The organism is Delftia sp. (assembly GCF_059499305.1).
Genome location: NZ_JCABYI010000021.1, coordinates 1 through 56,163 on the forward strand (window position 1 = coordinate 1; position 56,163 = coordinate 56,163).

Sequence of the window (56,163 nt, forward strand, 5' to 3'; positions counted from 1 at the left end):
AACAGCCAACAGCCAACAGCCAACAGCCAACAGCCAACAGCCAACAGCCAACAGCCGGCGCCATCACTGCGTTCGGTTTCAAACCAGGGGCCGAGCGAAGCGAAGGCCCGGGCAAACTCCCCGTATGTCAGCGCCTGCGGCGTGGTGGTTGCGGGGTTGCAGTCCTGCCGAAGGACAGGACTGCTTCGTCATCTGACTCGCCGTGATGTTTGAACGTAGCGCGCAGCGCGAAGAGAGTTTCACGGCGAACCCCGCAACCGCCACGACGCAGGTTGCCCCGCAGCGAAGCGAAGGGGTCGCGGACATCCGGGTCGCCTTCTTTGATCTGACCTTTCTTGGCGAATCAAGAAAGGGCAGTCGGCTGCCGGGCCGAGACCCGGCCTCTGTCGCCAGAGGCGCGACAGAGTCAAAAAGGAAGCTCAGGCAGCCAGCCTGAACCGCTCCACCACCCCCCCAAACCCCCTCTCCAGATCCGCAATCAGATCCAAAGGATCCTCCAGCCCCACATGCAACCGCACCACAGGCGCAGTCCCCGTCCACACACTGTGCTCCCGCAACCGCTCAGGCTGCGCCACCAGCGCCAGGCTCTCGTACCCGCCCCAGGAAGCCCCCTGCGCAAACTGCCGCAACGAGTCAACGAACACGGCGCCGGCACCGGCGTCCACCCCTTCGGCAAACGCGAATGACACCAGCCCGCTGGCCCCGCTGAAGTCCCGCTTCCACAGCACATGGCCGGGATCGGACGGCAGGGCCGGGTAGAAGACGCGGCCGACCTGGTGCTGCTGCTCCAGCCACTGGGCGATTTCGGTGGCGTGGCGCTGGTGCTGGGCCAGGCGCACGGGCAGGGTGCGAAGGCCGCGCAGGGCCAGGTAGGCGTCGTCGGCGCCTATGGTCAGGCCCAGGGCCTCGTAGGCGGTGGATATCTTCTTCGACAGCGCGGGGCCGTCGGTGATGACGATGCCCTGCATCACGTCGGAGTGGCCGGCGATGTACTTGGTCGCGGCCTGGATGGAGAGGTTGGCGCCGTGCTCCAGGGGCTGGTAGAACCAGCCGCCGCTCCAGGTGTTGTCGGTAGCCACGGCAATGCCGTGCTGGCGTGCCACGGCGGCCAGGGCGGGCAGGTCCAGCACTTCGTAGAGCAGGGAGCTGGGCGATTCCAGGTAGACCAGGCGGGTGTTGGGGCGGATCTTGCCGGCCAGATCGTCGCGCGAGGGCGAGAAGTACTCCAGCGTGATGCCCAGGCGCTGCAGCAAGGTGGCATCCACGCGGCGCACGGGAGAGTAGACGCTGTCGGCCACCAGGGCATGGTCGCCGGGCGAGAGCAGGGCGATGAGCACCAGGGCGATGGCGGACAGGCCCGAGGGCGTGAGAAAGGCGCGGTGCCCGCCCTCCAGCGCGACCACGGCGTCTTCCAGCGCGCGGTGCGTGTCCAGGCCGTGGCGGCCGTAGGAGGCCACGCGCTCGCCGGCCTCGCGGCGGTGGTGCAGGTCGGCGTAGGCGGCGCTGTCGGCAAAGCGCACGGTGCTGGTGCGCACCACGGGCACGTTGACGGGGCCGGAGCCGCCCTGCAGCGGCGGCGTGCCTGCGTGCAGCAGGCGGGTCGACGGGCCCAGGGGCCGGTGCTTGTCTTGAGGGATGCTCATGCCACGGCCTCGCTGGGACGGAAGTAGGCGGCGTTGTAGTTCTTGACTTCGCCGGTGTCGGGGTCGATGGCCACGCGGCCGCTCAGGGTTTCCAGCGGTTGGCCGTAGAGATGGAAGTGCAGCGTGGGCTGCTCGCCCACGACGGCAATGCTGTGGATGTCATCGGGCAGGAAGGCGATGGAGGCGCCCGGCTGCACGGTGAATTCGCGCGCCAGGTGGATGCTGGCGCGTGCGGGGTCGCTGCGGTCGTCCGTGCGCTCGTAGAGGCGGTTGAGCTCCTGGCCTTCGACGGCAACGATCACGGCCCAGGTCGTGTGGTTGTGCGGGGCCGTGGTCTTGCCGGGGTTGATGGAGTTCAGGTACAGGGCCAGGCCCGCATCGCCATCGGCCGGGTTGAGGCGGTAGCGCGTGGAGGCGCCCACGCCTTCGGTCTGAGCGGGCGGGGGGAAGTCCGCGCGGCTGAACAAGGCCTTGTGCGCGGCCAACTGCTCCAGGCGTGCGGTGATGGCCGACAGGGTGCTGCGGTCGGGCGCGCCGGCCTGCAGCAGCTGGCGCACGTCGGCCAGGGCGGCGTCCACGGCCTGGCGGCGCCGGGCGGCGGCGTCTGTATGGGTGCCTGTATCTGCGCCTGTGCCGGCCGGGGTTTCAGTCGTTGTTTCTGCGGTCATGGGGATGTGCTCCTGGAGGTGGGGGGTCAAAGGGCAAAGCGCAGGCTGTTGAAGGGCAGCGGCGCTGTGGCCGGTGTGGCCGGGGCGGCTGGCGCAGGCCTGGGCCGTGCACCATCGCCCAGGGCGCGTTGCAGGAATTCGCGCGTGCGCTCGCTGCGCGGGCTGCCGAAGATCTGGGCGGCCGGGCCGTGCTCGACGATGCGGCCGGCCTCGGTGAAATAGACCTGGTCGCTGACCTCTTCGGCAAAGCGCATTTCGTGCGTGACCAGCACGCAGGTCATGCCGTCCCTGACCAGGTCGCGGATCACGGTCAGCACCTCGCCCACGGTCTCGGGGTCCAGGGCCGAGGTCACTTCGTCGAACAAAATCAGCTCGGGCCGCATGGCCAGGGCGCGCGCAATGGCCACGCGCTGCTGCTGGCCGCCGGACAGCTCGCCGGGGTAGGCGGATTCCTTGTGGTCCAGGCGCACCTTCTGCAGCAGGGCGCGGGCCTCGCGCTCGGCCGTGGCGCGGTCGCGGCCGACCACGCGCGTGGGGGCGATGACCAGGTTCTCCAGCACCGACAGATGGGGGAACAGGTTGTACTGCTGGAAGACGAAGCCCACGCGCTTGCGCAGGGCGATCAGCTCGGCCTCGGTGCGCAGCTGGTCCACGCGCGTGCCCGCCACCGAGATGGCGCCGCGCTGGGGTCGCAGCAGGCCGGTGATGCAGCGCAGGATGGTGGACTTGCCCGAGCCCGAGGGCCCGATGATGGTCACCGCCTCGCCGCGCCGCACCTGCACGTCGATGCCCTTGAGCACCTGGTTGTCGCCAAAGGACAGGTGCACATCCTGCAGGTGGACCAGTGCGGGCGCCGTGCCTGCGGGGGCATCGGCCGTGGCGAGTTGGGAGAGAAAGGAGTCAGTGGCGTTCATGGCGTCGCTCCAGGGCGCGGGTGGCGCGGGCAATCGGATAGCAATAGGCGAAAAACAGCGCGAGCAGCGTGAAATACACAAGGATGGTGAAGTCCGTGCGTGCCACGGTGTTGCTGGCGATCTGGGCGGTGTCCACCACGTCGTGCACGCCCACCAGCGAGGCCAGCGAGGTGCTCATGGTGATGCTGGCGTAGAGGTTCATCCACGGCGGCAGCATGCGGCGCACGCACTGCGGCAGCACGATGAGGCGGAAGATCTCGCTGCGGCGAAAGGCCAGCGACTGGGCCGCCTCCCACTGCGCGCTGGGAATGGACTGGATGGCGCCCCGGAAGATCTCGGCCACGTTGGCGCTGGTGGGCAGGGCCAGGCCCAGCACCACCTTGACCCAGTCGGGGAACGGAAAGGTCCAGCCCACCAGCTTCAGCTCGAACGGGAACACATAGGTGGTGAAGTAGATGAGCACCAGGATGGGCGCATTGCGAAACAGCTGCACATACCAGCGCACGCCCGTGCGCACGGCCGGCGTGGGCGACAGCGACAGGGCGCCCAGAACCAGGCCGGCCACGGTGCCGATGGCCACGGCCAGCACGCTGATCTCGATGTTGACCAGGAGGCCGCGCAGCAGCGCAGGCAGCCATTTCCACAGGTGCACGAAGGCGGGCGGGGCGCTGTCCGTGGCGGCCCAGCAGGCGCACAGGGCCAGCAGTGCGGTGCCTGCGATCAGCCAGGGGCTGCGCGCCGCGCGCAGCAGGGCGGCGGGCAGCGGACGGGGCCCGGCGCCGGGGTTCAGGGTGGCTTCATTGGCCATAGCCGGGCATCCTCAGGTGTTGTTCCAGCCACCGGCCCGCCAGGCTGACCAGCCAGGTCAGCAGGCCGAACCACAGCAGGATGAGCAGCAGCAGCTCCAGCACGTTGTCGCGCTGCGACCAGATCATGATGGACTCGTAGGTCACGTCGCCCACGGCAATGGCCGAGGCCACGGCCGTCATCTTCACCAGGTCCACCAGGTTGTTGGTCAGCGAGGGCAGGGCAAAGCGCACGGCCAGCGGCAGCTGCACGCGCACCAGCAGCTGGCGCTGCGAAAAGCCCAGCGAGCGCGCGGCCTCCAGCGTGGTGGCGGGCACGGCCTCGATGCCGGCGCGCAGCGCCTCGGCATGGAACACGCCCTTGTGCAGCGAGACCACGATCACCACCCAGACAAAGGGCGTGAGCGGGTTGTTGCCCGCGCCCCAGTCGCGCAGTTGCTGGGTGATCAGCATGTTGAGCACCAGGAAGGCGCAGTACAGCTGCACCAGCGTGGGCGTGTTGCGCGTGACCTCCACAAAGGCGCGCGCAGGCCGTGCCAGCCAGGCGCGGCCTGAGGTCAGGGCCGCCGCCAGCGCCACGCCGGCCGCCAGGCTGCCGGCAATGGTCAGCAGGGCCAGCTGCACGGTCACGAACATGCCGCGCACAAAGGCCTGGCGCTCGGCCACGTCCAGCACGAAGGCGTAGTTCAGGCCCAGGCCCTTGAGCGCTTGCACGCCCTGGGCAAGCAGGCTGTCGTTCATGGCACGGCCTCCAGGGCGGCCGGCTGTGCATGCGCTTGCGCTTGCGCAGCGGGGTCTTTCAGCGCGGCCACGGCGCGTGCGATGCGGGCCGTGGCCTCGGCCAGCACCTCGTCGCTGGCGGCGGTGGAGATGCGGAAGTACGGCGACAGGCCGTAGGCCCCGCCATCCACGGCGGCCACGCCTTCGGACTCCAGCAGCCATTCGGTCAGGTCGGTGTCGCTGGCGATGGGCTGGCCGTCCGGGCGCAGGTGGCCTATCAGCGCGCCGCAGTGCACAAAGGCAAAGAACGATCCGCCCGGCGGCAGCAGGGCCAGGCCCGGCACCTGGTCCAGCGCCTGGGTGACCCGTTGCGCGCGCCGCGCATAGGCGTTGCGGGCCTGCTGCACAAAGCTCTGGTCGGGCGACTGCAGCGCCGCCGTGGCTGCGGCCTGGGCCACGGAATTGGGGCCTGACGAGGCCTGCGACTGGATCACCACCATGGCCTGCACCAGCGCGGCCGGGCCTGCGCCCCAGCCGATGCGCCAGCCGGTCATGGCATAGGTCTTGGAGACGCCGTTGACCAGCAGCGTGCGCTCGCGCAGGTCGGGGGCCACGGCCAGCCAGTGCGCGGGGGCCTGGGGCGTGAACCAGATGTGCTCGTACAGCTCGTCCAGCAGCACCAGAACCTGCGGGTGCTGGCGCAGCACCTGGGCCAGGGCGGCCAGTTCCTCGCGGCTGTAGACGGCGCCCGAGGGGTTGCCCGGCGTGTTCAGCACCAGCCAGCGCGTGCGCGGCGTGATGGCAGCCTGCAGCGCGGCCGGCGTGAGCTTGAAGCCCTGCTCAATGCCGCAGTCCACGATGACCGGCGTGCCGTCGTTCACGCGCACGATGTCGGGAAACGAAGGCCAGTACGGCGCGGGCACGATGACCTCGTCGCCCGCGTCCAGCGTGGCCGCCAGCGCGTTGTAGATCACCTGCTTGCCGCCGTTGCTGACGATGATCTGCCCGGCGTCGAAGTCCAGCCCGTTCTCGCGCCGGTACTTGGCGCTGATGGCCTGGCGCAGCGCGGCCGTGCCGGGCGTGGGCGTGTACTTGGTTTCGCCACGGGCCAGGGCCGCGATGGCGGCCTGCTTGATGGGCTCGGGCGTGTCGAAGTCGGGCTCGCCCGTGGTCAGCGCAATGATGTCGCGGCCCTGGCGGGCCAGGGCCGTGGCCCGCGCGCTGGCCGCGGCATTGGGCGAGAGCCTGACGCGCTGCACGCGCTGCGAAAGGGGAAAGGGCGTGGTCATGGCGTGGGGCCTTCCTGGAATGCGGCGGCTGGCGTTGGAGAAACCTGCGGCAAGTCGTGCGGCAAATCGTCCGGCAGGGGCTGCAGCACCTTGCCGGGATTGAGCAGGCCCAGCGGGTCGAAGGCCTGCTTGAGACGCCGCATGAGCTGCAGCTCCACGGCGCTCTTGTAGCGGGGCAGCAGGTCGCGCTTGGTCTGGCCCACGCCGTGCTCGGCGCTGATGGAGCCGCCGTGGGCGTGCACGCTGTCGTGCACCACCTCGTGGATGGCGTCTTCCTGGGCAAACAGTTGCGCGGGCGTGCTGTCCGGCGCGTGCGACACGTTGTAGTGCAGGTTGCCGTCGCCCAGGTGCCCGAAGGCCACGGGCCGCACGGCGCCAAAGCGCGCCTGCAGCAGCGCGGCCGTGGCCGCAAGAAAGTCGGGGATGCGCGAGATGGGCACCGACACGTCGTGCTTGATGTTGCGGCCGTCGCGCCGCTGGGCCTCGCCCAGGGCCTGGTCGCGCAGCCGCCACAGGGCCTGGCTTTGCTGCAGGCTCTCGGCAATGGCGGCATCGGTGACCAGGCCGTCCTCGAAGGCCTGGCCCACCACGCACTCGAAGCGCTGGCGCGCATGGTCCTCGCCCTCGCTGTCGGACAGCTCGATCAGCGCAAACCAGGGCGCCTTGAGCGCCAGCGGTATCGGCTGCTCGGGCACATGGCGGGCTATCAGGCCCAGGGCCGTGTCCGACATCAGCTCGAACGCCGTCAGGCCGGCGCCGAAGCCCGCCCGCGCCTGGCTGAGGAAGGCCACCGCATCGCGTATGCAGCCAAAGGCCAGCAGGGCCGTGTGCTGGGCGCGGGGCAGCGGATGCAGGCGCAGCGTGGCCGCCGTGATGATGCCCAGCGTGCCTTCGCTGCCCACGTACAGGTCGCGCAGCGCATAGCCGGTGTTGTCCTTGCGCAGCCCGCGCAGGCCGTTCCAGATGTCGCCCTCGGCCGTCACCACTTCCAGGCCCAGCACCAGCTCGCGCGCGTTGCCGTAGCGCAGCACCTGGGTGCCGCCCGCGTTGGTGGACAGGTTGCCGCCAATGGTGCAGCTGCCCTCGGAGCCCAGGCTGAGGGGAAACAGCCGGTCCGCATCGCGCGCTGCCTGCTGCACATGGGCCAGCACGGCGCCGGCTTCCACGGTCAGGGTGTCGTTGTCGGTGTCGATGGCGCGCACGCGGTTCAGGCGCGCCAGCGACAGCAGCACGGCGTGGCCCGAGGCGTCGGGCGTGGCGCCGCCCATCAGCCCGGTGTTGCCGCCCTGGGCCACGATGGGCGTGCGGTGGGCGCGGCACAGGCGCACCAGCTGCGCCACCTGGGCCGTGTCGGCGGGCCGTGCCACGGCCAGGGCCTGGCCCGTGAGGCGGCCATGCTGGTCGGTCAGGTAGCCGGCCGCATCGGCACCCGTGAGCACATGGGCATCGCCCAGGGCGTGGCGCAGCGCGGTGACCAGGTCGGCGGGGCCGGTGATGTGGCCGCTGGTGCTGGTGTTGGTGCTGGTGTGGGTGCTCATGCGGGCGCCTTCCTGAACTTGTCGTGCAGCTGGTGCAGCAGCGGCGTGGGCGTCATGCCGTTGCGCTGCTCCACCTCGATCAGCCAGCCCGTGCGGTGCCAGTCCTGCACGATGCGGTCGATGGCCGCCTGCGTGTCGGACTCGCCCTTGCGCAGCCAGATCACCGAGGGCGAGGGAATGATGTCCGCGGGCGAGACGATCTCGTAGTCCTTCCAGTCCGCATTGCTGGCCACGAGTTCGCGCAGTGTGGGGCTGACATGCACGGCGGCCGCGCAGTTGCCGCCCTTGAGGGCCAGCAGCGACTCGGGCTGGCCCCGGAAGGCCTTGATCTGGGCGCCGTATTGATCGGCCAGCGGCTTGGTGAAATTGCTGCCCTGCGACACGCACACGGGCTTGCCGCGCAGGTCGTCCCACTGGCGCACGCCGCTGCCCTTCTTGGCGATGGCGGCGCCGCCGACTTCCTCGAACGGCGTGGGCACGAAGGACAGGATCTCGCTGCGCTCCTGCGTCCACTGCATGTTGGCGATCAGGATGTCCACCTTGCCCTGCTGCAGGAACTGCACGCGGTTGGACGGCTGGACCTGCACGGTCTCCACCCCCACGCCCAGGCCCTTGGCCACGCCTTCGGACAGCTGCACGTTGTAGCCCACGTGCCTTTGCGTGACGGGGTCGATGGTGCCGAACGGCGGCCCCGAAAGCATCACCCCCACCACGATCTTGCCGCGCTGCTTGATGCGGTCCAGCGTGGCGTCGGCATGGGCTGCCAGGGCCGTGAGGGCGAGCAGGGCCGCCAGTGCGGTGCGGGTCGGCTTCATGGCTTGGCTCCCTTGGCGGCGGGCTGGGTTGCCTGCGTCGCCTGCACTTGTGCCTGCGCTGCCGCATACACCGCGAAGTCGTAGGGCGCGCGGTCGAACTGGCCCTTCAGCGCGCGTTCGTGGCGCTCGGCGATCCAGGTGTCGGGCACGCCGCTGGCGCGGGCCACCTTGAGCAGAAAGCCCGTGCGGTGCCAGTCCTGTATGGCCTTGTCCACGAAGGCCTGGGTGTCGGCCTCGCCGCGGCGCGTCCACACCACGGTGGGCGAGGGAATCAACTGGTCCTGCGTGCCCAGCTCGAAGTCCTTCCACTCGGTCGCATTCGGGCCGGTGAGCTTTTCATAGAGCGCGGGCTGGATATGGACCGAAGCCGCGCAGGTGCCGCCCTTGAGCGCCAGCAGCGACTCGGGAATGCCCCGCAGGCCCTTGACCACGGCGCCATAGCTCTCGGCCAGGGGCTTGGCGAAGTTGCTGCCCTGCGACACGCAGGCCACCTTGCCGCGCAGGTCTTCCCAGCGCTTGATGCCGCTGGCCTTGGCCACCAGGGCGCCGCCGCCGATCAGGTCATAGGGCGTGGGCGCGAACGAGAGGATCTCGCTGCGCTCCTGCGTCCACTGGATGTTGGCGATCAACAGGTCCACCTTGCCGCTTTGCAGGAACTGCACGCGCGTGGAGGCCGTCACGGGAACCGTCTCCAGCGGCACGCCCAGGCGGCGCGCGATGTCGGCGGCCAGCTCGGTCTGGTAGCCGCCGGTCTTGCCGGTGGCGGGGTCCAGCACGCCGAACGGCGGGCTGGCGCCATCAATGCCCACGGACAGCTTGCCGCGTTGCTTGATCTTGTCCAGCGTGGCATCGGCGTGGGCGGCACCGGCGCCCAGCAGCAGGGCCAGGGCAGCGGCAAGGGGGGGAAGAAGGCGGGGCATGCGTGAATCCATCAGGGAACGGAAGGCCCGGCCCCGTCTTGCGGGGCCTGGGCCTGGGTGGTCGGAAAAAAAGTAGCGGTGGACCGCCGTGGCGGTCGGCGGTCAGCTGGCGGACTTGAACTTGGCCTGCAGCTCGGGCAGCAGCGGGTTGGCCGGCTCGATGCCCACGCGCTTTTCGGCGGCGATCAGCCAGCCCGTGCGGTGCCAGTCCTGCACCACCTTGTCCACGGCGGCGATGGTGTCGGCCTCGCCCTTGCGGGTCCAGACCACGGAAGGCGCGGGCAGCACCTCGCCGGCGATGGGGGCCGAGTACTGCGCCCATTCGGGGTTGCTGCGCAGCAGCGGGTAGATCAGCGTGCTGTCATGCACGGCGGCCACGCAGTTGCCGCCCTTGAGCGCCAGCAGCGAGTCCGACGAGCTCTTGTAGCCATGCACCTGGGCGCCGTACTCGCTGGCCAGCGGCTTGGCAAAGCTGCTGCCCTGGGACACGCACACGGGCTTGCCGCGCAGGTCTTCCCACTTGGCGATGCCGCTGCCCTTGCGCACGGCGGCAGTGCCGCCCACGCGGTAGAAGGGTGTGGGCGCGTAGCCCAGGGTCTCGGCACGGTCGGGGTTCAGCTCCATGGAGGCGATCAGCAGATCCACCTTGCCGGCCTGCAGAAACTGCACGCGCGTGGCGGTCTGCACCTGGACCAGCTCGGCCTCCACGCCCAGGCCCTTGGCCAGGGCGCGTGCCAGCTCGGGGTTCCAGCCCACCAGCTGCTGGGTGGACGGGTCGATGGAGCCGAAGGGCCCGCCATTGACCAGCACGCCAATGGTGACCTTGCCGCGCTGCTTGATCTTGTCCAGCGTGGCATCGGCCCGGGCCTGGGTGCAGGCCAGGGCCAGCGCGGCGGCGATGAAGGTCAGGGATGCGGAAAGGGTGGCGCGGGGCTGGCGGCGCAGGGTGGGGCTTGTGTGCATGGCGGGAGCGGGGCGGTCGGGACGAACGAAAGATGCGTACGCCTGCATCTTCTGGCCGCCCTTGACCCACGGCAACAAAGCTTTGGGAGCATGTTTATGCGCTTTGCGTCGCTGCATCAGGGTGATCACCAGGGAAATGTGGGCCCGAGGCAGGGCGGGTCGATGGTGTAATCGCGACGGCCGGGGTGCTGCGCCCACCGGCACCTCCCAGCGAGCCCTCTTCCATGCACCAAGCCCTAGCGTCCCTACTCGCCCCTCTCGCCTGCGCTGCCCTGTTGTGTGGCAGCCCCGTGGCCCGGGCCGCCAATCCCACGAGTTCTGGCAATTGCGAGGAAAGCTCCACCAACATGTCCGAGGTGCGCGCCTGCCTGCACGAGCAGAACGTGGCCCTGGTCAATGCCGCCTACGTCTCGCTGTCGCTCAAGCTCAAGGCGCGCATGCCCCAGGCTTCGGAAGAGCTGGAAGTGGCGCAGAGAAACTGGGTGCAGTACGCGCGCAGTGCCTGCGAGTTTCTTTCCGAGTTCAACTCGGCCAGCTTTGCCAAGGACGATGCGCGCACCAACTGCTGGAGCGACTTCGCCCGCGCCCGCGCCAAGCAGCTCAAGTCCTGGGAAATGCAGCTGGACAAGAAGCCCTGAGGGCGGGGACGCTGCTCACTGGTAGTTCAGCGTGAAGGTGGCCCTGCCGTTGGCCTGCCCCGTCGTGACTGCCGCAGCGGTCTGCACGTATTTGGCAGTCAGCGGGATCTTGAACTGGGCAACGCCCTGAACGATGGTTCCCGCACTCCATTGGTTGGTGTTGCCAGGCACGTTGGAGTCGGGGCCGTATGCGAGTGCGGTGCCATCCTTCAGTATCTGTATGCCTATTCCGGTGGCAACCGGTTTGCCGCCTGACGTGGCCTGGCTCAAGGTCAGGACGGTGCTCCGATTGCTGGTGTCGTTGGCATCGGTGAGCGTGACGTGGGGGTGCAGAACGCTTGCGGGCGCGCCGCCCTTGCATTCCAGCGTGATGTCGAAGTGCTGGGGGATGGAGGTGGATTGGAGGCCCGTGAATCGCAGGATGGGCACAGCGCCCATGGGTACGGAGATGGCCGAGGCGGCCACCGAGCAGGAGGGACCGACCACCACCCTGGTACGGCCGGACAGGTTGACGTATCCTGCGGTGCAGCCGGGGCACTGGAATCGCATCTCGACGTTCATCCCGGAGCCCGTTAGCGTGCCAGCGGAAACGTTGCCGGTTTTCACCAGCTCGATCCAGACATCCTGGCGGGATGAAGCATTCCAGAAATAACCCAGCGCGCCCGAATTATTTTCTGATTCGGTGGTAATGGGCATGGTTCTGCCACTGGGAGCGCCGGGGCCGCGCCATGTGGCCCACCAGCGGATTCCAATGCCGGGAATATTGGTGCTGTAGACATTATTGTATCCGGGCGTCTTGCTTCCGGATTGAACATTGGCAGCTACAACGGCTTTTTCAACATCGTACTCGAATGCCGTGTTCAGCACTGCTCGCAGATTAAATACGGTTACCGTAGACTTCCATAGCGTCGATCCGTTGGCGTAATTTCCGGGTACTGTTATTTCCTCGGGCAGTGAAATGTTGGAGCTGGTGGGGGAGAATACGCCGCCGGCAAAGGCATTGGTGTTCATCGTTGCCGCTGAAAAGGCAATGAGGAATGGAAGAGCGATCAATGCAAGCCGGCGTACTTGCGAAGGAAATGAGGGAATGAAAGAAAAATGCATGATACTGATTCGGTCCATTGTTGAAGTATGATTCTCGAAAATATCACGCAATAGTTTTATCGAACTTTTGAGTGACTAAGGAGGGGGTGGAAATGAAAGCATCGAATCATTCGATGTGTGGCCTCTTAGGTATTTCACACTCTACGCCGAAGATATGAGTTGATGCAATCAGATTGTTCTGAAAATGGAGCGTGGCTCAGTCAAAAGCCACCCATGCACGCCATTCGTAAAGAGCAAGGCCCGCGTGTCACGCAGCTCGGGCGTGTGGGTTGTCGCGCAGACAAGCCTGGTTCAGTCCGCTCGCGGCCCCGGCGACTGTCGTGAGCGCACCAGGCCGCTCAGGTGCTGAGAGGTGCGGTCGGAGAAGCGTCCCTGGCACCTCTGGCGGCTTGCCAGAGCGCATCGGCCAGGGCTGTGATCTCAGGGGCCAGGTGCAGGCGTTCCAGCCAGCGGCCCGCAATGCCGCTGGCGCCGTGGAAGGCTCCGGCCAACTGGCCCGTGATGGCTGCCGTGGTGTCGGCGTCATCGCCCAGGTTGGCGGCCTGCAGCACTGCGCCTGCAAAGCTGTCATGCCTCGCAAAGCACCACAGGGCCGCCTCCAGGCTGTCCACCACGTAGCCGCTGCCGCGAATCTGTGCGGCCGGCTTGTCGCGATAGTCGCCACGGGCAATCTCCCGCAGGCGCGGGCTGGCGCCGTCTTGCAGAACGCCGCCCAGGTCCAGAACCTGCGACCGGGGCAGTCCCTGCAGCGCCCGGCACAGCGCCACGGCGAACAGGCGGCAGGCCTGCAGGCATTCAGGTGCGGCGTGGGTGGTGCGTGAGCTGAGTTCAGCCATGCGCTGCACCAGGTCCTCGTCGGGGCCGAAGAACATGGGCACGGGCGCCAGCCGCATCAGGGAGCCGTTGCCGGCCTGGTCCGGGTCGGGCGATCCGGCCAGCGGATCGCCGGTGGCCAGGAAGCGCTGGATGGCCGCCCTGGTGGCCATGCCGATGTCAAAGCAGTTGCCGGTGGAACTCCAGTACCCCCATTCGTACCAGTTGGCATAGCGCGTCATCTGGTCGTGCGGGTCGCAGCCGCCGCGCTGGAGCAGGCTTTCGGCCAGGCACAGGGCCATGGAGGTGTCGTCGGTCCACTTGCCTGCGGGCAGCGAGAAGGGGCCGCCGCCGACCATGTCGGTCAGCGGCGCAAAGCTGCCGCGCGGCTGGAATTCCAGCGTCGTTCCCACGGCGTCGCCGCAGGCCAGGCCCAGCAGGGCACCACGGTATCGGTCCAGCGTGTCCATGGCCGTGCTCTTGCTCATGGTTGGTCAGGGAGCAATGCTGCGCAGCCGCGCGCGCACCTGCATGAGGGCAAAGCCCAGCAGGTTCAGGCCCTGCCAGCGCGCGGGGTCGGTGGCGCGCACATCGTCGGCGGCCAGGCCAATGCCCCAGATGGCGTCCACGGGGCTGGCCTCCACCAGAACCCGGTCGCCCGTGTTCAGCAGATAGCGGGCCAGGGCCGGGTTCTGGGAGAACTTGGCCTCGTTGGCGCGCACCACGATGCCCATGCGCGCGGCCACCCAGGCCGCTTCATCGAAGCCCTGGATGCCACGCCCCAGCTTCTTGGCCTCGCCCGGCGTGCGGCAGCGCACGATGGCCGCGTGCGCCGCCTCGTCGCCAAACAGCCGTGCCTTGCCCGCCATCATGAAATGCTCGGCCGTGGGGTAGTGCTGCCCATCGACCTCGAAGCCCGCCTCGAACCACTGGCTCATGCAGGTCTTGCCGATGGAGCCATCGGCCGCAGGCTGATGGCCCCAGAACGGCAGGAAGCGCGGGGTGAGACCCTGGGCCATGGCGTGCTGGAGGTCTTGCAGGGAGGCGATGTGGTCTGTCGTAGTCATGGGCTGTCTCGTTGCCGTGTGTGCCGTTTCAGGAATGCGATGGAGCTTGCTGCAGCCACCACTGGCTGAAGGCCATCAGGTCTGCGTGCTGCGAGTGAGCGTGGACCAGGTCCGGCCCGGTGTTGGGCGTGCCGTTCGGGCCGCGGCACACCAGGGCCGCGTGAATGCCCGGGCCAATGTCCCGGAGGTAGGGCAGATAGTCGTCCACGAAAGCGACCGGGCCGAGCCGCTGCAGGGCGTCTGCCTTGGGGCTGCGCAGGCCGGTGGTCCGGCCCGTGGCGATCACGCGGTCGATGGGAAAGCCGAGGTCGCGCAGGTTGCCCAGGCGGGCCTGTTCGAAGCGCGCCGCCAGGGCCGTCACGCAGACCAGTTCGTAGCCGGCGCCCTGCAGGTCGTGGCAGGCCTGCAAGGCATTGCCCAGCGCGGGAATGCTGCGCCAGAAGGCATCGTCCATGCAGGCCCTGAACTGTTGCAGGCGCTCGCCGTCCAGCGCCTGCACGGCCCAGCGGTCCATGGCCCAGTAGGCATGGGGGTCGGCCTCGGCGGGGCGCTGGCCGAACGCGCGCTCCCAGGCACCGGCATAGGCGCGGTTGTAGTCCAGCAGCACGCCATCGGCGTCAAGGGCAATGATGGGTTTCATCGTGTTCCTCTTCGGCCAGCACGCGCAGGTAGTGCGGTGCCACGCTGTCCGTGAGCCAGACGCCGTTGTCCGAGCGGTAGAACAGGCAGGCATCGGCATGCATGCGCGCCGCATCGATCTCCAGCAGCACCAACCGGCCATAGCGCTGGCCCACGGAGCGGGCCGTGGCGAGGTTGTCGGTCAGGTGCACGTGGTGGCGGTTGCGCCGGTCCAGGCCGGTGCCCAGGATGGAGTCCAGAAAGCGCGTGGCCGTGCCATGGTAGAGGCGCTGCGGCGGCACGCTGGCCTGCAGGCCCAGGTCGATCTGCACGGAATGCCCCTGGCTGGCGCGGATGCGCAGGCCATCGGCGCTGATGGCAAAGCGCTGCTTGGGGCAGCTTTGCACCACCTCCATCAGCAGTGCGGGCGAGATGTTGCGGCCGGCCGCCTGGGCGCCGCGCAGCAATGCGTCTATGGAGACCCAGCCCTGGGCGTCCAGTGCGAGCCCGGCGCGGCCGGGGTTGTGGCGCAGGACCAGGCTCATGAATTTGCTGGTCGATGTCAGTGTGTTCTTGTTGTTCATACGGTCCATTTCCATGGATTTTCTTGTTGTGTCGATGATTGTCCGTGCTTCGGGCTTCACACCACCAGGCAGCCCTGCCGGTCCGACAGGCCGATGGTGGCCTGCATGCCCGCCGTGAACTGCAGGTAGTCGGCCTCCATGCCGTCCGAGAAGATGACGCCATGGTCGGGCATGCGCGAGCGCAGGGTCAGCGGCTGGCCGGCGGTGACCTGGCCGTAGACCAGCTCGGCCGTGGAAGAGCGGCTGGGAAAGGGCTCGCGCACGGCGAAGTCCAGGCGTGGCGCATCCCAGGCGAAGGGCTGGTAGTCGAAGTCGGTGGATGCGCCGCGCACGGCGCGGGCAATGCCCATCGATCCCGTGACGATGCTCTTGATCCAGGCCGACGAGCCCAGCCCCGTGGCGACGATGAGGCCGGAGGACGACTGGGACTCCTGCCGCTCGCCCAGCGCGATGTCGTACAGGGCCGAGGTATGGCTGCGCGGGCCGATGAACAGGTCGTTGGCGGCGCGCAGCACCTGGCCGTCGCTCAGGCGTGCTTCGGCCAGGGTGACGGCGCGCGTGGGGCGGCGGTTGGCGGCCACGTCGCCCAGCAGGGCGGCCAGGTCGGCGGGGGCGAAGGGCAGCAGCAGGCCGTCCCAGCGCGCGGGCTCGGGGTTGACGCCGATGAGCGGCTGGCCGTCCAGGTATTTCATGGTGTTGGCCACCATGCCGTCCTGGCCCAGCGCCACCACGATGTCGTCGGCGCCGAAGACGAAGTTGGGCACCAGGGCGCGGTCCACGATCTGGTAGCGGCCGCGCGCCTCCAGCGCCTGCACCACGGCCTGCAGGGCGGCGGCGTAGGCGGCGCTTTCGCGCAGGTAGTCGCCGAAGTCGGCACCCAGGTGCTCGATGTAGAAGCGCGCCTGGGACAGCGTGTGGTACTTGGCCACCAGCTCATCGAGCCGCGTGCGCCGCACCACCAGCACGGTTTTGCGTTCATTGGCGTTCACGGCGGCTCCTTGCGGGTTCGGGATCGGCCACGGCAGCTGCATGGCCTGCACCGGCGCCCATGAGCGACTGCAGCAGCTCGGGCGAGACGTTGAGCTGGCCGATGCGCTCGGCCTTCTCGGCAATGCCGCCAAAGGCCTGGGCGATGAGCTGGCCCGGCTGCATGCCCACGGCGGCCAGCGATTGCACGATGCGCGGATCGGCCTTTTCCAGGGCCTGCATGACGGCGCCCACGCGGTAGGCCTCGGCCTCGGCCAGGGTGCGGCTGTTGGCGGCCTGGCCTTCGACGAAGTCGCGGCGGCTGGCCTCCAGCGCCACGTCGGCGGACATCTGTTCGGCGCGCAGCTCGTTTTCCTTGCGCATCTGGGCGGCCTTGGCTTCCAGCTGGGCCTCGCGGATCTGGCGCTTCTTCTTTTCCACGGCCACATCGGTATCGAGCTCGTTCTGGCGGATGGCGCGCTCGTTTTCCACGGCAGCCATGCGGCGGGCATACACGGCGTCGTCGGCGGCCTTGAGGTTGGACTCGCGCGCCTCGGCCTCAAGAGCGCGGGCGATGTCGGGCGTGGGTTTGACGGCCATGACCGAGACACCCAGGATCTCCAGCCCCAGCGCCTCGATTTCGGGCTGGGCGGCCAGCTCCTGCTGGGCCGTGCGCGCAATGAGTGCCGAGGAGCGCAGCGCCTGCTTGAGCTCCAGCGCCTGCACGGCCTGCTGGATGATGACCTCGGCCTGCATGGTCACGCGGTCGCCCAGGCGCTGCGGGTCTTCGGACAGGTATTTCTGGCCGTCGCGCGCCAGGGAGAAGTCCATCAGCGTGGCGGTCTGGCGCGGTGTGCTGATGCGGTAGGTGACCTGGCCCTGCACGGTGACGCTCTGGAAGTCGGCCGTCACCAGCTCCAGCATGAAGTGGCAGTCCTGGCTGCCCACGGGCACCGCGACCAGGGTGGTGGTGGGGGCGTAGTAGAAGAAGGACTGGCCCGCACCCTCGCGCACCACCTTGCCGGCGCGGAACTGCATGAGGTGGACCGTGGGTTGGGACTTGATGAAACGGATGCCGAACATGGTGCTTCTCCTTTTAAGTTGTTCTGTACAACTCGTATGGGTTGCATAGTGCAACTTAAAATCCGGCACGTCAAGCACAATCCATCCCATGGCTGAAAAAAATTCCCCATCCCCGCAGGGCGCGCTGGACTTCCCGCGCCCGTTCACCACGGTGGACGTGGTCATCTTCACGGTGGCCGACGATGCCCTGCAGGTGCTGCTGGTGCAGCGCCCCACGGCGGGCAGCGAGCCCTTCCCGGGGCTGTGGGCGCTGCCCGGCGGCTTTGTGGATGTGCGCCAGGACGCGGACCTGCTGGCCTGCGCGCGGCGCAAGCTGCTGGACAAGACGGGTGTGGACAGCCCCTACCTGGAGCAGCTGGGAAGCTGGGGCGGCGCGGCGCGCGACCCGCGTGGCTGGTCGGCCACGCATGTGTATTTCGCGCTGATCCCGGGGCACGACCTGATCCTGGCCAAGGGAGCGAATGCGGCCGATGTGTCGTGGTTTGCCGTCGATGAACTGCTGCGCGCGCCTGCGCTGGCCTTCGACCACGGCGAGATCCTGCGCGCAGCGGTGGAGCGGTTGCGGGGCAAGGTGGAATACACCTCGCTGCCGGCCTTTCTGCTGCCCGAGCCCTTCACGCTGCCGCAGCTGCAGCAGGCCTACGAAGTGGTGCTGGGCCGCCCCGTGGACAAGAGCGGTTTTCGCACGCGCATGATGGCGGCCGGCTTTCTGGTGGAGGCCGGCCAGGTGGAGGGCACGTCACGCCGCCCCGCCATGGGCTACCGCCTGGCCGACCGCAGCGCGCCCGTGGTGTTTCCGCGCACTTTCAGCCCGCGCGGGTGAGGGCGGCCTTCGATCAGGGCCAGGATCAGGATCAGGTGCCCAGCAGGCTGCAAAAGCGCTGCATGTCCACGTTGCCGCCGCTCAGGATGATGCCCACGCGCCGGCCGCGCAGCTCCTCGCCTTTCTGGCGCGCGGCGGCCAGGCCCAGGCACCCGGTGGGCTCGACCACGAGCTTCATGCGCGTGGCCAGGAAGCCCATGGCATCGACCAGCTCGGCATCGCTGGCGGTGAGGATGTCGGTCACGTCGCGCTGGATGATGGGGAAGGTGATGCCGCCCAGGTGCTGGGTCTGGGCGCCGTCGGCAATGGTCTTTGGGGTGTCTATGTGGACGATGCGGCCTGCGCGCAGCGACTGCTGGCCGTCGTTGCCGGCCTCGGGCTCCACGCCGTAGAGCGCGCACTCGGGGCTGAGCGCACGCGTGGACAGGGCGCTGCCCGACAGCAGGCCGCCGCCGCCCAGCGGCACGAAGAGGGCGTCCAGCGGGCCGGTTTCCTCCAACAGTTCCTTGGCGGCCGTGCCCTGGCCGGCCAGCACGTCGGCATGGTCGTAGGGCGGGATCAGGGTCAGGCCGTGGCGCTCGGCCAGGTCGCGGCCGATCTGCTCGCGGTCTTCGGTATAGCGGTCGTAGACCACCACCTGGCCGCCATAGCCCTTGGTGGCCGCCACCTTGGCGGCGGGCGCGTCATGCGGCATGACGATGGTGGCGGGAATCTCCAGCAGCCTGGCAGCCAGTGCAATGGCCTGGGCGTGGTTGCCCGAGGAAAACGCCACCACGCCGGCCTTGCGCTGCGCGGCGCTGAAGCGAGACAGGGCGTTGAAGGCGCCGCGGAACTTGAAGGCGCCCATGCGCTGCAGGTTCTCGCACTTGAGGAAGACGCGGGCGCCCAGCGCCTCGTCCAGCGTGCGCGAGGTGAGCACGGGCGTGCGGTGGGCATGGCCCTGGATGCGTTGGGCCGCTGCGGCCACGTCGTCGTAGGTGGGAAGGCTTGTCATCGGTACACGGGAGAGAAGGGGTTGCAGATCGGCGGGGTGCCGGGACCTACTTGGCGTAGCTGTAGACCGTGGCGCGCGACACGCCCAGGTGGGCGGCAATGGTCTCCATGGAGCGGCGAAGGTCCAGCAGGCCGTCGCCCTTGAGTTCACGGACCAGGGCGCGCCGCTCCTCGGGCTTGAGGGCGCGCGGCGTGGTCGCCAGGCGCGCCGCGAACTGGTCGATGCGGGCGCGCACCGCGTCGGCACCGGCCCCGGCGCCCATGGGCGCCAGCATTTCGCGGGCCGGCGTGTCGCCGCTGACGGCGGCAAAGCGGTTGAGCATGCTCTGGAAGCCCTGGAACATCGTCAGGTCCACATTCATGCACAGGGCGGCGATGTAGCGGCCCTCGGAGTCGCGGATGCCGATGGACGTGCTCTTGGCCTGGCGGCCATCGGCGAACTGGTTGGGGTAGTTGGCGATGACCTGCTCGTAGCCGGGGTCCTGGATGCGGGCCAGGCCCAGCTCGGTCGCGCCCTGGCCGACCTCGCGGCCCGAGAGATTGTTGTGGATGGCCAGCACCGCATGGGACGGGTCGAGCAGGTCATGCACCACCACCTCGCAGAACGGGGCAAGGGTCTGGCCCAGGCCTTCGGCGATCTTGGCCACCTGTTCCAGCAGTTGGCGCTGCTCGGGAGTGCGTTGTGTCATATTGGACATTTTGTTTTGAATTGGACAAAATGTCAAAACCCAGGCGACCTGCCTTCTTGTCCGTTTCTTGTGCTCCCTGCCATGTTCGACACCCTTGTTCACCTGCTGCAATCCCAGGACGCGCGCTTTCGCGTGATCGAGCACCCTGCCGAGGGCCGCTCCGACCTCGTCGCCGAAATCCGGGGCACGGCACCCGGCCAGGGCGCCAAGGCCATGCTCTGCAAGAGCCGCGATGCGGCCGGTGCGGGCGATCCCCAGCTGTTCCTGGCCGTGCTGCCCGGCGACCGCAAGCTGGACTTCAAGCGCCTGGCCCAGGCCGTGGGCGTGCGCAAGGCCACGCTGGCCTCGCCCGAGGAGGCCCAGGCCGCCACCGGCTGCGTGATGGGATCGGTGCCGCCGTTCTCCTTCAACCCGCAGGTGCGCCTGGTGGTGGACCCGGCACTGGTGGAGCGCTTTGCCGAGATCGCCTTCAATGCGGGCCGGTTGGACCGCTCCATCGTGCTGGACTCGGCCGACTATGTGCGCATTGCCCGGCCCGCGCTGCACAGCCTGAGCGGGGATGGCGCCGATTGACCCGGGGGCCGGGCGGTGCCCACAATCGCAGCAACGCTCGCACATCCTTTCCTGACCATGACCACCCCTGCCAGGCAGTTCCCCGACCGGCCCGATGCGGCCGGCTTTTTGCGTGCGGCGCTGGCTGCCGCACTGGCCCAGGTGCAGTCGCATATGGATGCTGTGGACGCCGGCAGCAGCGAGGCCGAACGCATCCACCAGCTGCGCGTGGCCCTGCGGCGCCTGCGCACCCTGCTGCGCGAATGCGCAGGGCTGGCGCCCGGCATGCGCGCCGAATGGGATGCCCCGCTGGCCCTGGCCTTTGCGCGCCTGGGCACGCTGCGCGATGCCGGCACCCTGGCCGACGTGGTGTGGCCGCTGCTGCAGGACGCCGATGCGCCCTTGTGCGAATGGACCGTGCCGGATGCCGGGCAGGCCGACGCGGACGCGGCCGCTGCGGTGCGCGAGCCGCAGTTCCTGCAAACGCTGGCCGAGATCCATGCGCTGGCGCAGGCGCCTGCAGGCAAGCGGCAGCCCGGCCTGGTCAGCCTGTCCGCCGCAGGCACGCGCAAGTACCTGGCACGGCGGCTGGCGCGCCTGCACCGCCAGGTGCTGCGCGACGGCCGGCACTTCGACGGCCTGCCGCTGGCGCAGCAGCACCGCGTGCGCAAGCGGCTCAAGCGTCTGCGCTACCTGGCGGACTTTGCGCGGGAATTCGCGCCCGGAATGTGGCCCGGCAAAAAGGGCCGGCGCTTTGCCGAGGCGCTGGTGCCCGCCCAGGACGCGCTGGGCCTGCACAACGACATGGCCGTGGCGGCCGCGCTTTTTCGTGACCAGGCCGGCACGGATCCGCGCGCCTGGTTTGCCGCCGGCTACCTGCAGGCCCGCCTGGCCACCAGCGCGCGCAGCAGCCGCCGCGCGCTGCGTGCGCTGGCCCGCGTGCCGGGCTTCTGGGCCTAGACCGCATCAGCGATAATCCGCCGCTGGCGCACCGCCGCAGCCCCTGGGCCGTGGCGGTGCGCTGTTGCTGAAGGTGCCCCATGCCGCTTGCCGGCCAGGGGTTCAACGGGAAGCAGGTGCGCGATGCCATCGAGGTGGCCGCTCGCAATGCCTGCGCTGCCCCCGCAACGGTCAGCGGAATACAACTCCCCACGCTGGCGCGCCACCCACCGGTTGCGCGCCGCAAGCCACTGTGTCTGGACGGACATGGGAAGGCGGGGATGCCTGCTGCAGCGCGCCCGCGATGCGCGCCGCAGCGTTCCGCAAGCCCGGATACCGGCCTTCTGCATTGCTTTCGGACGCCGCGGGAGTGCGCCTGTCCGGTCCGGCCCCAGCCTGCGCTGGCGTGGCCGGCTCCGGCGTGCGCGCCGTGCGGCGTGGTTCAGACGATAGGCCCCACGGGTGACTGGGGCAGTTGGATTCAACGCATGCGCTTCGCTTCTTTGGCCGCCGATTGTTCCGGCCCCTTTCCCCTTCCTCCCTTCCTGCGCCCGGCCACCGCTGCGGCCGTGCTGGCCTGCTGCGCCGCGGCGGCCGGCGCCGCACAGGAACCGGCGGCCGGCAAAGCCGGCGCATCCGCCGACAATGCGCTGGACGCCGTCTTCGTGACCGCCACGGCGCGGCCCGAGGCGCGCAGCCGCATCGCGGGCACCACGCAGACCATCGACCGCGAGGCCATAGAGCGCTCCAGCGCGCGCTCGGTCACCGACCTGCTGGCCGAGAACGCCGTGGGCTTTCTCAGCGAATGGACGGCGGCCCAGACCTCGATGAACCTGCGCGGCGCCTCCACCGACGGCCAGGGGCGCGACTTCCGCAGCCAGGTGCTGGTGCTGGTCAACGGCCGGCGCGCGGGCACGGCCAACCTGTCCAAGCTCAGCCCCTCGGATGTGGAGCGCATCGAGATCGTGCGCGGCCCGTCCTCGGTGATCTACGGCAGCCAGGCCATGGGCGGGGTGGTCAACATCATCATGAAGACGGGAGCGACGGCGCCCGGCACGCGCGCCCAGGTCCAGGCCGGCTCGTGGGACCTGTGGCGCACCGATGCGCAGACGGCCGGCGCCAATGACCGCTTCGACTGGTACTTCGGCGTGAGCGCAGGCGGGCGCGGCGACTACGAGTCGGGCGACGGCGGCACGCGCATGGAGAACACGGGCTGGAAGCGGCGCGGCGCCAGCGGCGCCCTGGGCTGGCAGCTGCACGAGCTGCACCGCGTGGAGCTGCAGCTGCGCACGGACGGCATCTACAACGCGGGCTTTCGCGGATCGGGCGCCAACATCTACAGCCGAGACAACCGCAGCAACCGCTCGCTGGACCTGACCTACGAAGGCGCACTGCCCGGCCAGCGCCTGAGCTGGACGACCCACCTCTACAGCCTGGTCGATACCGATGAGTTCAACTGGGCATCGCCCGTGATCCGCTCGGGCAACAGCGCCGTGCCCGGCACGGCGCGCGACTACAACCACCGCCAGCTGGACGCCACGGGCCTGCGCTTTCAGCCGCGCCTGCGTGTCAGCCAGACCAATGACCTGCTGATGGGCTTTGACTGGGAGCGCAGCAAGCTGCGCTCCGACCGCCTGCGCGTGGCCATGCCGGGCGGCCCGGCGGGCCAGGTTGCGCCCTACGACAACAACCAGACCGAGCAGGTGCACGCGCTGTACTTCGAGGACGCGCAGACCCTGTTCGACGACCGCCTGACCCTGCGTGCCGGCCTGCGCAAGACCTGGGGCACGACACGCTTCGACGAGACGCCCAACCTGGCCCTGGCCCAGGCCAGCACTCGCGACTACGACAACCACACCTGGTCGGCCGGCGCCACCTGGAAGGCCACGGACCAGCTTACGCTGCGCGCTGCGGCCTCCACGGGTTTCCGCGCGCCCACGGCCACGGAGCTGGCCTCGGACTTCACGGCCGTCGGCGGTGGCCGCACCTTCGGCAACCCCAACCTCAAGCCCGAGACCAGCCGCCAGATCGAGGTCGGCGCCGCGCTGCAGCAGCCCGGCTGGCGCGTGGATGCGGCCCTGTTCCAGAACACCATCAGCGACCGCATCATCACCGTCTCGCGCGGGGCCACGACCAATACCTCGGACTACGCCAACAACGCGGCCGACATCGTGGCGCGCGGCCTGGAAATGCAGGCCGACATGGACCTGGCGCGGGCGCTGAACCTGACGGGCCACCAGCTCAAGGCCTGGGCTGGCGGCTACTACCACTTCAGCATGCGGGACAAGGGATCGCCAGCGTCGGCCAATACCGACAAGGTGCAGCGCATGTACCGCTACGAGGCCTCGGCCGGCGTGCGCTACGGGCGCGGCAGCGGGCGCCTGCAGGGCGACTGGAGCCTGCAGCTGTCCACGCTGCTGCGCGGTCCCATGTGGTACGACACGGAAGAGGCGCTGCTCATCCCGCAGGGCGAGCCCCGCAGCACCTTCATCCACCGCAAGGGCGCCTTCACCATCTGGAACCTGCGTGCCGACTACCGCGTGTCGCCGGGCGTCAAGCTGTTCGCGGCCGTGAACAACCTGTTCGACCTGAACCGCCACCCCATCTTCATCGCGCTGGACCGTGCGCCCTGCATCGCCAACCCGGCGTACCAGAACGGCGGCTGCGGAACGTCGATGGCGGGCCGCGAACTCATGGTCGGCCTGCAGGCAGAGTTTTGAGGACCACGGCATGAGGCAATCCAGCACCACGCGCCGCCAGTTGCTGCGCCAGGGCGCGGCGGCGGCCCTGGGCTGCGGCCTGCCCGCGGCCTGGGCCGACACCGTCGCTGCAGGCGGTCCGGTGGTGCTGCAGGATGCGCTCGGCCGGCGCGTGGAGATTGCCGCGCCGCCGCAGCGCATCGTCTCCATCTTTGCCTCCAACACCGAACTGGTGGCCGCGCTGGGCCTGCTGGACCGCGTGGTGGGCGTGGAGGATTTCACGCGCTTTCCACCGGGCGTGGAGCGCATTCCCAAGGTGGGCGGGCGGCTGGGGTTCTCGGTGGACGCCGTGGTGGCGCGCCAGCCGGACCTGGTCATCGTCACGCCCGCGCGCCAGGCGGCGCATCAGCTGGTCGATCCCATGGAGCGCATCGGCGTGCCGGTGATGGTGCTGCTCAGCCGCTCGCTGGCCGAGGTGATGGACAACCTGCGCCTGGTGGCCCGCGCCACGGGCGTGCAGGCGCGCGGCCAGGCGCTGGCCCTGGCGCAGGAGGCGCGGCTGCTGCGCGTGGACCGGCAGGTGGCCGGCCAGCCCCGGCCGCGCGCCCTCATGGTCACGGGCCGGCTGGGCAACGGCATGCTGCTGGCGGCCCGGCCGGGCACCTATACCGGCGAGGCCATGGTGCGCGCGGGCGCTTCGTTCGCGCTGGACGGCCTGGGCACGGTGCCCCAGGTCTCGCCCGAGGCCGTGCTGGCCGCCGACCCCGATGTGCTGCTGTTCGCGGGCACGCAGGAGGCCATGCAGGACCTGATCGGCCAGCGCGGCTGGCGCGACCTGCGTGCCGTGCGCGCGGGCCGGGCCACCACGGTGGCGCGTGCCGAGTTCCTGATTCCCGGGCCGCGCACCTTTGGCGGCGTGGAAAAACTCTCGCGCTGGCTGCACCCTGCGGCCTGGGCCGGGGAGGCCGCATGAATTCCCTTTCACATCCACCTGCGTGGCGCCCCTGGGCCGGTGCGGTCCTGCTGCTGCTGGCCAGCCTGCTGATTGCCGCCTGCGCGGGCCACCAGTGGGCCAGCCCGGCCGACCTGCTGGCCGCGCTGGGCGGCGAAGACAGCCTGCGCAGCCGGCTGCTGCTGCAGTGGCGCGTGCCGCGCGTGCTGGCAGCCGCCCTGGTGGGCGCGCTGCTGGGCCTGTCGGGCGCCATCTTCCAGGGCGTATTCCGCAATCCGCTGGCCGAGCCCTATCTGCTGGGCGCCTCGGGCGGCGCGGCGCTGGGGGCGACTGTCGCCCTGCTGGTTCCCATGCATCTATTGTTCGGCCTGCCCCAGGCCTGGACGCTGCCCGTGCTGGCCTTTGCGGGCGCCTGGGGTTCGACCGTGCTGGTGCTGGCCGTCTCGCGCGTAGCCGGTGCCACCGATGCGGCCGGCATGCTGCTGGCCGGCGTGGCGCTGGCGGCCGTGCTGGGCGCGCTGCGCTCGTTCCTGATGCTGGCGCTGTCCGATGAGACGGTGAGCCTGCAGGTGGTGCTCAGCTGGGTGCTGGGCGGCATACAGACGCCGTCCTGGAGCGGCCTGGGCCTGCTGGCCGGCGCCTCCCTGGCCTGCCTGGCCGGGGCCATGGCGCTGGCGCGCGGGCTGGACCTGCTGGGCCTGGGTGCCGATGCGGCCCAGGGCTTCGGCCTGGACGTGGCGCGCTTCACGCCGCTGGCCGTGCTGGCCGGCTCGCTGGTGGTGGCCGTGGCCGTGGCCTATGGCGGGCTGGTGGCCTTCGTGGGCCTGGCTGCGCCGCACATCGCGCGCTGGATGGCGGGACCGCTGCACCGCGCGGCCCTGCCGGCGTCGGCGCTCACGGGCGCCATCATCGTCACGCTGGCCGATGCGATTGCGCGCAGCGTGCTGCCGCCGGCCGAAATCCCGCTGGGCCTGGTCACGGCCGTGGCCGGCGGGCCCTTCTTCATCGTGCTGCTGGCGCGCAGGCTGAGGTCCGCATGAACGATCAAGCCATGGACGACGCCGTGCCACGCCTGCAGGCCCGGTCCCTCACGCTGCGCCATCGTGGCCGCAGCGTGCTCGATGCGGTCTCTGTGCAGCTGCCCCCGCGCGGCGCCGTGGCCCTGGTCGGACCCAATGGCGCAGGCAAGTCCAGCCTGCTGTCCCTGCTGGCGGGGCTGCAGGCGCCTGCATCCGGCAGCGTGCTGCTGGACGGGCAAGACATCGCAACCCTGCCCGTGGCCGAGCGCGCACGCCGCGTGGGCTACATGCCGCAGCGCTTTGCGCCGCACTGGGACCTGACGCTGGCCGAGCTCATGCACATGCGGCTGGCGGGCCGGGGTGGTGTCGAGGCGGCCGTTGCCGGCGCCGGGCTGCAGGATTTCGCGCGCAGGCGCTGGTCCACGCTGTCGGGCGGCGAGCAGGCGCGTGCCCTGCTGGCCACCGTGCTGGCCACCGACCCGCCCGTGCTGCTGGCCGACGAGCCCGGCGCCGCGCTGGACGTGCGCCACCGCCTGGCCCTGGTGCAGGCGCTGGCGCAGCGCGGGCGCGAGCGGCTGGTGCTGGTGGTCATGCATGACCTGGACCTGGCGCTGGCGCACTTCGGGCGCGTCATCGTGCTGGACCAGGGGCGCATTGCGCTCGATGGGGCCCCTGCCGAGCTGCTGCATGCGCCGGGGCTGGATGCCGTGTTCGGCGTGGATTTCGAGCGCATCGACGCACCCCCGCAAACCTTGCTGCGCGCGCGGCTGAAACAGGAGAACTGACCCCATGCGCATCGATCTGGCCGGCTGGACGCGCGACGCCACGCGCGGCGGGCACCGTGAATTCCTGGCACTGTTCGAGCGCGCCGAGCGCCTGGGTTTCCAGGGCGTGTGGTTCAACGAATTCCGCGTGCCCGATACCGCCTGGCCCTATCCCTCGCCCCTGCTGCTGGCCGCCGCCGTGCTGGCGCGCACCGAGCGGCTGCGCGTGGGCACCTCGGTGCTGGTGCTGCCGCTGCACCATCCGCTGATGCTGGCCGAGGAGATTGCCCAGCTGGACCTGCAAAGCGCCGGCCGCATCGACGTGGGTGTGGGCAGGGGCACGGAGCCGGCCGCGCTGCGCGCCCTGCAGATCGATGCGGACAGCACGCGCGAACGCTTCGAGCAGTCCTGCCGCATCCTGGTGGAGGCGCTGTCCGGCAGGCCCATCGTAGCGGGGCAGGGGCCGTGGAGCTTCGAGGACCGGCCCGCCCTGCCTTCGACCGTGCAGCGTCCGCATCCTCCCTTGTATGTGGCCGGCTCCACGGCAGAGACCCTGGGCTTTGCCGTCGATCAGAATCTGCCCCTGCTGCTGAGCCTGGAGCCGCCCGAAGGCACGCAGCTGGAGCGCCTGGAGGCCGCTGCCCGGGAGCGCGTGCGCGATGCCTCCGCGCTGCGTGCGCGTTCATCGCTGGCGCGCTATGTCTGCATCGGTGCCGATGAGGCCGCCGTGCAGGCCCAGCTGGCCACGCTGTGGCCGCAGCTGTACCAGCGCCGCGTGTACTTTGCGGGCAAGCGCGGCGTGCCGGCCGACCAGGTGCTGCCCATCGATGTGCCGCGCGTGCTGGCCGAGCAATTCATCCATGGCACGCCCGAACAGTGCCATGCGCAGATCACCGCCTTGCGCGAGCGCACGGGCATGGGCCAGCTGCGCTGCGTCTTCAACGCCAACGGCCTGTGGAGCGATGCCCAGGCCCTCGCCGGCATGGAACTGTTTGCGCAGGAGGTTCTCCCTTCATTGCGCAGCGCCGTGCCTTTCGCCACCGTCTGACTTCCCCTTTTTTCTGGAGAACCTTCCATGCAAACCGCCAAGATTCCCGCCACCATCGTCACCGGCTTCCTGGGCAGCGGCAAGACCACGCTGCTGCGCCACATCCTGGACAACGCCGATGGCCGGCGCATTGCCGTCATCGTCAACGAGTTCGGCGAGCTGGGCATCGACGGCGAGATCCTCAAGGGCTGCGGCATCGGCTGCGACGACGAGGGCAACGAGCGCGAAGGCGCGCTGTACGAGCTGGCCAACGGCTGCATGTGCTGCACGGTGCAGGAAGAGTTCTTCCCCGTGATGCGCGCGCTGGCCGAGCGCCGAGACCAGATCGACGCCGTGATCATCGAGACCTCGGGCCTGGCCCTGCCCAAGCCCCTGGTCCAGGCCTTCCAGTGGCCCGAGATCGCCAACGTGTTCACTGTGGACGCGGTGGTCACCGTGGTGGACACGCCAGCGGCCGCCAGCGGCCAGTTCGCCGCCAATCCCCAGGCCGTGGACGAGCTGCGCCGCGCCGACCCCAACCTGGACCACGAGTCGCCGCTGCACGAACTCTTCGAGGACCAGCTGGGCGCGGCCGACCTGGTGGTGCTCAACAAGACCGACCTGGCCGATGCCGAGGCCCTGGCGCGCGTGACCGCCCTGGTGCGCGAGGAACTGCCGCCCGAGGTCAAGATCGTGCAATCGTCCCAGGGCCGCCTGCCGCTGGACGTGGTGCTGGGCCTGGCCAAGGCGGCCGAGACCACCATCGACCAGCGCGTGAGCCACCATGACCACGACGAAGACCATGACCACGACGACTTCGACTCCTACGTGATCGACCTGCCCGCCGTGGACCGCGACCGCCTGCTGGCCGCGCTGGAGACGCTGGTGGAGCAGCACAGCATCCTGCGCGTCAAGGGCTTTGCCGAGATCCCGGGCAAGCCCATGCGCTGGCTGCTGCAGGGCGTGGGCCGCCGCTTCGACCACCATTTCGACCGCGCCTGGCGCGAGGGCGAGGCACGCGGCACGCGCCTGGTGTTCATCGGGCAAGACCTTGACGAAGCAGCGCTGCGCAAGGGCCTGGAGAATGTGGCCGCCTGACCTTCCGATTCCGTACTGAAACCTGTTCCATGCACCTGCTGTCCACGCGCCCCGGCGGCTTTGTCGAGGATGAGAGCATCGTCACCCGCCTCGACCAGACGCCGGCCGACATCGTCATCCTGAGCTCGGCCGACACCACGCTGGCCCTGCTGTCCTCGGCCGTGGCCGCGCTGGCCGGGGCGTCGGCGGACTTTCCCTCGGTGCGGCTGGCCAATCTGCTGTACCTGCGCCAGCCGGCCTCGCTGGACCTGTATGTGGACGAGGTGCTGCGCCATGCCCGCGTGGTCATCGTGGACCACCTGGGCTCGGAATCGGCCTGGCCCTACGGCATCGAGCAGATCGGCTCGCTGGCGCGCCGCAAGGGGCAGCGCCTGGCCATGTTCTCGGGTGACCTGCAGGAAGACCCGCACCTGCTGGCGCGCAGCACGCTGCCGGCCGCCGCCTGCCGCCAGCTGTGGCAGTACCTGCGCTCGGGCGGCGCGGCCAATGCGCGCGAATTCATCAAGGCCACCGTCTACCACGGGCTGGACCGGGGCGATGCGCCGCTGCCGCCGCGCACCCTGCCGCAGGCGGCTGTCCACGTTCCCCCGGCGCTCTTCGCTGCCCGGAGCCATGCCCAGGTCCAGGCCCATGACGTGGCCGGCATCGACGACCTGCAGCGCGCCTGGACGCCGGGCGCGCCCACCGTGGCCCTGGTGTTCTACCGCTCCCACCTGCTGGCGGGCAATACGGCGGCCTTCGACGCCATGGCCCTGTCGCTGCAGCAGCGCGGCATGAACCCGCTGCCCGTGGCGCTGGACTCGCTCAAGGACCCGCTGTGCCTGGCCACGCTGCGCCAGCTCTGCGAAGACCATGCCGTGCAGCTGGTGCTCAACACCACGGCGTTCTCGGCGCTGGAATCGGGCACGGCCCTGGCCGGCGATGCGCCCGTGCTGCAAGTCATTGCCAGCGGCGGCAACCGCGAGGACTGGTGGGCCGACAGCCAGGGCCTGCGCCCGCGCGACATCGCCATGCAGGTGGTGCTGCCCGAGATGGATGGCCGCATCATCACGCGCGCCATCAGCTTCAAGGGCCTGTCCCACCGCTGCGCCTTCACCCAGGCCGACGTGGTGGCCTACCAGCCCGAGCCCGACCGCGTGGACTTCGTGGCCGACCTGGCCTGGCGCTGGTGCCGCCTGCGCAGCCTGCCCGCGCGCGACAAGCGCCTGGCCCTGGTGCTGGCCAACTATCCGGGCAGCGAAGGCCGCATCGGCAGCGGCGTGGGGCTGGATACGCCAGCCTCGGTGATCGCCATCCTGCAGCACCTGGCTGCCGAAGGACACGAGCTGGGCGACCCCGCGCAGCTGCCCGCCGATGGCGAGGCGCTGATGCACACCCTGCAGCAGGGCATTGCCAACGACCCGGCCCAGTGGCCGCTGCGCCCGGCCTGGCAAAGCTATGCGCTGGACGAGTACCTGGCGCGCCTGGCCGCGCTGCCGGACGGCATGGCCGACGCCATCACGGCGCGCTGGGGCGCGCCCGAGGCCGACCCGCTGCTGCGCCAGGGCCGCTTCATGATCGCGGGCCTGCGCCTGGGCCATGTCTTTGTCGGCATACAGCCGGCGCGTGCATTGGTCGGTAAAGGCATGGGCGCGCAGGACTATGCGAGCTACCACGATGCCGAACTGGTGCCGCCCCACAGCTACCTGGCCTTCTACTTCTGGCTGCGCGACCGCTTTGCCGTGGACGCCATGGTCCACGTGGGCAAGCATGGCAACCTCGAATGGCTGCCGGGCAAGAGCCTGGCGCTGTCGGGCGCGTGCTGGCCCGATGCCATCCTCGGCCCGCTGCCGCACCTGTACCCCTTCATCGTCAACGATCCCGGCGAAGGCGCCCAGGCCAAGCGCCGCAGCCAGGCCGTGATCATCGACCACCTGATGCCGCCGCTGACGCGCGCCGAAAACCACGGCCCGCTGCAGGACCTGGAGCGCCTGGTGGACGAGTACTACGACGCCCTGCTGGTCGATGCGCGGCGCGGCGCGCTGCTGCGCCGCCAGATCCTGGACATCGTGCGCCGCCAGCACCTGGACCAGGAGCTGGACCTGGCGCCCGGTGCCGCGCAGGACGACGATGCCGTGCTCGAACGCATAGACGCCTACCTGTGCGAGCTCAAGGAAACCCAGATCCGCGACGGCCTGCATGTCTTCGGCGCATCGCCGCAAGGGCGCCAGCGCCGCGACACGCTGCTGGCGCTGGCGCGCTTCCCGTCGGACGAAGGCCAGGGCCTGATACAGGCGCTGGCCGCCGACCTGCTGGACAGCCCCGGGTTCGACCCGCTGCGCATGGAGCCTGCACGCCCCTGGACCGGCGCGCGCCCCGCCGCACTGCAGGCCGTGAGCGACGAGCCCTGGCGCCATGAAGGCGACACGCGCGAGCGCCTGGAGCTGCTGGCCCAGCAGTTGCTGGAAGGTGAGGCCCCGGCCGGTGACTGGCCGCAGACGCGCGCTGCGCTGCAACAGGTGCATGCCGTACTGGCTCCCGCGCTGGACGCCTGCGGCGGCGAGGAACTGCGCCAGCTGCTGCGCGGGCTGCAGGGCCGCTTCGTGCCGCCCGGGCCCAGCGGATCGCCCTCGCGCGGGCGGCCCGACGTGCTGCCCACGGGGCGCAATTTCTACACGCTGGACACGCGCGCCATTCCCACCCAGGCCGCCTGGGAGCTGGGCCAGCAGGCCACGCTCAGGCTGCTGGAGCGCTATCTGCAGGAGCATGGCGAGTACCCGCGCACCCTGGGCCTGTCGGTCTGGGGCACGGCCACCATGCGCACGGGCGGCGACGACATCGCCCAGGCCTTTGCGCTGATCGGGGTGCGACCCAAATGGGCGCCCGGCAGCCAGCGCGTGGTGGACTTCGAGGTGGTGCCGCGCGTGGGCATGGGCCGGCCGCGCGTGGATGTGACGCTGCGCATCTCGGGCTTTTTCCGCGATGCCTTCCCGGGCGCCGTGCAGATGTTCGACGCGGCCGTGCAGGCCGTGGCCGCGCTGGACGAAGACGCCGAGGACAACCCCATACGCGCGCGCATCCTGGCCGAGGCCGAGCAGCTGCAGGCGCAGGGCATGGACGCCGTGCAGGCCCGCCTGCAGGCCGGCTGGCGCGTGTTCGGCGCGCCGCCCGGCCACTACGGCTCGGGCCTGGGCGGACTGTTCCAGAGCGGCGACTGGCAGGGCGATGCCGACCTGGCCCAGGCCTACCTGGGCTGGAGCCAGCATGCCTACGGCCAGGACGCCGAGGGCGTGCCCGCAGGCGATGCGCTGCGCCGCCGCCTGGGCGAGCTCGACGTGGTGGCCCACAACCAGGACAGCCGCGAGCACGACATCCTCGACTCGGGCGACTACTTCCAGTTCCAGGGCGGCATGGCCTCGGCCGTGCGCCACCTCTCGGGCCGCCAGCCCGCGCTCTACCACGGCGACCATGCCAACCCGGCCCAGCCGCGCGTGCGCTCGCTCAAGGAGGAGATTGCGCGCGTGGTGCGCTCGCGCGTCACCAATCCCAAGTGGATGGACGGCGCCAAGCGCCACGGCTACAAGGGGGCCTTCGAGATGGCGGCCACGGTGGACTATCTCTTCGGCTTCGACGCCACCACGCAGCAGGTGGGCGACCACCAGTACGCCCTGGTGGCCGATGCCTATGTGCTGGATGCGGCCACGCGCGACTTTCTCGTGCAGCACAATCCGCAGGCCCTGCGCGACATGCTGGAGCGCCTGCTCGAAGCCATGCAGCGCGGCCTGTGGGAGCAGCCCGGCGACTATCGCCAGCAGCTGGAAGACCTGCTGCTGGAACATGAAAACCACCTCGAAGGATTGCGCGCATGACCGCATCTCCTGACCTGGGCAGCGGCGCCCAGCCCGCGCTGCCGCCGCTGTTTCCCTTTGCCGCCATTGCCGGCCAGCCCCTGCTGTGCCAGGCGCTGCTGCTGGCCGCCATCGACCCGCAACTGGGCGGCGTGCTGATCGAGGGGCCGCGCGGCACGGCCAAGTCCACGGCCGCGCGCGCGCTGGCCGAGCTCATCGATGCCGCGCCCTTCGTCACGCTGCCGCTGGGCGCCTCGCTGGAGCATCTGGCCGGCTCGCTGGACCTGGGCCAGGCCATGGCCGGCCATGCGCTCAAATTCGCGCCCGGCCTGCTGGCGCGCGCCCATGGCGGCGTGCTCTATGTGGACGAGATCAACCTGCTGCCCGATGCTCTGGTCGATGTGCTGCTGGATGCGGCCGCCAGCGGCGTCAACGTGGTCGAGCGCGACGGCATCTCGCACCGCCACGCGGCGCGCTTCGTGCTGGTGGGCACCATGAACCCCGAGGAAGGCCAGCTGCGCCCGCAGCTGCTGGACCGCCTGGGCCTGTGCGTGCGCCTGGCCAATGTGCAGGATGCGGCCCAGCGCCAGGCCATCGTGCGCGCGCGGCTGCTGTTCGATGCCGACCCGGCCGCCTTCCGCGCCCGCCATGCAGACGCCCAGGCCGCGCTGGCTGCCCAGCTGCGCACGGCACGCGAGCGCCTGCAGCCGGCCGGCGCGCTGCCCTGGTCCGACGCGGTGCTGCAGGCCGCAGGCGCGCTGTGCATTGCCGCCCAGGTGGACGGCCTGCGCGCCGACCTGGTGCTGCTGCGTGCCGCACGCGCCTGGGCCGCCTGGCTGGGCGATGCCGAGGTCACGCCCGACCATGTGCAGGCCGTGGCCGAGCTGGTGCTGGTGCACCGCCGCAAGCCGGGGGCGCCGCAGCCGCAGCCATCCCCACAGCAGGCGCCATCGAATCCGCCTTCGCAGTCGCCGGCACAAAGCCGGCCGCCTGCCCAGGCCACGGCCAACGGCGAAAGCGGCAGCCAACCCTCCGAGGCCGACTGGGGCGCCATGCCGCCCGAGCCCGTGGGCCTGCTGCGTGTCGCCGTGCCTTCGTTGCTGGCCCGCGAGGCCGCAAAGCCCGGAGCGCCCGCCGCAAAAAAAGCCTGAGCCCTCGCGGCCCCGCGCCACAGGCAAGGGATGCGAGGGCGGGCCAGCAGGCGGCCAGCCAGCCCCGGCTGGCCCAGGCGCAAGGCGGGCCGCCCACCGGCAGCTGGGACTGGCCGCGCACGCTGGCCGCGCGCGGCGCCCAGGCGCTGGCGCCCGAACATCTGCAGCGCCGCCGCGAGCCGCCCCAGGCCACGCGGCTGCATTGCTTTGTGCTCGATTGCTCGGCCTCCATGGCCGCCAGCGGCGCACTGGCGCGGGCCAAGGGCGTGCTGCTGTCGCTGATGGAAGAGGCCTACCGCCGCCGCGAGCAGGTGGCGCTGATCTGCTTTGCGGGCACGCGCGTGGAATTGCGCCTGCCGCCGCGCAAGGCTGCGGCCTGGAATGACGACTGGATCGCGCCCATCGGCGGGGGCGGCGGCACGCCGCTGCAGGCGGCCGTGGAGCATGCGGGCCAGTTGCTGCAGCGCCATTGCGGCGCAGAGGCCTCCTGCCAGGGCTGGCTGTGGCTGCTCACCGACGGCCGCACGCGCGAGCGGCCCGCGCGGCCTGCGGCGGCGCAGGAGGCGGGCATCGTGGACTTCGAATCAGGCCGCGTGTGCCTGGGCCGGGCGGCTGCGCTGGCCGCCGCCTGGGACGCACGCCATGTGCGGGCCGATGATTTCGCAGGCTGATCTGCGGCTCTGACGAGGTCAGGCCGGCCAGCTCAGCTCGAACAGCGCGCCGCCGCGCTCGCCCGGCAGGCATTGCGCCCGCCCGCCATGGGCCTGGGCAATGGCCTGGACCACGGCCAGGCCCAGTCCGCTGCCCTTGCTGGCCCCCACGCCGGCGTTTTTGCGGCTGCGGGCGCCTTCGCCGCGCTGGAAGGCGTCGAAGATGCGCGGCGCAAGGTCCGCCGCCACGCCGGGGCCGCTGTCTTCCACGCGCACGGTGCACAGGCCCTGGCGCACGCGCGCGGCCACCAGCAGGGGGCCGGGCTGCGCATACAGCATGGCGTTCTCCAGCAGGGCCAGCAGGGCCTGGCGTATGCGCACGGGGTCGCAGACCACGGGCTGCTCGTCCAGCTCCAGCGCCAGTTGCAGGCCCGCCTGCTCCAGCGCCGGCCCCACGGCCAGGGTCACCGATCGCACCTCGCCGGCCAGGCAGGTCTGGCGCAGCTCCAGATGCAGGTGGCCGTTGTCCTGCAGGCCCAGCAGGCGCAGATCGTCGATCAGGCGGGTCAGCCCCTCGACCTGGGTCATCAGGCTGGCCAGCATGTCCTTGCTGGGCAGGAAGACGCCATCGGACAGGCCTTGCAGCCGTCCGCTGAGAATGGTCACGGGCGTGCGCAGCTCATGGGCGATGGCCGCGCTCCAGAAGGCGCGCTCCTGCGCCATGCCTTCCAGGCGCTGGGCCAGGCTGTTGAAGTCGTGCACCAGCTGGGCGGCCTCGTGCAGCGCGCTGTCGTCGGTGTGCGCGCGCGCCGAGAGGTCGCCCTGGGCCAGCTGGCGCAGGCTGATGGCCACCGAGTCCAGCGAGGGCAGGATGCGCCGCGACAGCCGCGTGGCCACGAAGATGGCGATCAGCAGGGCGATGACCAGGGTCAGCAGCACCCAGGCCAGCTCCACGCTGGAGGGCATCCAGCCGTCGGAGACGCTGGCCGGGTGAAAGGTCAGCAGCAGTGCATAGAAGGCGTACGAACCCAGCACGCACAGCACGACCACGGCCAGCGTGACGGCCGACATGGTCAGCACCACCTGCCGGCGCAGGCCCGGCACTGCGCTCATGGGTCCATCCCCAGCCGGTAGCCCACGCTGCGCACGCTGTCGGGCATGCCCTGCAGGCCCAGGCCTTCGAGCTTCTTGCGCAGCTTGCTGATGTGGCTGTCCACGGTGCGTTCCAGCGTGTGGCCTTCGGGCAGGCAACTGAGCAGCAGCTCGGCGCGGCTGAACACGCGCCGGGGCGAACGCACCAGGCTGGCCAGCAGGTTGAATTCGGTCACGGTGAGTTCGGGCACATGCGTGGCGCCCTGCACCTGCACGCTGACCTCGCGGCTGTCCAGGTCCACGCGAAAGGGGCCGGCCTGCAGCAGCTTGGTATCGCGGAGCCGGCCCTGGCCGCAGCGGCGCAGCACGGCCTGCACGCGCGCCACGACCTCGGCCGCATTGAAGGGCTTGCCCACGTAGTCGTCCGCGCCAATGCGCAGGCCGATGAGCTTGTCCACGTCCTGGTTGAGGGCGGTGAGCATGATGACGGGCGTGTCGCCGCGCCGGCGGATTTCGGACAGCACCTGCCAGCCGTCGAGGCGTGGCATCTGCACGTCGAGAAGAACGAGATCGGGTTTCAAGTGGTGGTGCAGTTCAAGGGCCTGCTGGCCATCGGCGGCATGGACGGTGCGCAGGTCGCTGCGGGCCAGGTAGGCGCACAGGATGTCTGCGATCTCGGGCTCGTCCTCGGCAACGAGGATGAGCGATGTCGATGGCTGGAAAGGCAAGGGCTGGGCAATGATAGAAGCCATTTTGGGTCGCGGCGGCGGCTGTGTTCATCTCCATCGTTCTTCCACATTTCCCGGGCCGAAATGCCATCGAAAGAACGCAAGCTGTTTCCCTGTGCCGCCGCCATTGGCCGGCATGCGAAACAAAGCGATGAATATGAAGTCACAGCGGCAGTGCCGTATGAGCGGGTGGAGCGGTCAGCTTTTGCAGCGGCTCCCTGAGTGAATGGCCCTTGCGGCAACACGCCGCAGGCCGAAGCCGCACCGGCAGGAGTTTCCTTCATCCCCATGCCTCCTGGCAATCTGGATTTGCATCCGGATGGCCCCTCAGATGATTCGGCGCCAGGCGCCGTATTTTTTCCGCAGCGCGCCCTGGCGCGCATTGAAAACCAGACCTCGCGTCCATGCCACAGTTCTTCATTCACCGGCCCGTCTTTGTCTGGGTCATCGCGCTGTTCATCGTGCTGCTGGGCGTGCTCGCCATCCCGCAATTGCCGATATCGCGCTATCCCACGGTGGCGCCGCCCACGGTGAGCCTGTATGCCACCTACCCGGGCGCCACGCCCAAGACGCTCAATGATTCCGTGGTCTCGCTGATCGAGCGCGAGCTGTCCAGCGTCCGCCACCTGCTGTACTTCGAGTCCTCGGTGGACACCTCGGGTTCGGCCGAGATCAAGGCCACCTTCAAGCCCGGCACCAACCCGGAGCTGGCCCAGGTGGATGTGCAAAACCGCATCAAGGCCGTGGAGCCGCGCCTGCCGCAGGCCGTGCGCCAGAACGGGCTGCAGGTGGAGTCGGCCACGTCGAGCTTTCTGCTGCTGGTGGGCCTGATCTCGCCGGGCGGCGAGTTCGACGAGCTGGCACTCAATGACTACATGGCGCGCAACATCGTGGAGGAGCTGCGCCGCATCGAGGGCGTGGGCCGCGTGCAGCTGTTCGGTACCGAGCAGGCCATGCGCGTCTGGGTCGATCCGGCCAAGCTGATTTCCTACGGGCTGTCCATGGGCGACCTCACCCAGGCCATACAGCAGCAGAACATGCAGATCGCCCCGGGCCGCGTGGGCGATGCGCCGACCGCGCCGGGCCAGCGCGTGACCACGCCGCTGACGGTGCAGGGCCAGCTGACCTCGCCCGCGCAGTTCGCGGCCATCGTGCTGCGCGCCCATGCCGACGGCTCCCGCCTGGTGCTGGGCGACGTGGCGCGCGTGGAGCTGGGTGCACAGTCCTATGCCTTCTCCAACCGCGAGGACGGCAAGCCCGCCACCAGCGCCGCCGTGCAGCTGTCGCCGGGTGCCAATGCCGTGCGCACGGCCGCTGCCGTGCAAAAGCGCATGGCCGAGCTGGCCTCCATCCTGCCGCAGGGCATGCAGCACACCATCTCGTTCAACACCGCGCCCTTCGTCAAGATCTCCATCGAGAAGGTGGTGCAGACCCTGGTCGAGGCCATGGTGCTGGTCTTCCTGGTGATGTACCTGTTCCTGCAGAACCTGCGCTACACGCTGATCCCGGCCATCGTGGCGCCCGTGGCGCTGCTGGGCACCTTCGCCGTGATGCTGGTGGCGGGCTTTTCCATCAACGTGCTGACCATGTTCGGCATGGTGCTGGCCATCGGCATCATCGTGGATGACGCCATCGTCGTGGTGGAGAACGTGGAGCGCCTCATGGCCGAGGAAGGCCTGTCGCCGCGCGATGCCACGCTCAAGGCCATGAAGGAGATCACGGGCGCCATCATCGGCATCACCCTGGTGCTGACGGCGGTGTTCATTCCCATGGCGTTCGCCAGCGGCTCGGTGGGCGTGATCTACCAGCAGTTCACGCTGTCCATGGCCGTGTCCATCCTGTTCTCGGCCTTCCTGGCCCTGAGCCTGACGCCGGCGCTGTGCGCCACCTTGCTCAAGCCGGTGGCGGCAGGCCACCATGAGAAGAAAGGCTTCTTCGGCTGGTTCAACCGCGGCTTCGAGCGGCTGACGAACCGCTACGAGGTCCATGTCACGGGCCTGGTGCGGCGCACGGGCCGCATGATGCTGCTGTTCGCGGCCATCGTGGCCATCCTGGTGTTTGCGCTGCGCCAGCTGCCCTCGGCCTTCCTGCCCGAGGAGGACCAGGGCTACTTCATGACCTCCATCCAGCTGCCGGCCGATGCCACGGCCGAGCGCACGCTGGACGTGGTCAAGCGCTATGAGGAGCATGTGGCGCAGCGCCCCGGCATCGCCTCCAGCATCTCGGTGCTGGGCTTCAGCTTCGCGGGCTCGGGCCCGAACGCGGCCATGGCCTTCACCACGCTCAAGGACTGGGACCAGCGCAACGGCGCCACGGCCGGCGAGGAAGTCTCGCTCGCGCAAAAGGCCATGGAACACGCGCCCGAGGGCGCCATCATGGTGCTGCAGCCCCCGGCCATCGACGAGCTGGGCACTTCCTCGGGCTTCACCATGTACCTGCAGGACCGCACGGGCCAGGGCCATGCCGCGCTCAAGTCGGCCACCGACCAGTTGCTGGCGCTGGCCGGCAGCAGCAGCGTGCTGGGCTCGGCCTACCAGGACAGTCTGCCTTCGGGCACCAGCGTGCGGCTGGAGATCGACCGCCAGAAGGCCCAGGCGCTGGGCGTGGGCTTTGCCGCCATCAGCGAGACGCTGTCCACGGCCATGGGCTCGCTGTACGTCAACGACTTCCCCAACGCCGGGCGCATGCAGCAGGTCATCGTGCAGGCCGACGCGCCCGCGCGCATGCAGATCGATGATGTGCTCCGGCTGAACGTGCGCAACGCTGCGGGCGGCATGGTGCCGCTGGCCGAGTTCGCCACGCCCGTGTGGTCCGAGACGCCGCTGCAGCTGGTGCGCTACCAGGGCTTCCTGGCGTCGCGCATCTCGGGCACGCCTGCGCCCGGCACATCCAGCGGCGCGGCCATGGCCGAGATGGAGCGGCTGGTGGCCCAACTGCCGCCCGGCTTTGCCGTGGCCTGGACCGGCCAGTCGCTGCAGGAGCGCCAGTCGGCCGCGCAGGCGCCCCTGCTCATGGCCCTGTCCATGCTGGTGGTCTTCCTGGTGCTGGCCGCGCTGTACGAGAGCTGGTCCATCCCGCTGTCGGTGATGCTGGTCGTGCCCCTGGGCCTGCTGGGCGCGGTGGCGGCCGTGCTGCTGCGCGGCATGCCCAACGATGTGTTCTTCAAGGTGGGCCTGATCACCATCATCGGCCTGTCGGCCAAGAACGCCATCCTGATCGTGGAATTCGCCAAGCAGCTGCGCGAGGAAGGCCAGGACCTGCGCGAGGCCGCCATCAAGGCCGCGCGCCTTCGGCTGCGGCCCATCCTCATGACCTCGCTGGCCTTTGCGCTGGGCGTGGTGCCGCTGATGCTGGCCTCGGGCGCCAGCGCCGAGACCCAGCACGCCATCGGCACGGGCGTGTTCGGCGGCATGGTCAGCGGCACGGTGCTGGCCGTGTTCTTCGTGCCCGTCTTCTTCGTCTTCGTCCTTGAATGGCAGCGGCGCATCGCCGGGCCGCGCTGCAGTGCGCGCCGGCCGCCGCCTGCTGCCGACCCTGGAACCTGAACCATGCCCCTCTGGATCGCGCTCAACGCCCTGTGCTTTCAGGGCCGCCCGCCGGCACAGTCTTCGAACCCTTGCGCGCCATCGGCGCCTGCAGCCCCCGCGCGGCAGGCCGGGCCCACCGGACCCGAGCCGCCGCGTGCAAACGCAGGTGCGCATGCCGGCCCCCTTGGCGCCGACGGCGCCGATGGCGCCCCCTTCGGCACGGCCAGCACGTCCGTCCCATGATTTCTATAATGGCGGCTTCGTTCGCCATTGCAGGAGGTATTCGTCCCATGCGCCATTGATGCTGCCGCTATCCCAGCGGCCCGCTTTTCCCGACCCTGCCCACGGCATGCGCAATGCATGCAAAGCGGCAAGGAACTGCGTTGGCATCCATGAACCGCGATATGACGAATACCACGATCACGCTCGACGGCGTTTCCTGCGTGCTGCCCGATGGCAGCCCCCTTTTCTCCGATCTTTCCGAAACCCTGGACCATCGCCGCACCGGCCTGGTGGGGCGCAACGGCGTGGGCAAGTCGCGGCTGGCGCGCATCCTGGCCGGGCTGGATGCGCCCTCGCAGGGCCGCTGCCTGCGCTCGGGGCAGGTGCTGTACCTGGCCCAGCGCACGGACTGGCACGGCCAGCCTTCGGTGGCGGCGCTGGCCGGGCTGCAGCCCGCGCTGGAGGCGCTGGCGCGCATCGAGGGCGGCAGTTGCGAGCCCCGCGACTTCGAGCTGCTGGCCGACCGCTGGGACCTGCGCCAGCGCCTGCAGGCCCAGCTGGAGCTGGCGGGCCTGGGCCATCTGCGTGCCGATACGCCGGGCCACGCCCTCAGCGGCGGCGAGGCCATGCGCGCGGCCCTGGCGGGCGCGCTGCTGTCGGGCGCCGACCACCTGGTGCTGGACGAGCCCAGCAACCACCTGGACCGCGAAAGCCGCCAGGCCCTGGCCGCGCAGCTGCAGCGCTGGCCCGGTGGCCTGGTCGTGGTCAGCCATGACCGCAGTCTGCTGCAGGGCATGGAACGCATCGTGGAGCTGTCGCCGCAGGGGCTTCGCAGCTACGGCGGCGGCTACGCCTTCTATGCCGAAGCCAAGGCGCGCGAGATGGCCTCGGCGGTGCAACTGCTGGAGCAGCGCAAGCTGGAGCGGCGCCGCGAAACGCAGCAGTTGCGCGAGCAGCAGGAGCGCCAGCAGCGCCGCGAGGCGCGCGGCCGCCGCCAGGGCCAGGAGGCCAACCAGGCGCGCATTCTGCTGGACCGGCAAAAGGAGCGCAGCCAGGTGTCGGCCGGCCGCCTGCGCCGCCAGCAGGCGGACACGCGCGAGGCGCTGGACCAGCGCGTGCGCGAGGCGGCGCGCCAGATCGACCATCAGGCGGCCATCCGCATGCAGACGCAGCCACCGGCCGGTGCTCCCTGCGACGTGGTGGCGCTGCTGGACGATGTGCTGCTGCCGTTTTCGTTGTCCACGGGGCCGCGCCTGAACCTGTCTCTGTACGGCGGCCAGCGTCTGGCCGTGACCGGTCCCAACGGCTGCGGCAAGACGCGCCTGCTCGATGTGCTGTCAGGCCGCCTTGCGCCCCAGGCAGGCGAGGTGCGCCGCATGCAGGCCTGTGCCTACCTGGACCAGCGCCTGTCCCTGTTGCAGCCCGGGCGCACGGTGATGGAGCAGTTGCAGGACGCCTGCCCCGGCACCCCCGTGGATGTGCTGCGCACGCGCCTGGCCTGGCTCGGACTGGCGGCCCGACAGGTGGAGCAGCCCGCGGGCCGGCTCAGCGGCGGCGAGCAGCTCAAGGCCGCCATGGCCTGCGCGCTGCATGCCGAGCCGCCCGCGCCCCTGCTCCTGCTGGACGAGCCCTGCAACCACCTGGACCTGCCTTCCCTGCAGGCGCTGGAGGCCATGCTGCGCGGCTACCAGGGCACGCTGGTCGTGGTCTCGCATGACGAGGATTTTCTGCAGGCCATCGGGCTGACCGACCGCCTGGTGTGGTCGCCGCAGGGCTGGCGAATGGAGCCCGCCTAGCTTTCCTGCGCTATCAGCGCCTGCAGTGCGCGCACATCGGTCACCAGCAGCGCCTGGCGCCCCTCCTTGCGCAGCAGGCCGCGCCGGGTGAGGGCTCCCAGCTCGCGCGTGACCTGCTCGCGGTTGGTGCTGATCTTGCTGGCCAGCACCGAGTGCGAAGGCACGGGGCTGATGAGGGCCGTGTGCTCGGGCGAGACGCCCGCCTCCCGGGCCAGGCGCAGCAGCTCCCTGTGCAGGCGCGTGGGCACGCCCAGGGTGCTCAGCTCCATGACGCGGTCGGTCAGCCGGCGCACCAGGCCGGCCAGGCCCTCCATCATGCGCAAGGCGATGGCAGGCTCGCGCGCCAGCAGGGCCAGGAAGTCCTGGCGCGAGAGGCTGGCCAGCAGCGAGGATTCCAGGGTGACCACATCGGTGGAGCGGGCCTGGCCGTCGATGGCCGCCAGGTCGCCGAAGTGCTCGCCGGGCCCGTAGTCGCGGAAGCTGACCTCGCGCCCGCCCGGCGAATAGGTGGTGATGCGCACGCGCCCGCTGACCAGGAAGAACACGTCGCTGCCCGTGGAGCAGCGGCTGAACACGGGCTGGCGGGCCTGCAGCGGGCGCCATTCGCAGTCGGCCGCGATGCGGTCCAGGCTGGCGCTGCCCAGGCCCTCGAACAGGGCGATGCCGCGCAGGGCGAAGCTGGAAGGCGGGGTAGGGTGGGCCATGGAACCAATAGCGGGCGGAATGTACAAAGATTCTGGATCGGGCTGCGCTGTCCCAAGTTCCTTCAAGCCGCCATTGTTCCTGTCTTGTCCTGCCGTCGGGCGCATCATCCGTTTCCATGGCCCGTGTCCTTCCTCCGTCCCTGCCGTCCCTGCGCAGTCTCCACTGGTCCACCGGCCTGGTGCTGTGGACCTATGCGGCGCTGCACCTGTCCAACCATGCCCTGGGCCTGGTCTCGCTGGCCACGGCCGAGGCCGTGCGCGAGCTGGTCCACGGCGTGTGGCGATCCCTGCCCGGCAGCCTGCTGCTCTACGGCGCGCTGGCCGTGCACATGGGGCTGGCGCTGCAGGCGCTGGCGCGGCGGCGCAGCCTGCGCATGCCGGCGCTGGAGGCCGTGCGGCTGCTGCTGGGACTGGGCCTGCCGCTGCTGCTGGCCCTGCACGTGCCGGCCACGCGGCTGGCGCAGGAGGCCTGGGGCGTGGACCCCTCGTATGCGCGCATCGTGCGTTCTTCCTGGAATCCGTCCAGCATGGCCATCCAGCTGCTGCTGATGACGGCTGCCTGGACCCATGGCTGCATGGGCCTGCACATGGCCCTGCGTGCGCGCGGCTGGTGGCGGCGCTGGCAGCCGCTGCTGCTCACGGCCGCCGTGCTGCTGCCCGTGCTGGCGGCGCTGGGCATCGTCTCCATGGCGCGCGAGATCGCGGCGGCCGGCCTGCCAGCGCCGGCCGGCCCCTCGCCCGAGGCATCGCAGTGGCTGCGCGCGCTGACAGCCGGGCTGCGCCAGGGCTGGCTGGCCTGCCTGGCCGCGCTGCTGGCCGGCCCCTGGCTGTGGCGGCGCATGCGCCTGCGCGGCGCCCGCCAGGTGCTGCTGCACTATCCGGGCCGCACCGTGCAGGTGGCCCAGGGCATGAGCGTGCTCGAAGCCAGCCGCGAGCATGGCATTGCCCATCTGTCGCTGTGCGGCGGCAGGGCGCGCTGCTCCACCTGCCGGGTGCGCGTGTCCGGCCCGGCGGCCCACCTGCCTGCGCCGGGGCGGGACGAGCGCCTCACGCTGGAGCGCGTGGGCGCGCCGCAGGACGTGCGGCTGGCCTGCCAGCTGCGGCCCACGGGCGATGTGCAGGTGGCCCCGCTGTTCCGCTCGCCGGCAGCCGCCCAGGCCGGGCGGGGTGACGGGCAGCGCGAGGTCCGCGAAGTGCGCGCGGTGGCCATCCTGTTCGTGGACCTGCGCCGCTGGTCGGGCCTGGCCGAGCGGCAATGGCCCGTGGACCTGTCCTGGGTGCTGGACCAGTATTTCGAGCGCGTGGGCCAGGCTGTGCACGACAGCGGCGGCATGGCCAACCAGTTCATCGGCGACAGCGTGATGGCCATCTTCGGGCTGGATACCGACCTGGACACGGCCTGCCGCCAGGCCGTGCAGGCCAGCGCCCTCATCGACCGGCGCATGCAGGAATGGAGCCACACCTTCGAGGCGCAGTTCGGCCAGCCGGTGGATTTCGGCATGGGCCTGCATGCGGGGCGCGCCGCCGTGGGGCGCGTGGGCTTCGAGCACACCACCACCTTCACGGCCGTGGGCGAGGTGGTCAACACGGCCAGCCGCCTGCAGGAATACACCAAGAGCGCCCAGGCCCGGCTGGTGCTGTCGCTGGAGGTGGCGCGCCGCGCGGGCGTGGCCGATGGCCTGGGCGAAGTCCGGCAGGTGCAGGTGCGCGGGCGCTCCGAGCCCTTGCAGGCCCTGCATGTGGCGCGGCCCGGCCTGCAGTGGCCCTGAGCGTGGATGGTGAGCGTGGACAGTGAGCGCGGGAACCGGTGAGTTTGCGCAAAGCTGTGCGTTTAGGCACTGACGTGCAGGCGGGCGAAGACGAGACTGCAGCCATGCAGAACGCAATCACGCGCTGCAGGATTTGACAAAGGATTCGCCATGAAGCACGCAAAGACCCTCTTCGCCATCGTTTCCCTTTCCTCCGCCTTGTGGTCGGGCATGGCCTCGGCCGCACCGGCCGCCACGGTATCTGCAGAAACCTGGTTCGGCGCCGAGCCCGTCGCCTCCGGCCCCGCGCTGTCGCGCGCCGAAGTGCAGGCTGACCTGGCCCTGTGGAACCGCGCCGGCCTCAACGTCTACCGCGAGTCCGACGTGAACCACTGGGATGCCGACTACCAGCAGCGCCTGGCCCAGTACCAGCGCATGCGCAGCGGCCCCGAGTACCTGGCCGAAGTGCAGCGCCTGGGCGGCTCGGTGAAGGCGGCCGAAGGCCAGGGTTCCGGCCGTGTCCCGGGCTGATGCGATGACGCGCGCCGCCACGCATCGCGCTGCCCACGCCGCAGCATCGCCCTGGGCCGACTTCGCACCGCTGCTGGCCCGGGTGCTGCTGAGCCTGCTGTTCATCTACAGCGGCATCGGCAAGCTGATGGGGCCGGAGGGCACCATGGCCTATATCGCCAAGGCGGGCCTGCCGCTGCCCATGCTGTCGTATGCCATGGCGCTGGTGGTGGAGCTGGGCGTGGCCACGGCCCTGCTGCTGGGCTGGCGCACCCGCGAGGCCGCGGCCGTGATGGCCGTGTTCAGCGTCATGTCGGCGCTGATGTTCCACAACCAGTTCGGCGACAAGGGCCAGCTGGTGCAGTTCCTGAAGAACCTGGCGATCGCCGGGGGATTCGTGCAACTGATGCTGGCGCCCGTGGCGCGCTGGAGCCTGGACGCGCGGCGCAAGGCCTCGCGTTGAGCACGAGCCAGCGATCCCTGGCGCTGTGCGTTACCCATAGCCCATGAAACCGGCGCGCCCGAAAAGCCAGGGACACCGAGGAAGGGCAGCCCCGCCCCGAAGGTGTCGTCCCCCTCCCTCGCGAAGCGAGTAGAGAGGGGGAAGGCGCGTAAGCGCCTCAGGGGGTGTCTATTGTTTTCACACCTTGATGCCCTTTTCAGCCAGGCGTCGGGCGTAGGCGGCCAGGATCAGCCGCTCCGAATGCACCAGGTAGTCATTGAGCGCGGCAGCGGCCTCGGCCGGCTTGCCGTCCTCGAATTGCTGCAGGATGCGCGCATTCATGTCCACATAGGGGGCATGCAGGAAGTGCGGGTCGCGCAGCAGGCCGAAGGCCAGCCGCAGCTCGGCCAGCAGGTGCTCGAACATGGTGTCCAGGCGCTCGCTGTCGGCCAGCTGCACCACGGCCTTGTGGAAACTCATGTTGGCCGTGCCCACGCCCGACCAGTCCTGGGCCTCGCGGTGGCGCTGGGCCGCCTCCACGGCTTCGCGCATCAGGCTGCGCGCCGGGTGCATGGGATAGGCCTGGGCCAGGGCCTGGCACTCCACCATGCGGCGCACGCGGTAGATGTCGATGATGGAGGCGATGCTGGGCGCCGCCACCGACACGCCCTTGTTGGGCTCGTGCACCAGCAGGCCTTCCTTGGTCAGCAGCCGGAAGGCCTCGCGCAGCGTGTTGCGCGAGATCTGCAGGCTTTCGCTGAGCGAGGCTTCCGACAGCTTCTGCCCGGGCTCCCAGGCACCATCGATGAGCTTGCTGCGCAGCTGCTCGGTCACGCGGTCGGTCAGGTTGAGGATGTCGGTGCTGCGGGTCATGGTGGTCGGGATGCAAGGGCCAGAGCGCAGTGTAGCCAGCGCCGGGCCGGTCGCCGGTTTCGTGCAGTGCTCAGGTGGGGTGTTGCAGCCTGGCGAAGGCCTGCAGCGTGCTGTCCACGGCGGCATCGTCGATATGGCGGTGCGTGACCAGGCGCAGCAGGCCGGCGCTGCCCGTGCGCACCAGCACGCCGGCCTGGGCCAGGCGTGCTTGCCACAGGCGCGCTTCGGCCGCGCTGGTGTCAACGCGAACCTGGACGATGTTGGTCTGCGGCAGTTCGGCCGCGCACCATGCCGGGTCGATGGCGCGCAGGCCCTGGTGCAGGCGGCAGGCGCGCGCATGGTCGTCGGCCAGGCGCTCGACCATGTGCTCCAGCGCCACCAGCCCTGCCGCCGCAATCACGCCGGCCTGGCGCAGGGTGCCGCCGAGCATGCGCCGTATGGTGCGCGCCCGCGCGATGAAGTCGGCCGGCCCCATGAGCACCGAGCCCACGGGCGCGGACAGCCCCTTGGACAGGCAGACGGTGACCGAGTCCGTGTGCGCAGCCATCTCGCGGCAGGACAGGCCCAGTGCCACGGCGGCATTGAACAGGCGCGCGCCATCGGTGTGCACGGGCACGCCATGGCGGCAGGCCAGCGCATGCACGGCGGCCAGCGCCTGGGGCCCGGCCACGGTGCCGCCCCGCGCATTGTGCGTGTTCTCCACGGCCACCACCGCGCTGGGGCAGCGTGCGGAGATGGCGGTGTCCAGCGCCGCCTCCAGCGCGGGCAGGGCGATCAGGCCGCCGTCGCCGGCCAGGCTGTGGTAGTGCATGCCGGTCAGGCCCGCGGCGGCGCGCTCGGCGTTCAGCAGATGGCTGCCGGCCTCGGCCAGCACCTCGCCGGGCATGCGGCCATGGGCGAGCACGGCCACCAGATTGCCCATGGTGCCGCTGACCACGAACAGGCCCGCAGCCTTGCCGAAGCGCTGGGCTGCGGTCTCCTCGAGCGCGCGCACGGTCGGGTCGCCGTCCAGGCCGTCATCGCCCAGCGGGGCGCGGGCCATGGCTTCGAGCATCTGCGGCGTGGGGCGCGTGACGGTATCGCTGCGCAGGTCGATGGCGTCGGGAAGAGGGTGCAGGCTGGACATCAGTCGGCCTTGATGTTGCGTTCCTTGACGACGCGCGCCCAACGCGCCGCGTCGGTCTCCATCTGGGCGCCGAACTCTGCCGCAGTGCGGGGCGTCAGCTCCAGCCCCAGGGACTGCAGCTTGGCCTGCAGCGCGGGCGTGGCCATGGCGCGGGCCACGGCATCGTGCAGCGTGGTCTGGATGCCGGAGGGCAAACCGGCAGGCCCCAGCAGGCCGAACCAGTGCAGCACGGTCAGGCCGCGCACGCCGCTTTCGCCCAGCGTGGGAACCTGGGGGAGGGCCGGCGAGCGTTGGGCGCTGGTGGTGGCCAGGGCGCGCAGCGCACCGCTTCGGATATGCGGGATCACGGTGGGTGCCGAGGCGAACATGCTCTCGGTATGCCCGGCAACCACATCGGCAATGGCCTGCCCAGAGCCCTTGTAGGGGATGTGGGTGATGAAGGTGCCGGTCTGCTGCTTGAACAGCTCACCCGCCAGATGCGTGGCCGTGCCCGTGCCGCCCGATGCAAGGTTGAGCCGGCCCGGCTGCGCCTTGGCCAGGGCCACGAATTGCTTCACGCTCTGCGCCTTGAAATTCGGGTTGACGGCCAGCACCAGCGGCGATGATCCGATCAGGGCCACGGGCGTGAAGTCCTTGAGCGCGTCGTAGGGCGTCTTGTACAGGCTGGGCGTGATGGTGTGCGGCATGTCGGCCATCAGCAGCGTGTAGCCGTCAGGCGCGGCCCGCGCCACCATTTCTGCGCCCAGCATGGCCGAGGCCCCGGGCCTGTTGTCCACGACCACGGGCTGGCCCAGTTCACGCGACAGTTCCGTGCCCAGCGCGCGGGCGATGTTGTCCGAGCCGCCACCGGCCGTGTAGGGAACGATGATGCGCACGGGCTGCGCCGGCCATTTCTGCGCCGGCGCAAGGCCGGGCAGGGCAGCGGCGGCCAGGATGAGCAGGCGGCGTGGCACGCCGCGGTGGGAAGCGCAGGGCACAAGGCGGTGGCGTTCGGCAGGCATGGCGAGAACTCCTTGGTGCGGCGAGAGAAAGAAACCATCGCGGCCCGGCCCGCAAGCCGCCACCGGCATCAACCGATGAAGCGCCCCGCGTTGCCCAGCACGCCCAGGTCGATGAAGCTGGAGCCCACATGCGGCGGCTGGCCGCTGTAGTCGATCACAAAGCCGCCCATGTCCCAGTTGCGCATGCCGGCCAGCGCCGAGCGCAGCCTGGCCTGGGTGGGGTCGCGGCCGGCGCGTTCCAGACCCTCGGCCAGCACGCGTGCATTCACATAGGCTTCCAGCGAGCCCATGGAGAACTCCTGCTGGCCGTGGGCACGCAGGGCCGATTGGTAGTCGCGCACCAGTTGCAGCCGGGCCTGATGGGGCGCGGGGACGACCATGGTCATGGCAAGGCCCCGGGCGTCGTCGCCCAGCGGCTTGAGGCTGTCGTTGGGCAAGGTCACGCTCAGGCCCGTGAGCAGCACGCCGGGCACGCTTTTGCGCAGGCCGCGCACCAGCGCGACCGACACCGTGCCGGCCGTGGCCAGCAACACGGCGGACGGACGGGCCGCATGCACTTTGTTCAACACTTCGGCCAGGTTCTTGCCATCGGTGGCAATGGCCGCCTGTACGGAGGGGGCCATCTTCCCGGCTTCCAGTGCGCGTGTGGCGTCTTCCAGTATTTCCCGGCCGTAGGCGTTGTCCAGGTAGACGATGCCGATGCCCTTGAGGCCCATGCCTGCAAGCCGCTGTATCAGTCGGTGGACCTCATTGGTGTAGCTGGCCCGGACATGGAAGACGTTGCGCGCGCCCTTGCGCAGCGACGAGGCGCCCGTGATCGGCGCCACGTAGGGAACGCCAGCCTCTTCGATCAGCGGAATGATGGCCGCATTGTTGGGCGTGCCGTTGCACGACAGCAGGGCGAAGGCCGTGCCCTTGGACAGCATCTGCCGCACGTTGTCGGCCGAGCGCTGGGGCACATAGCCATCGTCCACGATCTGCAGCTGCAGCGTGCGGCCGTGAATTCCGCCGCGGGCATTGATCTGCGCCATGGCCGCTTCCGTGCCCAGCTTGATGTCGGTGCCGTATGCGGCCAGCGGGCCGCTCAGGGACACCGTGGAGCCGATGGTGATGGCCTTGGCGGACAGGCCGGCCTCGTCGGCAAAGGCATTGCGCACGAAGGCCGGCGCCAGGGCCGGGACCGCTGCGATGGCCGCAGCGCGGGGAACCAGGGAAACAATCTGACGGCGTCGCATGGATTCAGGGCTCGGGCAAGGTGGGTTGGGAGCAGGAAGGGCCATTCACGACGCCTGCCGCGCATGCGCCCCGCGCTGGGAGCGCGGCCCATTGTAGGAGGCGGCCTTGCCGCAGGCGATACCGGCGCAGGGGCATTGTTGCATTCATGTCTTCTATCGGTATTCAATCATCGATAGTTTTTCTGACTTTGGCAAGAACCCTGTCAGTGCACATTGCGTAGGCAGGTGTATGCGGGTTTGTACTATCAGTATGCGTTGATTGTCTTAATCACAATTCGTTTCTGTAAGACAAATTACTAGTTTTGTTGAACAAAACCAGGTCGGCAGCGCACTCCTTGCCACCGGGTTGGGCATGCGGGGTGGCTCGACGGCCGTCGCGCACCGGGGGTGTGAAGGGGGAATCAACATGCTGACTGACGTCAATCTCTGGCCGCTTATCGGGGTGGCCATCATCGTTGCGGGCTTCGTGCTGCGCTTCAATCCCATGCTGGTCGTGATCGTCACGGCCATCGGCACGGCACTGGCGGCGGGCTTTCCCGTCGACAAGGTGCTGGCCACCATCGGCACGGGCTTCATCAAGACGCGCAACCTGCCGCTGATCATCCTGCTGCCGCTGGCCGTGATCGGCCTGCTGGAGCGCCATGGCCTGCGCCAGCATGCGCAGAACTGGATCAGCTCCATCAAGTCGGCCACCGCTGGCCGCCTGCTCATCGTCTACCTGGCGGCGCGCCAGCTGACGGCCGCCGTGGGCCTGACCAGCCTGGGCGGGCATCCGCAGATGGTGCGTCCGCTGCTGGCACCCATGGCCGAAGGCGCGACCCAGTCGCGCTTCGGCATCCTGCCCGCCAAGGTGCGTGACAAGCTGCGCGCCTACTCGGCCGCCACGGACAACGTGGGCCTGTTCTTCGGCGAGGACATCTTCGTGGCCTTCGGCGCCATCGTGCTGATGACCACCTTCCTGAAGGAAGCCGGCATCGAGGTCGAGCCCATCCACGTCGCGCTGTGGGGCATTCCCACGGCCATCTGCGCCTTCGTGATCCACGCCTGGCGCCTGGGTCGCTTGGACCGCATGCTCGAGCGCGAGCTGGCCCAGTACAAGGCGGGCGTCGCAGCCGACGCGGCCAATGCCAACGCCACCCAAGCCAAGGGAGCCTGAAATGACGCTGACCATCCAACACCTGTACTACCTGGTCGGCTTCGTCCTGGCCGTCACGGCCGTGATGACGCTGCGCGATGCCAGCAATCCCAAGCGCTGGTCCAGCGGCCTGTTCTGGGCGCTGTATGCGGCCGTGTTCCTGGTGGGCCATGAGCTGCCCCCCATGGTGGTGGGCGTGATCGCCGTGGCCATGGCGCTGATCGCCGGCTTCGGTGGCGTGGGCAGCGGCCGCCACGCGCCGCGCAGCGATGCCGAATACCTGGCCAGCGCCAAGCGCCTGGGCAACAAGCTGTTCGTGCCGGCCCTGGCGATTCCGCTGATCACCATGGTGGGCACGCTGAGCGCCTCTCACCTGGTCTTCGGCGGAACGCCCCTGCTGGACCCCAAGGCCACCACGCTGGTGAGCCTGGGCGTGGGCTGCGTGCTGGCGCTGGGCCTGGCCTGCTGGCTGACCCGCGAGACGCCGGCCCAGGGCATGCGCGAATCGCGCCGCCTGACCGATGCGCTGGGCTGGGCCCTGGTGCTGCCCCAGATGCTGGGCATGCTGGGCCTGGTGTTCTCGGACGCCGGCGTGGGCAAGGCCGTGGCCTATGTGACCACCACCTATATCAACATGGACATCCGCTTCGTGGCCGTGGCCGTCTACGTGCTCGGCATGGCGCTGTTCACGGTGGTGATGGGCAATGGCTTCGCGGCCTTCCCGGTGATGACGGGCGGCGTGGGCGTGCCCATTCTGGTGGGCGTCTACCATGGCGACCCGGCCGTGATGGCGGCCATCGGCATGCTCTCGGGCTACTGCGGCACCCTGCTGACGCCCATGGCGGCCAACTTCAACCTGGTGCCCGCCGCGCTGCTGGAGATCGACAAGAATGCCGTGATCCGCGCCCAGGTGCCCACGGCCCTGGCCCTGCTGACGGCCAACGTCTTCCTCATGTATTTCCTGATGTTCCGTTAAAGGACGGACTGTTGCCATGACCGATTCCACTTCCCCGCGCATCCTGGTGACCGGCTTCGAGCCGTTCGAGCAGGACCCTGTCAATCCCTCGTGGGAAGTGGCGCGTGCCCTGCATGGAGAGATCGTGGAGGGCGCCACCGTCCACGGCCTGCAGCTGCGCTGCGTGTTCGGCGAATCGCTGCGCCAGCTGCAGGAGGCGCTTGCGCAGCTGCAGCCGGTGCTGGTCATCAGCCTGGGCCTGGCCGGCGGCCGCAGCGAGTTCACGCCCGAGCGCGTGGCCATCAATATCGACGACGCCCGCATTCCCGACCATGCGGCGCGCCAGCCCGTGGACCAGGTGGTGATCCCGGGCGCGCCCGCCGCCTACTTTTCCACGCTGCCCATCAAGGCCGTGGTGCACAACCTGCGTGCGCGGGGCATTCCGTCTTCCGTTTCCAACACGGCGGGCACCTTTGTCTGCAACCACGTGTTTTTCGCGCTCATGCACTGGCTGGCCCAGGGCAAGGCTGCGCCGGGTGCGCGGGGCGGCTTCATCCATGTGCCGGCCCTGCCTGAGCAGGCAGCGCGCAAGCCGGGCATGCCCAGCATGTCGCTGGCCGACCAGGTGGCTGCCGTGCGCGAGACCATCCGCACGGCCCTGACCGTGTCCCAGGATCTGAAGGAAAACGCCGGCCAGTTGCACTGAACCCCGTGCACCGAGTCCGGTGAGGAGAGAACGATGAAAATTGACCTGAACAGTGATCTTGGTGAGAGCCTGGGCGGATGGCGCATGGGCGACGATGCCGCCATGCTCGATATCGTCAGCAGCGCCAACGTGGCCTGCGGATTCCATGCCGGCGACCCGGCAGGCATCCTGGAGACGCTCAAGGCCGCCCGCGCGCGCGGCGCCATCGTCGGCGCCCATGTGTCCTATCCCGACCTGGTCGGCTTCGGCCGGCGCAACATGGACGTGGCCAGCGCCGACCTGGTGGCCGGCGTCATCTACCAGATCGGCGCGCTGCAGGGCCTGGCCCGCGTGGCCGGCACCGAGGTGCGCTACGTCAAGCCGCACGGCGCGCTCTACAACACCATCGCCCACGACAGGCGCCAGGCCACCGACGTGATCACGGCCATGCGCGCCATCGACCCCAGCCTGGTGCTGGTGGCGCTGGCCGGCTCGCCCCTGATCGACTGGGCGCGCGACGCAGGCCTGACCGTGGTGGCCGAGGCCTTTGCCGACCGCGGCTACACGCCCGAGGGCACCCTGGTCTCGCGCCGCGATCCGGGCGCCGTGCTGCACGACGTGGACCAGATCGCCGCGCGCATGCTCATGCTGGTGCGCGAAGGGGTGGTCGAGGCCGTGGACGGCAGCCCCGTGCGCATTGCCGCCGACTCCATCTGCGTGCATGGCGACAGCCCGGGAGCCGTGGCCATCGCACGCCATCTGCGCGAGCGTTTCGAGCAGGAGGGCGTGCGCATTTCCTCCTTCGCAGGTTGAGGAGTGGCCATGCGCTTTCTACCTGTCAACCGCCAGGCCCTGCTGGTGGAGCTGGCCGACCTGGATGAAACCCTGGCCCTGCTGGGCTCGCTGCAGCGCGAGCCCATCGCCGGCGTGCAGGAGCTGGTGCCGGCCGCGCGCACCGTGCTTGTGCAGTTCACCCCCGCCCAGGTGGGCGTGGCCGAGCTGGTGAACCGCATCGCCGCGCGTGACCTGAGTCAGCGCGCCGAGCGCAGCGATGTGCTGGTCGAAATCCCCGTGCACTACGACGGCGAGGACCTGGCCGATGTGGCGCAGCTGCTGGGCATCACGCCCGAGGAAGTCGTGCGCCGCCACACGGGCAGCGAGTACGCCGTGGCCTTCACGGGCTTCGCGCCCGGCTTCGCCTACCTCAGCGGGGGCGATCCGATCTTCAACGTGCCGCGCCGCACCACGCCGCGCACGCGCGTGCCGGCCGGCTCCGTGGCGCTGGGCGGCACGTTCAGCGCCGTCTATCCCCAGGCCAGCCCGGGCGGCTGGCAACTGATAGGCCGCACCTCGGCGCGCATGTGGGACCTTGCGCGCGAGCTGCCTGCGCTGCTGCAGCCCGGCTACCGCGTGCGCTTTGTCGATGCCGCAGGCATGGAGCAGGCGGATGCCGAACCTGCGCCTGCTGTCGTGCAGGCCGAACTGCCAGAGGGCAACGCGCTGCGCGTCAAGGCCACCGGGCTGATGACGCTGTTCCAGGACCGGGGCCGCCTGGGCCAGGCCGGGCAGGGCGTCTCGGCCTCGGGCGCCATGGACCAGGCAGCCTTCAAGGCCGCCAACCGCCTTGTCGGCAATGCCAGCGACCTGGCCGTGCTGGAGACCGTGGGCGGTGGCCTGTCGCTGCAAAGCCAGGGCGAGACCGTGGTCGCCATCACGGGCGCCGATGCGCCCCTGACCGTGACCACCGGGTCCGGCCAGCGCTGGAGCGTGCCGCGCTACCAGGCCGTGGCCCTGGCCGATGGCGACCTGCTGACCATTGCCCAGCCCGTGGCCGGCGCGCGCTGCTATGTGGCCGTGCGCGGCGGCTTTGCCGTCACGCCCGTGCTGGGCAGCGCCTGCACCGACACCCTGGCGAATGTCGGCCCAGCCGCCCTGGCCGTGGGCCAGATCCTGCCCGTGCGGGCTGCGGACCGCACGGCCGTGTCCGCGCCCGAGCTGCCGCCCGAGTCCCTGCCCACCGCCGGGCAGGACGTGGTGCTGGACGTGGAACTAGGCCCGCGCACCGACTGGTTCACGCCCGAGGCCGTGGCCCTGCTGGCCGCGCAGCGCTGGCAGGTCACGCCGCAGTCCAACCGCGTGGGCCTGCGCGTGGCCGGCGAGCAGCCCCTGGAGCGCGCTGTGGCCGGCGAGCTGCCCAGCGAAGGCACGCCGCTGGGCGCCATCCAGGTGCCCCCCAGCGGCCAGCCCGTGCTGTTCCTGGCCGACCATCCGCTGACGGGCGGTTATCCCGTCATCGGCTGCGTGGCGCCGCACCACCTGGATCTGGCCGGCCAGATTCCCGTGGGCGCCTGGATCCGCTTCAACCCCATCCGCGCCTTCGAGGAATATTCCCCCGGCGCGCAAGGCGCCCAGCGCCTGCAGAACAATTGAAGGTATTGCGATGAAAAAAGTCCTGATTGCCAACCGTGGCGAGATCGCCGTCCGCATCGCCCGCGCCTGCGCCGACTACGGCGTGAAATCCGTGGCCGTCTACGCCGATGCCGACATCGACGCCCTGCACGTGCGCATGGCCGACGAGGCCTATGGCCTGGACGGCGAGCGCCCGGCCGACACCTACCTGAACATCGCCAAGCTCATCGCCATCGCGCACAAGAGCGGCGCCGACGCCGTGCACCCCGGCTACGGATTCCTGTCCGAAAGCGAAGCCTTCGCGCGCGCCGTGCTGGATGCGGGCCTGCGCTGGATCGGCCCCACGCCCGAGACCATCGCCAAGCTGGGCGACAAGGTCGAGGCGCGCAAGATCGCCCTGCAGGTCGGCGCTCCCCTGGTGGCCGGCACGCCCGACCCCGTCAAGGATGCCGGCGAAGTGCTGGCCTTTGCCCAGCAGCACGGCCTGCCCATCATCATCAAGGCCGCGTTCGGCGGCGGCGGGCGCGGCATGAAGATCGCGTGGCGCATGGACGAGGTCGAGGAACTCTTTCACTCGGCCGTGCGCGAGGCCGTCACCGCCTTCGGCCGCGGCGAATGCTTCGTCGAGCAATTCCTGGACCGCCCCCGCCACATCGAGGCCCAGGTGCTGGCCGACACCCACGGCAACGTGGTCGTGCTGGGCACGCGCGACTGCTCGCTGCAGCGGCGCAACCAGAAGCTGGTGGAAGAGGCCCCGGCGCCCTTCCTCAGCGACGATCAGCGCGCCCGCATCCACAGCTCCGCACGCGACATCTGCGCGGCGGCCGGCTACGTCAGCGCGGGCACGGTGGAATTCCTGCTGAGCCAGACGGGCGCCATCTCCTTCCTCGAAGTCAACACGCGCCTGCAGGTCGAGCACCCCGTGACCGAGCAGACCACGGGCGTGGACCTGGTGATCGAGCAGCTGCGCGTGGCCGACGGCCTGCCCCTGTCCATCACCGAAACCCCGGCGCCGCTGGGCCACTCCATCGAATTCCGCATCAACGCCGAAGACGTGGGCCGCGGCTTCCTGCCCACGCCCGGCCCCGTGGTGCGGTTCGACCCGCCCTCGGGCCCTGGCGTGCGCCTGGACACGGGCGTTCAGTCCGGCTCGGTCGTGCCCGGCAGCTTCGACTCGCTGATGGCCAAGCTCATCGTCAGCGGCGCCACCCGTGAACAGGCCCTGGCCCGCGCACGCCGCGCCCTGGCCGAGTTCCGCATCGAAGGCCTGTCCTCCGTCCTGCCCTTCCACCGCGCCGTCATCGGCCATGCCGACTTCGTGGGCAACGACGGCTTCAAGGTCCACACGCGCTGGATCGAATCCGACTTCGCCGAACCCCTGGCCGCCGCCGTGCGCGCCGAGCCGCTGCCCGACGCCAGCCTGGTGCGCTGCGCGGTCGAGATCGACGGGCGCCGGGTGTCGCTGGGCCTGCCTGCGGTGCTGCTGCAGGGGCTGGCATCGGCTGGCGGCGGTGTGGCTGCCGCGCCGGCTGCCGAATCTGCCGTGGACCCCGCTGCCGTCACCTCACCCATTGCAGGGAATCTGCATGCGTGGAAGGTGGCCGATGGCGATACCGTTCAGGAGGGCGATGTGATTGCCGTCA

50 protein-coding genes and 1 riboswitch (1 of these 51 only partly in view) are annotated in these 56,163 nt (G+C 70.0%); of the genes, 24 read left to right on the forward strand and 26 right to left on the reverse strand.

Annotated elements, in window-relative coordinates:
- Positions 1-419 precede the first annotated feature (419 nt).
- The 10 genes from metC to AC5I49_RS12425 form a co-directional block, all read right to left on the reverse strand.
- Positions 420-1,643 (reverse strand): cystathionine beta-lyase, encoded by a 1,224-nt coding sequence (metC, locus tag AC5I49_RS12380; protein WP_495789438.1) that lies wholly within the window; start codon positions 1,641-1,643, stop codon positions 420-422.
- Positions 1,640-2,311 carry a cysteine dioxygenase family protein gene (locus AC5I49_RS12385; RefSeq protein ID WP_065347971.1) on the reverse strand — a complete coding sequence of 224 codons (672 nt, stop codon included), beginning with the start codon at positions 2,309-2,311 and terminating at the stop codon, positions 1,640-1,642. Before AC5I49_RS12385 ends, metC begins: the two co-directional genes overlap by 4 nt.
- 26 nt (positions 2,312-2,337) lie before the next feature.
- Positions 2,338-3,225 carry an amino acid ABC transporter ATP-binding protein gene (locus tag AC5I49_RS12390; protein ID WP_126311010.1) on the reverse strand — a complete coding sequence of 296 codons (888 nt, stop codon included), beginning with the start codon at positions 3,223-3,225 and terminating at the stop codon, positions 2,338-2,340.
- Positions 3,212-4,033 (reverse strand): amino acid ABC transporter permease, encoded by an 822-nt coding sequence (locus AC5I49_RS12395; protein ID WP_495789439.1) that lies wholly within the window; start codon positions 4,031-4,033, stop codon positions 3,212-3,214. The genes AC5I49_RS12390 and AC5I49_RS12395 overlap by 14 nt, the downstream gene beginning before the upstream one ends.
- Entirely contained in the window at positions 4,023-4,772 is a 750-nt protein-coding gene (locus AC5I49_RS12400) for an amino acid ABC transporter permease (RefSeq protein ID WP_013800583.1), read from the reverse strand. The genes AC5I49_RS12395 and AC5I49_RS12400 overlap by 11 nt, the downstream gene beginning before the upstream one ends.
- The gene (locus AC5I49_RS12405) at positions 4,769-6,040 is read right to left on the reverse strand and encodes an aminotransferase class I/II-fold pyridoxal phosphate-dependent enzyme (protein ID WP_017406975.1); all 1,272 of its coding nucleotides are present in this window, start codon (positions 6,038-6,040) and stop codon (positions 4,769-4,771) included. The genes AC5I49_RS12400 and AC5I49_RS12405 overlap by 4 nt, the downstream gene beginning before the upstream one ends.
- On the reverse strand, positions 6,037-7,578 hold the full coding sequence (locus tag AC5I49_RS12410; RefSeq protein WP_495789440.1) for an FAD-binding oxidoreductase: 1,542 nt from the start codon (positions 7,576-7,578) through the stop codon (positions 6,037-6,039). The genes AC5I49_RS12405 and AC5I49_RS12410 overlap by 4 nt, the downstream gene beginning before the upstream one ends.
- Positions 7,575-8,393 (reverse strand): transporter substrate-binding domain-containing protein, encoded by an 819-nt coding sequence (locus tag AC5I49_RS12415; RefSeq protein WP_016448804.1) that lies wholly within the window; start codon positions 8,391-8,393, stop codon positions 7,575-7,577. The genes AC5I49_RS12410 and AC5I49_RS12415 overlap by 4 nt, the downstream gene beginning before the upstream one ends.
- On the reverse strand, positions 8,390-9,313 hold the full coding sequence (locus tag AC5I49_RS12420) for a transporter substrate-binding domain-containing protein (protein ID WP_279494220.1): 924 nt from the start codon (positions 9,311-9,313) through the stop codon (positions 8,390-8,392). The genes AC5I49_RS12415 and AC5I49_RS12420 overlap by 4 nt, the downstream gene beginning before the upstream one ends.
- 102 nt (positions 9,314-9,415) lie before the next feature.
- Positions 9,416-10,276: a transporter substrate-binding domain-containing protein gene (locus AC5I49_RS12425; protein ID WP_495789441.1), complete on the reverse strand. Its 861-nt coding sequence runs from the start codon at positions 10,274-10,276 to the stop codon at positions 9,416-9,418.
- Between the two features lie 224 nt (positions 10,277-10,500).
- Here AC5I49_RS12425 and AC5I49_RS12430 point away from each other — a divergent pair, with 224 nt between their 5' ends.
- A complete protein-coding gene (locus AC5I49_RS12430; RefSeq protein WP_495789442.1) occupies positions 10,501-10,914 on the forward strand; it encodes a lysozyme inhibitor LprI family protein in 414 nt (137 codons plus the stop codon).
- 15 nt (positions 10,915-10,929) lie between these two features.
- Here the strand turns inward: AC5I49_RS12430 and AC5I49_RS12435 are convergent, their stop codons facing one another.
- The 7 genes from AC5I49_RS12435 to AC5I49_RS12465 form a co-directional block, all read right to left on the reverse strand.
- Complete coding sequence (locus AC5I49_RS12435) at positions 10,930-12,018, reverse strand: fimbrial protein (protein ID WP_392414361.1); 1,089 nt, start codon at positions 12,016-12,018, stop codon at positions 10,930-10,932.
- 338 nt (positions 12,019-12,356) lie between these two features.
- Complete coding sequence (locus tag AC5I49_RS12440) at positions 12,357-13,319, reverse strand: ADP-ribosylglycohydrolase family protein (RefSeq protein WP_310041777.1); 963 nt, start codon at positions 13,317-13,319, stop codon at positions 12,357-12,359.
- 6 nt (positions 13,320-13,325) lie between these two features.
- Entirely contained in the window at positions 13,326-13,898 is a 573-nt protein-coding gene (ybiA, locus tag AC5I49_RS12445; protein WP_310041775.1) for a riboflavin biosynthesis intermediates N-glycosidase, read from the reverse strand.
- Positions 13,899-13,926: 28 nt separating this feature from the next.
- A complete protein-coding gene (locus AC5I49_RS12450) occupies positions 13,927-14,538 on the reverse strand; it encodes an HAD family hydrolase (RefSeq protein WP_017406967.1) in 612 nt (203 codons plus the stop codon).
- Positions 14,516-15,100 carry an RNA 2'-phosphotransferase gene (locus tag AC5I49_RS12455; RefSeq protein WP_099735042.1) on the reverse strand — a complete coding sequence of 195 codons (585 nt, stop codon included), beginning with the start codon at positions 15,098-15,100 and terminating at the stop codon, positions 14,516-14,518. Before AC5I49_RS12455 ends, AC5I49_RS12450 begins: the two co-directional genes overlap by 23 nt.
- Positions 15,101-15,156: 56 nt before the next feature.
- Complete coding sequence (locus tag AC5I49_RS12460; RefSeq protein WP_353179191.1) at positions 15,157-16,089, reverse strand: diacylglycerol kinase catalytic domain-containing protein; 933 nt, start codon at positions 16,087-16,089, stop codon at positions 15,157-15,159.
- Positions 16,076-17,149 (reverse strand): SPFH domain-containing protein, encoded by a 1,074-nt coding sequence (locus AC5I49_RS12465; RefSeq protein WP_047219602.1) that lies wholly within the window; start codon positions 17,147-17,149, stop codon positions 16,076-16,078. Before AC5I49_RS12465 ends, AC5I49_RS12460 begins: the two co-directional genes overlap by 14 nt.
- An 88-nt stretch (positions 17,150-17,237) precedes the next feature.
- Between AC5I49_RS12465 and AC5I49_RS12470 the strand changes: the two genes are divergently transcribed.
- A complete protein-coding gene (locus AC5I49_RS12470; RefSeq protein ID WP_016448794.1) occupies positions 17,238-17,972 on the forward strand; it encodes an NUDIX hydrolase in 735 nt (244 codons plus the stop codon).
- A 31-nt stretch (positions 17,973-18,003) separates the two neighbouring features.
- Here AC5I49_RS12470 and AC5I49_RS12475 read toward each other — a convergent pair whose 3' ends face one another.
- Positions 18,004-18,966 carry a threo-3-hydroxy-L-aspartate ammonia-lyase gene (locus AC5I49_RS12475; protein WP_495789443.1) on the reverse strand — a complete coding sequence of 321 codons (963 nt, stop codon included), beginning with the start codon at positions 18,964-18,966 and terminating at the stop codon, positions 18,004-18,006.
- Positions 18,967-19,012: 46 nt separating this feature from the next.
- On the reverse strand, positions 19,013-19,654 hold the full coding sequence (locus AC5I49_RS12480; protein ID WP_046985177.1) for a helix-turn-helix transcriptional regulator: 642 nt from the start codon (positions 19,652-19,654) through the stop codon (positions 19,013-19,015).
- Between the two features lie 81 nt (positions 19,655-19,735).
- Between AC5I49_RS12480 and AC5I49_RS12485 the strand changes: the two genes are divergently transcribed.
- From AC5I49_RS12485 to AC5I49_RS12535, 11 genes are all read left to right on the forward strand, one after another.
- Positions 19,736-20,227, forward strand: coding sequence for a YbaK/prolyl-tRNA synthetase associated domain-containing protein (locus AC5I49_RS12485; protein WP_016448791.1), 492 nt, complete (start codon positions 19,736-19,738; stop codon positions 20,225-20,227).
- Between the two features lie 57 nt (positions 20,228-20,284).
- Positions 20,285-21,166, forward strand: coding sequence for a CHAD domain-containing protein (locus AC5I49_RS12490; RefSeq protein WP_495789444.1), 882 nt, complete (start codon positions 20,285-20,287; stop codon positions 21,164-21,166).
- Between the two features lie 54 nt (positions 21,167-21,220).
- Positions 21,221-21,504: riboswitch (cobalamin riboswitch) on the forward strand.
- A gap of 129 nt (positions 21,505-21,633) precedes the next feature.
- Entirely contained in the window at positions 21,634-23,865 is a 2,232-nt protein-coding gene (locus tag AC5I49_RS12495; RefSeq protein WP_495789445.1) for a TonB-dependent receptor, read from the forward strand.
- A gap of 10 nt (positions 23,866-23,875) precedes the next feature.
- Positions 23,876-24,817, forward strand: a complete 942-nt coding sequence (locus AC5I49_RS12500; RefSeq protein ID WP_461608491.1) for an ABC transporter substrate-binding protein — start codon at positions 23,876-23,878, stop codon at positions 24,815-24,817.
- The gene (locus AC5I49_RS12505) at positions 24,814-25,836 is read left to right on the forward strand and encodes a FecCD family ABC transporter permease (RefSeq protein WP_012207547.1); all 1,023 of its coding nucleotides are present in this window, start codon (positions 24,814-24,816) and stop codon (positions 25,834-25,836) included. Before AC5I49_RS12500 ends, AC5I49_RS12505 begins: the two co-directional genes overlap by 4 nt.
- Complete coding sequence (locus tag AC5I49_RS12510) at positions 25,833-26,600, forward strand: ABC transporter ATP-binding protein (protein WP_074923768.1); 768 nt, start codon at positions 25,833-25,835, stop codon at positions 26,598-26,600. Before AC5I49_RS12505 ends, AC5I49_RS12510 begins: the two co-directional genes overlap by 4 nt.
- Before the next feature lie 4 nt (positions 26,601-26,604).
- Positions 26,605-27,627, forward strand: coding sequence for an LLM class flavin-dependent oxidoreductase (locus AC5I49_RS12515; protein ID WP_495789446.1), 1,023 nt, complete (start codon positions 26,605-26,607; stop codon positions 27,625-27,627).
- 27 nt (positions 27,628-27,654) lie between these two features.
- A complete protein-coding gene (gene cobW / locus AC5I49_RS12520) occupies positions 27,655-28,704 on the forward strand; it encodes a cobalamin biosynthesis protein CobW (RefSeq protein WP_017407718.1) in 1,050 nt (349 codons plus the stop codon).
- A gap of 29 nt (positions 28,705-28,733) precedes the next feature.
- Entirely contained in the window at positions 28,734-32,552 is a 3,819-nt protein-coding gene (gene cobN / locus AC5I49_RS12525) for a cobaltochelatase subunit CobN (protein ID WP_495789447.1), read from the forward strand.
- Positions 32,549-33,682: a magnesium chelatase ATPase subunit I gene (locus AC5I49_RS12530; protein WP_495789448.1), complete on the forward strand. Its 1,134-nt coding sequence runs from the start codon at positions 32,549-32,551 to the stop codon at positions 33,680-33,682. Before cobN ends, AC5I49_RS12530 begins: the two co-directional genes overlap by 4 nt.
- A 209-nt stretch (positions 33,683-33,891) precedes the next feature.
- Positions 33,892-34,353 carry a vWA domain-containing protein gene (locus AC5I49_RS12535; protein ID WP_495789449.1) on the forward strand — a complete coding sequence of 154 codons (462 nt, stop codon included), beginning with the start codon at positions 33,892-33,894 and terminating at the stop codon, positions 34,351-34,353.
- Between the two features lie 18 nt (positions 34,354-34,371).
- Here AC5I49_RS12535 and AC5I49_RS12540 read toward each other — a convergent pair whose 3' ends face one another.
- Positions 34,372-35,445, reverse strand: coding sequence for an ATP-binding protein (locus AC5I49_RS12540; protein WP_016448780.1), 1,074 nt, complete (start codon positions 35,443-35,445; stop codon positions 34,372-34,374).
- A complete protein-coding gene (locus AC5I49_RS12545; RefSeq protein WP_016448779.1) occupies positions 35,442-36,176 on the reverse strand; it encodes a response regulator in 735 nt (244 codons plus the stop codon). Before AC5I49_RS12545 ends, AC5I49_RS12540 begins: the two co-directional genes overlap by 4 nt.
- A gap of 380 nt (positions 36,177-36,556) precedes the next feature.
- On the opposite strand from AC5I49_RS12545, the gene AC5I49_RS12550 reads away from it, so the two are divergent.
- Complete coding sequence (locus tag AC5I49_RS12550; protein WP_495789450.1) at positions 36,557-39,697, forward strand: multidrug efflux RND transporter permease subunit; 3,141 nt, start codon at positions 36,557-36,559, stop codon at positions 39,695-39,697.
- A 374-nt stretch (positions 39,698-40,071) separates the two neighbouring features.
- Positions 40,072-41,697 carry an ABC-F family ATP-binding cassette domain-containing protein gene (locus AC5I49_RS12555; protein WP_495789451.1) on the forward strand — a complete coding sequence of 542 codons (1,626 nt, stop codon included), beginning with the start codon at positions 40,072-40,074 and terminating at the stop codon, positions 41,695-41,697.
- Here AC5I49_RS12555 and AC5I49_RS12560 read toward each other — a convergent pair.
- On the reverse strand, positions 41,694-42,401 hold the full coding sequence (locus tag AC5I49_RS12560) for a Crp/Fnr family transcriptional regulator (protein WP_017407025.1): 708 nt from the start codon (positions 42,399-42,401) through the stop codon (positions 41,694-41,696). The genes AC5I49_RS12555 and AC5I49_RS12560 overlap by 4 nt on opposite strands.
- A gap of 116 nt (positions 42,402-42,517) precedes the next feature.
- On the opposite strand from AC5I49_RS12560, the gene AC5I49_RS12565 reads away from it, so the two are divergent.
- The 3 genes from AC5I49_RS12565 (at position 42,518) to AC5I49_RS12575 (ending at position 45,122) form a co-directional block, all read left to right on the forward strand.
- Positions 42,518-44,170, forward strand: coding sequence for an adenylate/guanylate cyclase domain-containing protein (locus AC5I49_RS12565; RefSeq protein WP_495789452.1), 1,653 nt, complete (start codon positions 42,518-42,520; stop codon positions 44,168-44,170).
- Between the two features lie 150 nt (positions 44,171-44,320).
- Positions 44,321-44,680, forward strand: coding sequence for a DUF4148 domain-containing protein (locus AC5I49_RS12570; RefSeq protein ID WP_012207534.1), 360 nt, complete (start codon positions 44,321-44,323; stop codon positions 44,678-44,680).
- A complete protein-coding gene (locus AC5I49_RS12575; RefSeq protein ID WP_223275169.1) occupies positions 44,667-45,122 on the forward strand; it encodes a DoxX family protein in 456 nt (151 codons plus the stop codon). Before AC5I49_RS12570 ends, AC5I49_RS12575 begins: the two co-directional genes overlap by 14 nt.
- Before the next feature lie 177 nt (positions 45,123-45,299).
- Here AC5I49_RS12575 and AC5I49_RS12580 read toward each other — a convergent pair whose 3' ends face one another.
- The 4 genes from AC5I49_RS12580 to AC5I49_RS12595 form a co-directional block, all read right to left on the reverse strand.
- Positions 45,300-45,974: a GntR family transcriptional regulator gene (locus tag AC5I49_RS12580; protein ID WP_012207532.1), complete on the reverse strand. Its 675-nt coding sequence runs from the start codon at positions 45,972-45,974 to the stop codon at positions 45,300-45,302.
- Between the two features lie 70 nt (positions 45,975-46,044).
- Positions 46,045-47,100 carry a threonine aldolase family protein gene (locus tag AC5I49_RS12585; RefSeq protein ID WP_016448772.1) on the reverse strand — a complete coding sequence of 352 codons (1,056 nt, stop codon included), beginning with the start codon at positions 47,098-47,100 and terminating at the stop codon, positions 46,045-46,047.
- Complete coding sequence (locus tag AC5I49_RS12590) at positions 47,100-48,101, reverse strand: tripartite tricarboxylate transporter substrate binding protein (RefSeq protein ID WP_061289498.1); 1,002 nt, start codon at positions 48,099-48,101, stop codon at positions 47,100-47,102. The genes AC5I49_RS12585 and AC5I49_RS12590 overlap by 1 nt, the downstream gene beginning before the upstream one ends.
- A gap of 68 nt (positions 48,102-48,169) precedes the next feature.
- Positions 48,170-49,336 (reverse strand): ABC transporter substrate-binding protein, encoded by a 1,167-nt coding sequence (locus tag AC5I49_RS12595; protein ID WP_016448770.1) that lies wholly within the window; start codon positions 49,334-49,336, stop codon positions 48,170-48,172.
- Between the two features lie 406 nt (positions 49,337-49,742).
- Between AC5I49_RS12595 and AC5I49_RS12600 the strand changes: the two genes are divergently transcribed.
- The 6 genes in view from AC5I49_RS12600 to AC5I49_RS12625 are tightly spaced (at most 33 nt apart) and all read left to right on the forward strand, a layout consistent with a single transcriptional unit that may run on beyond the window.
- Positions 49,743-50,492: a DUF969 domain-containing protein gene (locus AC5I49_RS12600; protein WP_016448769.1), complete on the forward strand. Its 750-nt coding sequence runs from the start codon at positions 49,743-49,745 to the stop codon at positions 50,490-50,492.
- 1 nt (position 50,493) lies between these two features.
- The gene (locus AC5I49_RS12605; RefSeq protein WP_016454392.1) at positions 50,494-51,447 is read left to right on the forward strand and encodes a DUF979 domain-containing protein; all 954 of its coding nucleotides are present in this window, start codon (positions 50,494-50,496) and stop codon (positions 51,445-51,447) included.
- A gap of 16 nt (positions 51,448-51,463) precedes the next feature.
- Positions 51,464-52,132: a pyroglutamyl-peptidase I gene (gene pcp / locus AC5I49_RS12610; RefSeq protein WP_016454391.1), complete on the forward strand. Its 669-nt coding sequence runs from the start codon at positions 51,464-51,466 to the stop codon at positions 52,130-52,132.
- 33 nt (positions 52,133-52,165) lie between these two features.
- Positions 52,166-52,924 (forward strand): LamB/YcsF family protein, encoded by a 759-nt coding sequence (locus AC5I49_RS12615; protein WP_016454390.1) that lies wholly within the window; start codon positions 52,166-52,168, stop codon positions 52,922-52,924.
- A gap of 9 nt (positions 52,925-52,933) precedes the next feature.
- Positions 52,934-54,541, forward strand: coding sequence for a 5-oxoprolinase subunit B/C family protein (locus AC5I49_RS12620; protein ID WP_495789453.1), 1,608 nt, complete (start codon positions 52,934-52,936; stop codon positions 54,539-54,541).
- A 10-nt stretch (positions 54,542-54,551) separates the two neighbouring features.
- On the forward strand, positions 54,552-56,163 hold the 5' portion of the coding sequence (locus AC5I49_RS12625) for an acetyl/propionyl/methylcrotonyl-CoA carboxylase subunit alpha (protein WP_016448764.1). It continues 116 nt past the right edge of the window; only the first 1,612 of its 1,728 coding nucleotides appear in the window; it begins with the start codon at positions 54,552-54,554; its stop codon lies off the right edge, out of view.

Coding starts and splice junctions, on each gene's coding strand:
- AC5I49_RS12480 (WP_046985177.1), bottom strand. CDS start 19,654: ATGACACAACGCACTCCCGAGCAGCGCCAACTGCTGGAACAGGTGGCC.
- cobW (WP_017407718.1), top strand. CDS start 27,655: ATGCAAACCGCCAAGATTCCCGCCACCATCGTCACCGGCTTCCTGGGC.
- AC5I49_RS12505 (WP_012207547.1), top strand. CDS start 24,814: ATGAATTCCCTTTCACATCCACCTGCGTGGCGCCCCTGGGCCGGTGCG.
- AC5I49_RS12560 (WP_017407025.1), bottom strand. CDS start 42,401: ATGGCCCACCCTACCCCGCCTTCCAGCTTCGCCCTGCGCGGCATCGCC.
- AC5I49_RS12550 (WP_495789450.1), top strand. CDS start 36,557: ATGCCACAGTTCTTCATTCACCGGCCCGTCTTTGTCTGGGTCATCGCG.
- AC5I49_RS12555 (WP_495789451.1), top strand. CDS start 40,072: ATGAACCGCGATATGACGAATACCACGATCACGCTCGACGGCGTTTCC.
- AC5I49_RS12465 (WP_047219602.1), bottom strand. CDS start 17,149: ATGTTCGGCATCCGTTTCATCAAGTCCCAACCCACGGTCCACCTCATG.
- AC5I49_RS12515 (WP_495789446.1), top strand. CDS start 26,605: ATGCGCATCGATCTGGCCGGCTGGACGCGCGACGCCACGCGCGGCGGG.
- AC5I49_RS12455 (WP_099735042.1), bottom strand. CDS start 15,100: ATGAACAACAAGAACACACTGACATCGACCAGCAAATTCATGAGCCTG.
- AC5I49_RS12400 (WP_013800583.1), bottom strand. CDS start 4,772: ATGAACGACAGCCTGCTTGCCCAGGGCGTGCAAGCGCTCAAGGGCCTG.
- AC5I49_RS12395 (WP_495789439.1), bottom strand. CDS start 4,033: ATGGCCAATGAAGCCACCCTGAACCCCGGCGCCGGGCCCCGTCCGCTG.
- AC5I49_RS12615 (WP_016454390.1), top strand. CDS start 52,166: ATGAAAATTGACCTGAACAGTGATCTTGGTGAGAGCCTGGGCGGATGG.
- AC5I49_RS12450 (WP_017406967.1), bottom strand. CDS start 14,538: ATGAAACCCATCATTGCCCTTGACGCCGATGGCGTGCTGCTGGACTAC.
- AC5I49_RS12620 (WP_495789453.1), top strand. CDS start 52,934: ATGCGCTTTCTACCTGTCAACCGCCAGGCCCTGCTGGTGGAGCTGGCC.
- AC5I49_RS12470 (WP_016448794.1), top strand. CDS start 17,238: ATGGCTGAAAAAAATTCCCCATCCCCGCAGGGCGCGCTGGACTTCCCG.
- AC5I49_RS12590 (WP_061289498.1), bottom strand. CDS start 48,101: ATGCCTGCCGAACGCCACCGCCTTGTGCCCTGCGCTTCCCACCGCGGC.
- AC5I49_RS12580 (WP_012207532.1), bottom strand. CDS start 45,974: ATGACCCGCAGCACCGACATCCTCAACCTGACCGACCGCGTGACCGAG.
- AC5I49_RS12585 (WP_016448772.1), bottom strand. CDS start 47,100: ATGTCCAGCCTGCACCCTCTTCCCGACGCCATCGACCTGCGCAGCGAT.
- AC5I49_RS12540 (WP_016448780.1), bottom strand. CDS start 35,445: ATGAGCGCAGTGCCGGGCCTGCGCCGGCAGGTGGTGCTGACCATGTCG.
- AC5I49_RS12435 (WP_392414361.1), bottom strand. CDS start 12,018: ATGCATTTTTCTTTCATTCCCTCATTTCCTTCGCAAGTACGCCGGCTT.
- AC5I49_RS12495 (WP_495789445.1), top strand. CDS start 21,634: ATGCGCTTCGCTTCTTTGGCCGCCGATTGTTCCGGCCCCTTTCCCCTT.
- metC (WP_495789438.1), bottom strand. CDS start 1,643: ATGAGCATCCCTCAAGACAAGCACCGGCCCCTGGGCCCGTCGACCCGC.
- AC5I49_RS12420 (WP_279494220.1), bottom strand. CDS start 9,313: ATGCCCCGCCTTCTTCCCCCCCTTGCCGCTGCCCTGGCCCTGCTGCTG.
- AC5I49_RS12490 (WP_495789444.1), top strand. CDS start 20,285: ATGACCACCCCTGCCAGGCAGTTCCCCGACCGGCCCGATGCGGCCGGC.
- AC5I49_RS12545 (WP_016448779.1), bottom strand. CDS start 36,176: ATGGCTTCTATCATTGCCCAGCCCTTGCCTTTCCAGCCATCGACATCG.
- AC5I49_RS12595 (WP_016448770.1), bottom strand. CDS start 49,336: ATGCGACGCCGTCAGATTGTTTCCCTGGTTCCCCGCGCTGCGGCCATC.
- AC5I49_RS12475 (WP_495789443.1), bottom strand. CDS start 18,966: ATGACAAGCCTTCCCACCTACGACGACGTGGCCGCAGCGGCCCAACGC.
- AC5I49_RS12390 (WP_126311010.1), bottom strand. CDS start 3,225: ATGAACGCCACTGACTCCTTTCTCTCCCAACTCGCCACGGCCGATGCC.
- cobN (WP_495789447.1), top strand. CDS start 28,734: ATGCACCTGCTGTCCACGCGCCCCGGCGGCTTTGTCGAGGATGAGAGC.
- ybiA (WP_310041775.1), bottom strand. CDS start 13,898: ATGACTACGACAGACCACATCGCCTCCCTGCAAGACCTCCAGCACGCC.
- AC5I49_RS12425 (WP_495789441.1), bottom strand. CDS start 10,276: ATGCACACAAGCCCCACCCTGCGCCGCCAGCCCCGCGCCACCCTTTCC.
- AC5I49_RS12530 (WP_495789448.1), top strand. CDS start 32,549: ATGACCGCATCTCCTGACCTGGGCAGCGGCGCCCAGCCCGCGCTGCCG.
- AC5I49_RS12605 (WP_016454392.1), top strand. CDS start 50,494: ATGACGCTGACCATCCAACACCTGTACTACCTGGTCGGCTTCGTCCTG.
- AC5I49_RS12565 (WP_495789452.1), top strand. CDS start 42,518: ATGGCCCGTGTCCTTCCTCCGTCCCTGCCGTCCCTGCGCAGTCTCCAC.
- AC5I49_RS12405 (WP_017406975.1), bottom strand. CDS start 6,040: ATGACCACGCCCTTTCCCCTTTCGCAGCGCGTGCAGCGCGTCAGGCTC.
- AC5I49_RS12430 (WP_495789442.1), top strand. CDS start 10,501: ATGCACCAAGCCCTAGCGTCCCTACTCGCCCCTCTCGCCTGCGCTGCC.
- AC5I49_RS12600 (WP_016448769.1), top strand. CDS start 49,743: ATGCTGACTGACGTCAATCTCTGGCCGCTTATCGGGGTGGCCATCATC.
- pcp (WP_016454391.1), top strand. CDS start 51,464: ATGACCGATTCCACTTCCCCGCGCATCCTGGTGACCGGCTTCGAGCCG.
- AC5I49_RS12500 (WP_461608491.1), top strand. CDS start 23,876: ATGAGGCAATCCAGCACCACGCGCCGCCAGTTGCTGCGCCAGGGCGCG.
- AC5I49_RS12510 (WP_074923768.1), top strand. CDS start 25,833: ATGAACGATCAAGCCATGGACGACGCCGTGCCACGCCTGCAGGCCCGG.
- AC5I49_RS12570 (WP_012207534.1), top strand. CDS start 44,321: ATGAAGCACGCAAAGACCCTCTTCGCCATCGTTTCCCTTTCCTCCGCC.
- AC5I49_RS12440 (WP_310041777.1), bottom strand. CDS start 13,319: ATGAGCAAGAGCACGGCCATGGACACGCTGGACCGATACCGTGGTGCC.
- AC5I49_RS12410 (WP_495789440.1), bottom strand. CDS start 7,578: ATGAGCACCCACACCAGCACCAACACCAGCACCAGCGGCCACATCACC.
- AC5I49_RS12485 (WP_016448791.1), top strand. CDS start 19,736: ATGTTCGACACCCTTGTTCACCTGCTGCAATCCCAGGACGCGCGCTTT.
- AC5I49_RS12415 (WP_016448804.1), bottom strand. CDS start 8,393: ATGAAGCCGACCCGCACCGCACTGGCGGCCCTGCTCGCCCTCACGGCC.
- AC5I49_RS12385 (WP_065347971.1), bottom strand. CDS start 2,311: ATGACCGCAGAAACAACGACTGAAACCCCGGCCGGCACAGGCGCAGAT.